Genomic DNA, 55,371 nt, shown 5'->3' with positions numbered 1-55,371 from the left:
TCCAGCGCCCTGGCAAAGACCGCATCGGGGGTCAGGGCGGCCTCGAACTCTTGCCAGAGCGCACGAAGATCGTCGCGCAAGTCATCGGGAAGGATGCCGAAAATACGATCCGCGGCGGCGGCCTCGGCGGCCTGGACGGCAGCGGAACCATGGGCCATGCCATTGGCCGAATGGATCGGCACGTCGCCCACGTCGATTTCCACCAGATCATGCAGCAGCAGCATGCGGATTACCCGGTCGATATTGACCCCGGGCCCCGCCTGATCGGCCAGGACCAGCGCATAAAGCGCCAGATGCCAGGAATGTTCGCCGGAATTTTCCCGCCGCGACCCGTCGGTCAGGCGGGTTGCGCGCAGCACCTGCTTGAGCTTGTCCGCCTCGATCAGGAAGCGGAACTGCGCGTCCAGACGCGCGCTCACCCGGCGTGGCTTTTCTTGTCGCGGCGCAGCGCGGCCAGCCGGTCTTCGATGAAGCGGCGCGCGCGCGTCTCGGAAATGCGCAGCCGGCATGAGGTCATGAACGCCTCTTCCAGCGAGGGCGAGGAGGTGCCGATGACCTTGCCCACCTCGATGTAGAAACGGTCGTCGCCCAGTTCGTCCATCGCGGTCATCACATCGGCGGCCAGCCGGTCGGCCAGATCGTCGACCAGCGCCATGTCAGCGCGACCCTTCCGTCAGGCGGCGTTTGACATAGGCCTGCACGGTGTCGATCATCGGCTTCATATGCGCGTCATCATCCTTGAAGAAATGGTCGGCGCCCTCGACCTCCTGATGGGTGATGGTGATGCCCTTCTGTTCGCGCAGCTTGGCCACCAGCGTCGCCGTGTCCTTGGGCGGGGCCACGCGGTCGGCGGTGCCGTTGATGATCAGCCCCGAAGACGGGCAGGGCGCAAGAAAGCTGAAATCATACATGTTCGCCGGTGGCGCGACAGAAATGAAGCCGGTGATTTCCGGCCGCCGCATCAGCAGTTGCATCCCGATCCAGGCACCGAAGGAAAAGCCCGCGACCCAGCAATGCTTGGAATTGGGGTTCATCGTCTGCAGGTAATCCAGCGCCGAGGCGGCATCCGACAGCTCGCCGATGCCCTGGTCATATTCGCCCTGGCTGCGGCCCACGCCGCGGAAGTTGAAGCGCAGCACCGTGAAGCCCAGCCGGTGAAAGGCATAGTGCAGGTTATAGACCACGCGGTTGTTCATCGTGCCGCCGAACTGCGGGTCGGGGTGCAGCACGATGGCGATCGGCGCATCGGGGGCGGGCTGGGGGTGGTAGCGGCCTTCAAGGCGACCTTCGGGTCCGGGAAAAATGACTTCGGGCATGGATCTTGCCTGGTTCCTGTCGATCTGTCGCAGGTGGACGGGCGGGTCTAAACTTGACGCAATCGCTCGGACACCATAGGACGGGGCCATCTCCGGCGGGATGCCGGACATTCGGGTGCAAGTGAGTTAAGGGGCGAAGGGCGCGGCGTCAATGGCCGTGTCCGCTTTTGCTTTTCAGGGCCGGCGGAGGGTTGGATGAAGCTTTCGACCAAGGGACGCTACGCGATGGTGGCGCTGGTGGATCTGGCGATCGCGGGCGCGGGGCAGATGACCTCGCTGTCCGAAATCTCGCGCAGGCAGGATATTTCCCTGCCCTATCTGGAACAGCTGTTCGTGCGGCTGCGGCGCGCCGGGCTGGTGGCCAGCGTGCGCGGCCCGGGCGGTGGCTATCGTCTGGCGCGCGCGCCCGAAGAGATCCGGATTTCCGAGATTTTCGAGGCGGTGGATGAAACCGTCAGCGCGCTGCATGTGGGGGCGGGGGCTTCGGGCGGGGTGTCGGGCAGCCGGGCGCAGTCGCTGTCGAACCGGCTGTGGGAAAGCCTGAGCGCGCAGGTCTTTGTCTTTCTGCACCAGACCACGCTGGCCGATGTGGCGCGCAATGGGCTGAAGCCCTGTCCGGCGGTGCCGTCGCTGTTTTCGGTGGTGGACGAATGAGCGCGGCGGGCCGCATCCCCGGGCGGCGCGCGGGTGGCTGCGCCGGGACGCTCCGCGGGGAGTATTTGGGCCAAGAAGAAGCCGCAGGCGCGCGGATGGGCGGCTGATGGCGGGGCGGCTTTATCTGGACTGGAATGCCACCACGCCGCTGCGGCCGCAGGCGCGCGCGGCGATGATTGCGGCGATGGATGTGGTGGGCAATCCGTCCTCGGTTCATGCCGAGGGGCGGGCGGCCAGGGCCCTGCTGGAGCGGGCGCGGGCACAGGTCGCCGCCGCGCTGGGGGCCGAGGGGCAGGATGTGATCTTCACCTCGGGCGCGACCGAGGCGGCGGCGCTGGCCTGCGCGGGGCGGGGGCTGCATTGTGGCGCGGTGGAACATGATGCGGTTCTGGCCTGGTGCGAAGCGGATTTGCCGGTGGACCGGCAGGGGCGGGTAGCGGTGACCGATCCGGGCCGCACGGCGCTGCAGCTGGCCAATTCCGAGACCGGCGTGATCCAGAGCCTGCCCGAGGGGCTGGCGGTGTCGGATCTGACGCAGGCCTTTGGCAAGGTGCCGCTGGCGTTCAACTGGCTGGGGGTGACGGCGGGGCTGATTTCTGCGCACAAGCTGGGCGGGCCCAAGGGCGTGGGCGCGCTGGTGGTGCGGCGGGGCACGGATGTGGCCGCACAGCTGCGCGGCGGCGGGCAGGAAATGGGCCGGCGCGCGGGCACCGAAAACCTGATCGGCATCGCGGGTTTCGGCGCGGCGGCCGAGGCGGCGGCGCGCGATCTGGCGCAGGGTGTCTGGGCCGGGGTGGCTGAAATTAGAAAAATTCTAAAATTGGCTCTGGAAGACGCCGCCGAAGATGTTATCTTCCCCGGGTGGGAGATAACGGGAGACGGGGCCGGGCTTTTGCCCAACACGTTGTCGGTGCTGACCCCGGGCTGGAAGGGCGAGACGCAGGTGATGCGGCTGGACCTTGCCGGTTTTGCGGTGTCGGCGGGGTCGGCTTGTTCTTCGGGCAAGGTCCGGGCAAGCCGTGTACTGGTGGCGATGGGGTATGACGAAGCGCAGGCGGGTTCGGCGATCCGCGTGTCGATCGGACCGGGGGTGGGGCGCGAGGATGTCTTGCGCTTTGCCGATGCCTTCGGCGCCGCGCTGAGGCGGCACCGGGCGCGGATGGTCTGAACGCGGGTTCCGCAGGAAGGATGAACGGAAGTGACGCAGGTGGATCAGGAACTGGAAGTCCGTGAGGGCGTGGACCGCGAGACGGTCGAGACCGTCCAGAACATGGGCAGCTACAAATACGGTTGGGAAACCGAGATCGAGATGGAATACGCCCCCAAGGGCGTGAACGAGGATATCGTTCGGCTGATCTCGGAAAAGAACGGCGAGCCCGACTGGATGACCGAATGGCGGCTTCAGGCATTCCGGCGCTGGCAGACGATGGAAGAGCCGCGGTGGGCGATGCTCAACTATCCCGCGATCGACTATCAGGATCAGTATTATTACGCCAAGCCCAAAAGCATGGCCGAAAAGCCCAAAAGCCTGGATGAGGTCGACCCCAAGCTGCTGGCCACCTATGAAAAGCTGGGCATCCCGCTGAAGGAGCAGATGATCCTGGCAGGGGTCGAGGGTGCCGAAGGCATCGCGGCGGATGCGCGCAAGGTCGCGGTCGACGCGGTTTTCGATTCGGTGTCCGTGGGCACGACCTTCAAGGAGGAACTGGCCAGGGCGGGTGTGATCTTCTGTTCGATTTCCGAGGCGATCAAGGAACATCCCGAACTGGTGAAGAAATATCTGGGCAGTGTCGTGCCGCAGACCGACAACTTCTTTGCCACGCTGAATTCGGCGGTGTTTTCCGATGGGTCCTTTGTCTATATCCCGCCGGGCGTGCGCTGCCCGATGGAGCTTTCGACCTATTTCCGCATCAATGCCGAAAACACCGGACAGTTCGAACGCACGCTGATCATCGCCGACAAGGGCAGCTATGTCAGCTATCTGGAAGGCTGCACCGCGCCCAAGCGCGAAACCCACCAGCTGCATGCAGCGGTGGTGGAAATCGTCATCCTTGACGATGCCGAGGTGAAATATTCCACCGTCCAGAACTGGTATCCGGGCGATGAGGAAGGCCGTGGCGGCATCTACAACTTTGTCACCAAGCGCGCCGATTGCCGGGGTGACCGGGCCAAGGTGATGTGGACGCAGGTGGAAACCGGATCGGCGATCACCTGGAAATATCCGTCCTGCATCCTGCGCGGCGAAGCCAGCCAGGGTGAATTCTATTCGATCGCCATCGCCAACAACTGCCAGCAGGCCGATACCGGGACCAAGATGATCCATCTTGGCAAGAACACCCGGTCACGCATTGTTTCGAAAGGAATTTCCGCGGGACGCGCGCAGAATACCTATCGCGGTCTGGTGACGATGCATCCCAAGGCCAAGAACAGCCGCAACTATACCCAGTGCGACAGCCTGCTGATCGGCGATCAGTGCGGCGCGCATACGGTGCCCTATATCGAGGTCAAGAACAACTCGAGCCGGGTCGAGCATGAAGCGACGACATCCAAGGTGGATGACGATCAGCTGTTCTACTGCCGCGCCCGCGGCATGGATGAGGAAGAGGCGGTGGCGCTGGTGGTCAACGGCTTCTGCCGCGAGGTGCTGCAGGCGCTGCCGATGGAATTCGCCATGGAGGCGCAAAGCCTTGTCGCGATCAGCCTGGAAGGCTCGGTCGGGTAACGGATACGGGATAAAGAAATGTTGGAAATCAAAAACCTGCACGTCAAACTTGAAGATGAGGACAAGCAGATCCTGAAAGGGGTCAACCTGACGGTCGAACCGGGCAAGGTCCATGCGATCATGGGGCCGAACGGGTCCGGCAAATCGACGCTGTCCTATGTTCTGTCGGGCCGCGACGGCTATGAGGTGACCGAGGGCGACGCCACGCTGGAAGGCGCCGACCTGCTGGAGATGGAGCCCGAGGAACGCGCCGCGGCGGGCCTGTTTCTGGCCTTTCAGTACCCGGTCGAAATTCCGGGTGTCGGCAACATGACCTTCCTGCGCACTGCGGTGAACGCGCAGCGCAAGGCGCGCGGGCAGGACGAACTGTCGGCCGGGGAATTCCTGAAGGCGGTGCGCGAAAAGGCCAGGACGCTGAAGATCGACGCCGAGATGCTGAAACGGCCGGTGAACGTGGGGTTCTCGGGCGGGGAAAAGAAGCGCAACGAGATCCTGCAGATGGCGATGCTGGAACCGAAGATGTGCATCCTGGATGAAACCGATTCCGGGCTGGACGTTGACGCGATGAAGCTGGTGGCCGATGGCGTGAACGCGCTGCGCGATGCGGGGCGGTCTTTCCTGGTAATCACGCATTATCAGCGGCTTCTGGACCACATCAAACCCGATGTGGTGCATATCATGGCCGATGGCCGCATCATTCGCACCGGCGGGCCGGAACTGGCGCTTGAGGTTGAACAGAACGGCTATGCCGACATTCTGGCGGAGGCGCAGTGATGGCGGTGCCCCAGGCAAAGGCCGGCGCGCGGCTGGATGCGCTGGAAACGGGGCCGGGCTTCGGCGCGGCGCGGACGGATGCGCTGGCGCGCCTGCGGGCGATCGGCCTGCCGGACCGGCGCGACGAATACTGGCGCTACACCGATCCGGCGACGCTGAACGCCGGGGCGGCGCCCGTTGCGCAGGTGTTCGATGCCAGCGATGAGGCGCCGCTGTTCGATGCGCTGGACCGGGTGAAGCTGGTCTTTGTCGATGGCGTCTTTGACGCGGCGGCATCCGATGATCCGGTGCTGGCCGGGGTGGAAATCCTGCGTCTGGCCGATGCGCCGGATCTGTCCTGGGCCAACGGGCTGTACGGCACGCTGGAAACCGCGGGCCAGACCCCGGTGGCGCGCCCGTTCGCGGCGCTGAACACGGCGGCCGCGACGGATGGCATCCTGATCCGCGCAACGGCCCGGGCGGCCAAGCCGGTGCACCTGATTTATATCCATGAATCAGAGATTTCCGACCCGATCCTGCACCATCTGGTGAAGATCGAGCCGGGCGCCGAGCTGACGCTTCTGGAATCGGGCCCGGCGGGCGCACGCTTCAACAAGGTGATTGAGGTCGATGTGGCCGAGGGCGGGCGCTTTCACCACATTCGCGTGCAGGGGCGCGATCATCAGCGCCGGGCGGTGACGCATCTGTTCACGCGCGTCGCGGCGGGTGCGCTGTTCAAAAGCTTCACGCTGACCGCCAATGGCGTTCTGACGCGCAATGAATGCGTGATCGACATCGCGGGCGACGATGCCGTGGCCCATGTCGCGGGCGCCGCCCTTGGCGATGGCGCGACCGGCGCGTTCCACCATGACGACACGGTCTTCATCACCCACGGCGCCGAACGCGGCGAAAGCCGGCAGGTGTTCAAGAAGGTGCTGAAACACGGCGCGGTGGGCACCTTCCAGGGCAAGATCCTGGTCAAGCCCGGCGCGCAGAAGACCGACGGCTATCAGATCAGCCAGTCGTTGCTGCTGGATGACGACAGCCAGTTCCTGGCCAAGCCCGAACTGGAAATCTATGCCGATGACGTGAAGTGCAGCCACGGATCGACCACCGGCGCGCTGGATGAAACGGCGCTGTTTTATCTGCGTTCGCGCGGGGTGCCGCAGGAAGAGGCGGTGGCGCTTCTGGTGCTGTCCTTCCTGGCCGATACCATCGCCGAGATCGAGGATGAGGATATCCAGGCCGAGATCGTCGCGCGGCTGGAGGCCTGGCTGTCCCGGCATCGCGGCTAGGTGCCCATGTCGGCCACCGATGACATCCTGCGCAGCTATCGCGCACCGCGCGCGGTGATGCGCGGCCTTCTGGCGCGGGGCCGGTCCGAGCCCTGGGCGCTGTCGATCCTGCTGGCGGCGCTGGCGGTGATCTTTGTCGCGCAATGGCCGCGCCTGTCGCGCATCGCGCATCTGGACCCGGATCAGCCCCTGACGGGGCTGATGCTGGGCACGGGGCTGGCGGCGCTGGCGGCGTTGCCGGCGTTCTATCTGCTGGCGGGGGCCAGCCATGTCATCGCGCGCGCGTTTTTTGGCGGGCGTGGCAGCTTTTACGGCGCGCGGCTGGCGCTGTTCTGGGCACTGCTGGCGGCCTCGCCGCTGATGCTGTTGCAGGGGCTGGTGGCGGGGTTCATCGGCGCGGGCGCGCAGCTGACCTTTGTCAGCGCTGCGGTGGGCGTGGTCTTTGCCGCGATCTGGCTTGCGGCGCTGCGCGTGGCGGAATTCGAACATCCCGGCGGAGGTGCCTGATGGAGCTGCGGTTTTCGGTTCTGCTGGATCTGATCCGCCAGTCGGTTCTGGACCCGAACGGGGCGGTGGCGCGACTGCTGGGGCTGGGCGTGCCGATGCAAGGGCGCATCCTGGGGCTGGCCATCGTCATGGTGCTGTCGGCGGCGCTGGCGACGCTGTCGCAGATGGCGCTGGCGCTGGCTACGGGTGGGCAGATCCGGGTTTCGGCGGCATCGCCGGTGGTTCTGGCGCTGATGCAGGGGGCGCTGCTGGTCTATGGCGCCTGGGCGATTGCCTTCTTTGGCCGGCGCATGGGCGGGCGCGGCACATTCGCCGATGCGCTTTTGCTGGTGGTCTGGATGGAATTCGTCCTGATCGTCGGGCAGATGGTGCAATTCGTGCTGATGTTTCTGTTCCCGATGGTCGGCATGGTGCTGACGATGGTGTTGCTGGGGCTGATGGGCTGGCTTTTGGTCCGCTTCACCGCGGCGCTGCATGGCTTTACCAATCTGGCGCTGGTCGCGCTGGCGGTGGTCGGGATCTTCATTGGCAGCGCGCTTGTATTCGGCATCGTCTTGATGTCGTTCGGAATTTTCCCCGTCCCCGCATAGCGCGGGACTACAGGAGCCTGTCATGTATGACGTTGCCAAGATCCGCGCCGATTTCCCGATCCTTAGCCGCACGGTGAATGGCAAGCCGCTGGTCTATCTGGACAATGGCGCATCGGCGCAAAAGCCCGCCTGCGTGATCGAGGCGGTGACGCGCGGCTACGCCGAAGAATATGCCAATGTTCACAGGGGCTTGCACTATCTTTCGAACCTCGCCACCGAAAAGTATGAGGCCGTGCGCGGCATCATCGCGCGCTTTCTGAACGCGCCCTCGGCCGAGGAGATCGTCTTTACCTCGGGCACGACCGAGGCGATCAACCTGGTGTCCTATGGCTGGGCCGCGCCGCGGCTGCAGGCGGGCGATGAAATCGTTCTGTCGGTGCTGGAACATCACGCCAATATCGTGCCTTGGCATTTCCTGCGCGAACGGCAGGGCGTTGTGCTGAAATGGGTGGAACCCGAAGCTGACGGGTCGCTGGACCCGGCGAAGGTGCTGGCCGCGATCGGCCCGCGCACGCGGCTGGTGGCGGTCACGCATATGTCGAACGTTCTGGGCACGCTGGTCGATGTCGCGGCGATCTGCAAGGGCGCGCGGGCGGCGGGGGTTCCGGTTCTGGTCGATGGCTCGCAGGCGGCGGTTCACATGCCGGTGGATGTGGCCGCGATCGGCTGCGATTTCTATGCGATCACCGGACATAAGCTATACGGGCCAAGTGGTTCCGGCGCGATCTTCATCCGGCAGGAGAGGATGGAGGAGATGCGCCCCTTCCTGGGCGGCGGCGACATGATCGACACGGTCACGCGCGACAGCGTCACCTATGCCCGCCCGCCGATGCGGTTTGAGGCCGGCACACCGGGCATCGTGCAGCAGATCGGGCTGGGCGTGGCGCTGGACTATCTGATGGGCGTCGGCATGGACAAGATTGCCGCGCATGAGGCGGACCTGCGTGATTACGCGCTGGACCGGTTCAAGGGGCTGAACTGGCTGAAGGTTCAGGGCGCGGCCCCGCAGCGCGGCGCGATCTTTTCGCTGACGCTGGCGGGGGCGGCCCATGCGCATGACATCTCGACCGTGCTGGACAAGCGCGGCATCGCGGTGCGCGCGGGCACACATTGCGCGATGCCTCTGATGCAGCATCTGGGCCTGTCGGCGACGGCGCGGGCCTCTTTCGCGATGTATAATACCCGGGCCGAGGTCGATGCGCTGATTTCAGCGCTGGAATTGTGCCACGATCTGTTTGGCTGATCCCGACGCGGCCAGGCAACGGCGTCATGGGCCCCAAGATCCGTCCGGACCCCATTGCAGCCCCGCGCAAAGCTGGCTATAGAGGCAACGTGCTGCACCCGTAGCTCAGCTGGATAGAGTGTCGCCCTCCGAAGGCGAAGGTCACAGGTTCGAATCCTGTCGGGTGCGCCAATTTCCCATTCCGATCCAATGGATAGCGTTGTTGCGGGGCGGGTTCTGCCGTCTTGATGTCTGGTCGCCAATTGAAAAAGCGCCGCGAAAGCGGCGCTTTGGGGGCATCTGCCAGGGGGGTCAACCGCCCCAGGTGCGGATCGGGCCGCAATCCATATGAACGAAATTCGAGCGCGAATATTTGCCGACGCCGCCCGCCTTGCAGGCCGCGGCCGCCTGATACATCTGCCCGACCGAACGCGACTTCAGCCGCAGGTCGGCGGCCTGGCCCTTCATGTGCAGCGAGTTCTTGGCCACCCCGCCCGAGCGCGAGCGCAGCATCGAATTGGTCTTGGGCGAACGGTAGCCCGACAGCATCATGTAGGGTTCGCTTACATCCATCAGCCGATGCGCCGCGGCGGCGATGTCGATGGTGCGGGGATCGATGCGCGTAACCTCATTCGTGCGCCAGTCGCGCATGAAGTGGTTGATCTCGGCCAGGGCTTCCTTGATGTAGTCGCCCTCGATCCAATAGACGGTGTCCAGGCTTTCGCCGGTGCGGCCCGAATACATCCGGATGCGCCGGATGTCGCCTGCGCCTTTCAGAAAGCCGAATGCGTTGGATGCCGTGGGGGCTGCCGTGATCATGGTCGCCGCAAAGGCGCCAAGCAACCCGCGCCGGGAGATCGTCGTCATGCTCATTCCGTTCGCCTGTCCTGCCAGTTCCTGCCGCCCGGTTCGGCGGCTCTGCCGGGTTACCCCCGGCGGATGCGAAGTTTATGACACAGAGCGATTCTCAGACCAACCTTTGATTTGCGCCATTCCAGCGAAGACCAGCCCGATCGGCGGTATTTTGCTGAAATCCAGGCATCTGTTGCGCCGCAGCATCGAAACCTGGCGGTCGCGTGGCAATCGGGGGCCAGCGGTGGGGCCGGTCTGGACAGGGTGCCCGAATTCAAGGAAACTGAAATTTCAGGGAAATCGGCAGTTTGGGGTGATCATGGGCCAGGTTCGGCGGCTTCGGGCGTGGGTTGCGGCGGCGGCGGTGCTGGCGGCGGCGGGCGGGGCGGTCAGTTCCGCCGCGCAGGAACTGCCGGTCTTTGCCCAAGGTCTGGCCGAAAGGGCCCTGGCCGATCCGGCGCTGCAGGCGTTCTACACCGCGCGCGGCCATGCGCCGATCTGGACCGGGGCCGAGGATTCGGCCCGCCGCGCGGCGTTCTTTGCCGCGCTGGATCAGGCGGTGCATCATGGCCTGCCCGTGGCACGCTATGACGCGGCCGGGTTGCGCGCGCGCTTTGCCACGATCCGGTCGGAACGCGAACGCGGGATGCTGGAGGCGGCGATGTCGGGCGCCTTTCTGGCCTATGCGCGCGACATGCAGTCGGGCGTGCTGGACCCCGCGACGGTCGACAGCGGCATCGTGCGTGACATCGCGCGTCCCGATCCGCTGGACCTGCTGAACCGGTTCGCGGTCGCGGACCCCGATGCGTTTTTCCGCGCGCTGGTGCCATCGGCGCCGCAATATGCCCAGTTGATGAAGGCGCGGCTGGACCTGGCTGCGGTCATCGCGCGCGGCGGCTGGGGCGCGCCGGTGCCCGCCAGGCCCCTGCGGCCGGGCGACAGCGGGCCCGCGGTGGTCGCGCTGCGTGACCGGCTGGTGGCGATGGGCTATCTGCCGCGGTCCGCCGTGGCCAGTTTCGACGCCTCGATCCAGAAGGCCGTGCAGCAGTTTCAGATCGACCATGGGCTGACCCCCGATGGCGTCGCCGGTGAGGGCACCCTGGCCGAGATCAACCGCCCGCCGCAGGATCGGCTGAAGGCGGTGACCGTGGCGCTGGAACGCCTGCGCTGGATGAACGGGGTGGATCTTGGCGCCCGCCACATCTGGGTCAACATCACCGATTTTTCGGTCCGGGTGGTGGATGACGGCAAGGTCAGCTTTGAATCGGTGACCGTGGTGGGTGAAACCAGGACCGACCGGCGCACCCCGGAATTTTCCGACCAGATGGAATATATGGTGGTCAATCCCACCTGGAACGTGCCGCGTTCCATCACGGTCAAGGAATATCTGCCGATGATGAAGCGCAACCCCAATGCGGCGGGGCATATCAACATCATCGACAGCCGTGGCCGGGTCGTGCCGCGGTCTGCGATCAACTTTGCCGCCTATACCGAACGCAGCTTTCCGTTCCAGATGAAACAACCGCCTTCGGACGGCAATGCGCTGGGGCTGGTGAAGTTCATGTTCCCTAACAAGTACAACATCTATCTGCATGATACACCGTCGAAATCCTTGTTTGATCGTGAGGTGCGGGCGTTTTCGCATGGCTGCGTGCGGGTGGGGCAGCCCTTCGATCTGGCCTATGTGCTGCTGGGGGCGCAAAGTCCCGATCCGCAGGGGGAATTCCGCCGCCACCTGAACACCGGGCGCGAAACCACGGTGATGCTGGACCGCCCCGTTCCGGTGCATCTGGTCTATTACACCGCCTGGCCCACGCCGCGCGGGCGGATCGAATACCGGCGTGACATCTATGGGCGGGACGGTGCGCTTTTCGACGCGCTGGCCCGGGCCGGGGTGGAATTGCCGGGCGTGGACAGCTAAATCGGAAGGGCGGGCGCAGCAGGCGCCCCCAGCCCGGAAGGCCCGACATGGCGCATACAGTTGCACAGATTGCCAAGGCCCTTGGGGCCAGGGCGGAAGGCGACCTCTCGATCCGGATCGAGGGCGCTTCGGAACCGGCGGCGGCGGGCCCGGCGCAGCTGGCGCTGGCGATGGACCCGAAATATGCCGAAGGTCTGGCACAAGGGGCGGCGCGCGCCGCGATGCTGTGGGACGGCGCGGATTGGCAGGCGCTGGGGTTGCAGGCCGCGATCTTCGTCGCGCGCCCGCGTCTGGCGATGGCGGGGCTGAGCCGGGTCTTTGATCCCGGCCCCGAAATCGCGCCGGGGACGCATCGATCCGCGATCATCGACGCTTCGGCCCGGATCGGCGCGGGGGCGGCGATCGGCCCGTTCGTGGTGATCGGGCGCGGGGTGGTGATCGGGCCGGGCGCGCGCATCGCCGCCCATGTCAGCATTGCCGAAGGCGCGGTGATCGGCGCGGATGCCCTGATCCTGCAGGGCGCGCGGATCGGCGCGCGGGTGACGATCGGGGACAGGTTCATCTGCCACCCCGGCGCGGTGGTGGGGGCGGACGGCTTTTCCTTTGTCACGCCGGAAAAATCCGGGGTCGAGGAAATCCGCCAGACGCTTGGCGCGCGTGACCAGATTCGCGCCCAAAGCTGGACGCGCATCCATTCGCTGGGCACGGTCCGGATCGGCGACGATGTCGAACTTGGCGCCAATGCCACGATCGACCGGGGCACCGTGCGCGCCACGGTGATCGGATCGGGGACCAAGCTGGATAACCTGGTGCATGTGGGCCACAACGTGCAGGTCGGGCGCGATTGTCTTTTGTGCGGGCAGGTGGGCATCGCCGGGTCGTCGCGCATCGGCGACCGGGTGGTGCTGGCGGGGCAATGCGGGGTGTCGGACAACATCTTCGTGGGGGATGACGTGATCGCGGGCGGCGCGACCAAGATCTTTTCCAACGCGCCCGCGGGGCGGGTGTTGCTGGGATCGCCGGCGCTGAAGATGGAAACCCATGTCGAGGCCTGGAAGAACATCCGCCGGCTGGGCCGGTTGTTCGCGCAGGTGGCCGAGCTTCGGGAAACCGTTACAAAGATGAGCCAGAAGAACGGGACCGAGCAATAACACATGAGCCTGACCGTGTCCGAACAGATCATCGCCATCCTGGCCCGCGAAGCCGTGCTGGAACCCCATGAAGTGCGCCCTGAAATGACGATCGAGGATCTGGGCCTCGACAGTCTGGGGCTGGTCGAGACGATCTTTGCGATCGAGGAGACCTTTGACATTTCCGTGCCCTTCAACGCCAACGAACCCGCGCAGGGGGAATTCGACATTTCCTCGGTGGGCGCGATCGTGGCGGCGGTGGAACGGCTGATCGCCGCGCGGGGGGCCGCGCTTGCCTGAGGGGCTGCGCCGGGTGGTCATCACCGGGGCCGGCACGGTCAACGCGCTGGGGCGCGACGTGCCCGAAACGCTGGCCGCCATGGCCGAGGGACGTTGTGGCATCAGCGATCTGGATATCGAGGATGCCGAACGGCTAAGCGTGCGGATCGGCGGGCAGGTCAAGGGCTGGGTTCCAGAAAATCTGTTCGATGCCAAGGCCTTGGCCTTTTACGACCGGGTCACGCAATTCGCGCTGGTCGCCGCGCGCGAGGCGGTGGCGCAATCGGGGCTGAATTTCGCGGGCGATCTGGGCTTGCGCGCGGGCGTGGTCATGGGATCGGCGGGGGGTGGGGTCGGCACCTGGAACGAATCGTTTCGCGCGGTCTATGCGATGGGCAAGAACCGCGTGCATCCCTTTGTCGTGCCGCGGCTGATGAACAATGCCGCCGCCAGCCATATCGCGATGGAATTCGGGGTGATGGGGCCGGCGTTCTCGGTCTCGACCGCCTGCGCCAGTTCGAACCATGCGATGGGGCTGGCGTTTCAGATGGTGCGGTCTGGGGCGGCGCCGGTGATGCTGACCGGCGGCGCCGAGGCGATGCTGTGTTTCGGCGGGATCAAGGCCTGGGAAGGACTGCGCGTGATGTCGCGCGACGGCTGCCGCCCGTTCTGCGCCAGCCGCAATGGCATGGTCCAGGGCGAGGGCGCGGGGGTCTTTGTTCTGGAGGATCACGATCATGCCCGCGCCCGTGGGGCCGATATCCTGGCCGAGGTTTCGGGCTTTGCGATGACCTCGGATGCGGGCGATATTGTCATGCCCTCGATGCAGGGGGCGGCGCGGGCGATTTCGGGGGCGCTGCGGGATGCGGGCTTTGACCCGGCAACGGTGGCCTATGTCAACGCCCATGGCACCGGCACCGCGGCCAATGACCGGACCGAAACGGCGGCGATCCGCGCGGCCTTTGGTCCCGCGGCCGAGGGGCTGGCGCTGTCGTCAACCAAGGCGATGCATGGCCATTGCATCGGCGGCACCGGCGCGGTCGAGCTGCTGGCCTGCCTGATGGCGCTGCGTGACGGGATCGTGGCGCCGACGATCGGCTATCAGCGTCCCGACCCCGATTGCGATCTGGATGTGGTGCCCAATACCGCGCGTGAAATGCGGGTGGATCGGGCGCTGTCCAATGCCTTCGCCTTTGGCGGTCTGAACGCGGTGCTGGCATTGCAGCGGATCTGAACGGCAAACGGTCAAGGCCGTCACGCAAAACGCCGCCCTTTCGGGGCGGCGTTTCTGTCTGCGATCGGGCGCGTCTGCCGTGGATCAGTTCGCCAGCCTGGCGTTCGATTCGGCCATCGCCGTATAGGCCGCGGTAAAGCCCTTCAGCGACATGTCGAGGTTCACCTTCTGATCGGGCGCCGCCATCGGCACCAGCGTCACCACGACCTTGTTGCCCCGGCGCAGCGCGGCCAGTTCATCGGCGGTGAAGCCCGCCTGAACGAAACAGCCCACGCGCGCGCAGAACCGGAACGGGTAGACCCTGGCCTCGGCGCTGTCGACCTTCAGCGTCAGGTTCTGGCTCAGGTCGGTTTCCAGCGGCGTCATGATCGTGGCGCCGGCGGCGGCCTTCTGGCCTTCGGGCAGGTTCTGGATCGAGATGTCGGCGACGGAATTGCCATCGGAATCTTTCAGAAGCTGATAGATCTGGCAGGGGTCCTTGCCGTCCCCGGTGCGGATGCACTGCACGGTCCAGGCGTCAAAGGTCTGGGCGACATAGGGTTTGCCGATGTCACTGGCTTCGGCTTCGGCGGTGGCGGCTGCCTCGGGCGCGGGTTCGGCTGCCGGGGCCTCTGCGGCCGGGGTGTCGGCTGCGGGGGTGTCGGCTGCGGGGGGCTCGGCGGGGGCGGTCGCATCCTGCGCCAGTGCCGCCGAACCAAGGCCAAGGGCCAGCACGAGCGCGAGGGGTGTTTTCAGATCTGCCATTTTTCCCTTCCATCCTGAACGGGTTGCGCCGCCCCCTTAGCACGGGGCAGGGGTGAAGTCAGGGGCGAAAAGCGGACCGGGGCGGGGGCGGGCGGCGGATTTCGGCCAGCATCGCATAAGTCGTGCCGATCGCATCCGCCGCAGGCGGGGGGCGAAAAAGAAAAGGGTTCCGCAACGGAACCCTTTTCATCGTTCTCCCTGTCGGACTGGCCGACTTCGTAATTGCGCAAACGCTAATCGCGAAGTTGTTACAGGTCAACAGCCAAATATGATGCCTCCAAAGGCATGAACTTTCGCAAAAAAGCCGCACCCCGAAAGGTGCGGCCAGTCCGACAGGGAGGAAGTTGCCAGATGCCGCAGCAGCAGGCATCGGGAACAGATCCAGACTGGCACAGGGTGGTTAAATAAGTATTCTTTGCGCGAACATTTGGGCGCGACCATTTGGGAAAAAGGGGTTTCTCATGACCGGGGTTCTGACCGAAGCGGGCATTTTCGTGGGCGGTGGCGGCGAAGGCCATGGCACGGCGCAGGAACTGTTGCTGAAATATGCCAATCGCCACGGTCTGGTCGCGGGGGCTACCGGCACCGGCAAGACGGTCACGCTGCAGATCCTGGCCGAGGCCTTTTCCACCGCCGGGGTTCCGGTTTTCCTGTCGGATGTGAAGGGCGATCTGGCGGGGCTGGCGATGCCGGGCAGCGCCGGGGGCAAGCTGCATGCCGCCTTTGCCCAGCGCGCGGCCACCATCGGCTATGACCTGTCCTACCGCGACTTTCCGGTGACCTTCTGGGATCTGTTCGGCGAACAGGGCCATCCGGTGCGCACCACGGTGTCGGAAATGGGGCCGCTGCTTTTGTCGCGGCTGATGGGCCTGTCCGGGGCGCAGGAAGGTGTGCTGAACATCGCCTTCCATCTGGCCGACGAAGAGGGGCTGGCGCTGCTGGATCTGAAGGATCTGCGCGCGATGCTGGTGCATGTGGGGCAGAACGCGGCGCAGATCGGGCTGCGCTATGGCAATGTCTCGGCCGCATCGGTGGGGGCGATCCAGCGCCAGTTGCTGGTGCTGGAAACGCAAGGCGGCGACCGGTTCTTTGGCGAACCCGCGCTGGAGCTGGCCGACATGATGGCGCAGGCCCCCGACGGGCGCGGCCGGATCAACATTCTGGCAGCGGACCGGCTGATGTCCTCGCCCCGGCTTTATGCGACCTTCCTGCTGTGGCTGCTGTCAGAACTGTTCGAGGAACTGCCCGAGGTGGGCGACCCCGACAAGCCGCGATTCGTCTTCTTCTTTGACGAAGCGCATCTGTTGTTCGACGATGCCCCAAAGGCGCTGGTCGACAAGGTCGAACAGGTGGCCCGTCTGATCCGGTCCAAGGGGGTGGGGGTCTATTTCATCACCCAGAACCCCGCCGACGTGCCCGATGGGGTGCTGGGCCAGCTGGGCAACCGGGTACAGCATGCCCTGCGCGCCTTTACCGCCAGGGATCAGAAGGATCTGGCCCGCGCGGCGCAGAACTATCGCCCCAATCCCGCCTTCGACACCCAGACCGCGATCAAGGAGGTCGGCACCGGCGAGGCGGTGACATCCTTCCTGCAGGCCAAGGGCGCGCCGGGCATGGTGGAACGCACGCTGGTTCGCCCGCCGCAATCGCGCCTGGGTGTGCTGAACGATGCCGAACGGCGCGCGGTGATCGCGGCCTCGGCCCTGGGGGTGAAATACGACCGCGTGATCGATCGCGATTCGGCCCATGAGATCCTGACCCGGCGCGCCGATGAAGCCGCGCGCGAAGCCGCCCGCGCCCAGGCCGCAGCCACGGTCGAGGCCGAAAGCGCCGCCCGGGCGGACCGTGAATTCCGCAATGCCCGGCGCTACGACGGCGCCACGGGCAAGGCCCCGGCCAAGCCGCGCAGCCGGGCGCGCAGTTCTGATTCGGTTCTGGAAACCTTTGGCAAAAGCCTGGCCCGGCAGCTGGGCACGAAATCGGGGCAGGCGCTGGTGCGCGGGGTGCTGGGCACGCTGTTCCGGTCGCGCTGAGCCTGGTCACCCCCCCAGCGGCGCGACGGCGCGCGCGGGTTCGGGCGCCGGATGCGGCCTGCGCGGCAGCAGCCGTGCCTCGGCCATCACCGCGATCAGAACGTCGATGTGGCGCATCACACAATAATCCGCCGCCCCCGCGCGCCGGCGGGTCTCAAGCCGCGTTTCCTCGGCCAGAAGCCCGGCCAGGGCCGCGTCCGGCGCAGGCAGGGCAGGCGCGGTCAGGATGCGCTTCAGATCACGGCCGCGGTTGTAATCCGCCACCCCGAACCGCGCTGCGCGCACCAGCAGACGCGGACGTTTGAGCTGTGAAACAAGGGCAGAAAGGTCGGTCATGGCAGTCCCCCAGATGTGTGACGGGGCCACGAAAGCACAACCTGTGCGGGTGTTGCGCCATTCCAAAGATCAGCGTTCGGCGCTTTTGAGAAAATTTAGAATTTTTAAACAATTCTCTGGATCGTTCGCGTTCTTTAACGAACAGGTAAGGAAAACAACCCACGGTTGAGCGTTACGGACTCTTGCGGCATCACGGACATGCCGCCTGTATCTGGGGGAAAGAATGAAGACGACTGCACAAGGTCCCGCGGGGTTGCCCGCGTGGCTGCCGGACTATGCACGCCTGTATCTGCGCCATGTGGAAGAGGGTGTCTCGATTCGGCAACTGGCGCGGGCCGAGGGCTGCCATGCCTCGACCGTCCTGCGCCGGGTGCGCCGGATCGAGGCGCGCCGCGACGATCCGCTGGTCGATGAGGCGCTCGATGGTCTGGGCCGCAATCGTCCCGCCTGCCCCCCACGCTCGACCGGATCAGCAGAGGAAGACCCGATGAGCGCACCGCTTCGTTCCGATCCGATCCCCGAAGCCCGACTGATGGCCGAAGCCCGCCGCATCCTGCGCCGGCTTGGCGAAGTGGGCGCGTTGCTGGTGGTCGCCCCCGACATGGACAAGGCCGTGGTGCTGAAGGGCACGGTGCGCACCGCCGTGCTGGACCGCGCGGTGGCGCAGGCCTTCGCCCTGAAGGACTGGATCCAGGTCGCCCATTCCGGCCGCGTGGTCAGCTATGAAATCAGCCCGGTCGGTCGCGCCGCGCTGAAGCGGATGCCGGAGAACGCGGGCACGGGCTTTGCCGAGGCCCGGGGCGCCTTTGCCGGTGCCGAGCCCGCCCCACACGCCGCCCAGCACCGGATCTGGGCCGATCGGGATCTGCCCGACCCCGAAGACAACCGCCCCCGCCGCATGCGCGCCAATCTGGCCGAAAGTCCGCTGGGCGTTCTTGCGCGGCGGCGGGATAAAGAGGGCGAACCTTTCCTGACCCCCGATCTGGTCGCGGCCGGAGAACGGCTGCGCGAGGATTTCGAACTGGCCCAGCTTGGCCCGCGCGTTGCGCAGAACTGGGAACGCTTCCTGACGGGGGGCGGTGATCGCGGCCAGTATCGGACGGGCCACGGCGGCGGCGGGTCGGAACGCGCGCGCGAACGCGTCGCCGCCGCCCTGCGCGATCTTGGCCCGGGCCTGGGCGACATGGTGCTGCGCTGCTGCTGCTTTCTGGAAGGGCTGGAAACGGCGGAAAAGCGGCTGGGCTGGTCGGCGCGCTCGGGCAAGATCGTGCTGCGCATCGCGCTGATCCGTCTCCAGCGCCATTATGAGGAAACCTATGGCGGCGCGGCGCCCCTGATCGGCTGACGCGGGGGCGACGAAGGGGCAGGGGGCGCTGCCCCCTCTTGGCGCGGCGCGCCAATTCACCCCCGAGGTATTTGTGGCAAGATGAAAGCCCCCTTCGGCTTTGACCAAATATCCCGGGGGGTGAGGCGCGGCACGCGCCGAGGGGGCAGCGCCCCCCTTTTGCGTCGCATCCCTTGGACAAGTCCGCCCGAACGCGTTACATCTGCCCCAGCAGCTGCAGGAGTGCCCCATGAGCCCGCGCGACCTAAAGATCCCCGGCCAGCGTCATCCGGAAAAGGCGCATCGTCCCGATCAGGAACAGCCGAAGAAACCGGCCTGGATCCGGGTCAAGGCACCGACCTCGCAGGGCTACAAGGACACGCGCGAGATCCTGAAGACCAACAAGCTGGTGACGGTTTGCGAAGAGGCGGGCTGCCCCAATGTCGGCGAATGCTGGAGCGCGGGCCACGCCACCATGATGATCATGGGCGATATCTGCACGCGCGGATGTTCGTTTTGCAATATCGCCACCGGCAAGCCCGACGCGCTGGACGCGTTCGAGCCGGGCCGTGTGGCCCATGCCGTACAGACGCTGGGGCTGAAGCATGTCGTGATCACCTCGGTCGACCGCGACGATCTGGGGGATGGCGGGGCCGAGCATTTCGCCCAGACGATCCGCGCGGTCCGCCACCGCAGCCCCGATACCACGATCGAGATCCTGACCCCCGATTTCCTGAAATGCGGTCCCGAGGCGCTGGAAAAGGTGGTCGAGGCGCGGCCCGATGTCTTCAACCACAATCTGGAAACCGTGCCGGGCCTTTATCCAACCGTGCGCCCCGGCGCGCGCTATTTCCACAGCCTGCGCCTGTTGCAGCGCGTGAAAGAGCTGGATCCGGCGATGTTCACCAAGTCGGGCATCATGGTGGGCCTGGGCGAGGATCGTCAGGGCGTCTTGCAGGTGATGGATGACATGCGCGCGGCCGATGTCGATTTCCTGACCATTGGCCAGTATCTGCAGCCGACCCCCAAGCACCACCGTGTCGACCGCTTCGTCACCCCCGAGGAGTTCAGGGATTATGAGCGCGCGGCCTATGGCAAGGGCTTCCTGATGGTTTCGGCCACGCCGCTGACGCGGTCATCCTATCACGCGGGTGAGGATTTCGCGCGGCTGCGGGCGGCGCGTCTGGAAAAGCTGGGCCGGGGCTGAGGCCGCGCGCGCGGGCGACCGTCAACCGGGGCTCAATCAACCGGCGGCACGCGTTTCAGATAGGCGGCAACGGCGCGCCGGTCTTCGGGCTGCAGTTGGGCGAAGTTCGACACGACATGGGCCATATGGCCGCCGACGCTGTCGTAATCGGGGGTGAAGCCGGTTTCCAGATAGGCGGCGATATCTTCCTCGGTCCAGGTCAGTTTCGCCGGCGTGATATTGGGGATCGTGCCCGTGCCCGAAGGATCGGGACCGCCCGCCAGCCAGCGGCTGCGGTCCAGCCCGCCCAGGACATTGCGCGGGGTGTGGCATTCACCGCAATGGCCCAGCGCCTCGGCCAGATAGCGGCCGCGGGTTTCCGCAGGGTCAAGATCGCCCGTGATCACCCAGTCATCGTTCAGGAACAAAGCTTTCCAGCCGCCAAGGGCCAGGCGGATGTTGAAGGGAAAGCCGATGTCATGTGGCGCGCTGGGGGTTGGATCGGGGGGCAGGGTCATCAGGAAGGCGTGCAGGTCGGTCACATCCTGCGCGGTCATCCTTGCATAGGCGCCATAGGGCAGGGCGGGGTAAAGATGCTGGCCCGCGCGCCCCGTGCCCTTGATCAGCGCATTGGCCAGATCGGTCGCGGTCCATCCCGCGATCCCCTGGTCCGAGGGCGAGATGTTGGGCGCAAGGAAGGTTCCGAAGGGCGAGGCAAATTTCTGGCCGCCTGTCATCACCCGCTGTGCATCATCGCGCGCGCCCGGCGCCATGTGGCACGATCCGCAGCCTGCGGCCAGAAACACCGTCTCGCCGCGCGCGGCATCGCCGGAAAGCCCGGCCAGATCGGTCGCATCCATCCGTTGCGGGCGCGTCACGACCAGCGCCGCGCCAAGGGCTGCGGCACCGGCCAGGGCCAGGATCATCAGACTGCGGCGCATCGGCTTCTCCGTCTCGGGCCAGGGTTGTGGGGACAGTGTGCGGCCTTGGGCTGCCTGATGCAACCTGCACGGGCCCGGGTCAGGGGGTGGCGTCAGGGGCGGGGCGCGCGCGGCAGCTTTTCGACGCGCGCCCAACCGGGCCAGAGGCCCAGCCAGTCCAGCGCCACAACCGCCAGCGCGGCGGCCACCGCGATGGCCGCGATCTTCACCATCCGCGGCGAGGGCGGATGGCGTGCCCATTTCGCCATGCGCAGCAGCCAGGTCAGGTTCATTCGGTGAACCGGACCTTGCCGATGAAGGGCAGGTTGCGGTTGCGCTGGGCAAAGTCGATACCGTAACCCACCACGAATTCGTCGGGAATTTCGAACCCCGTCCAGGTGGCGCGCACATCGGCTTCGCGCCGCGACGGCTTGTCCAGCAGCGCGCAGCATTCGATCCGGCGGGGGTTGCGCGCGCGCAGCAGGCCCATCACATGGTTCAGCGTGTGCCCGGTATCGACAATATCCTCGACCACCAGCACATCGCGCCCCTCGATCGGGGCGCGCAGATCCTTGAGGATTCGCACCTCGCGGCTTGAGGTCATCGCATCGCCATAGCTGGAGGCTTCGAGAAAATCGACCTCGACCGGCAGGTCGATTTCACGCACCAGATCGGCGATGAAGACGAAAGATCCGCGCAACAGCCCCACCACCACCAGCTTGTCGGTGCTGGCGAAGGCCTCGGTGATTTCATGCGCCAGCGCCTCGACGCGGGCGGCGATCTTCTTGGCCGAAATCATCTGATCAATCACATGGGCGCGCTGCGTCATCGTGGCATTTTCCTGTGGGGGGCCTTGATTTCCGCCCCCTCTTTACCGCAAAGAAACCCCGCAAGTCACGGCGGAAACGGATCAGCGATGCCCAGCCATTCCGAACAGCGGGTCATGCCCTACAGCGCGCGGCAGATGTATGATCTGGTCGCCGATGTCGGGCGCTATCCCGAATTCCTGCCCTGGAATTCGGCCGCGCGGATCCGGTCGCGCGCGCTGCAGGTTGACGGGTCCGAGGTGCTGGAGGCCGATCTGGTGATTTCCTTCAAGGTCTTCCGCGAACGCTTTGGCAGCCGGGTTACGCTTTGGCCGGAACGCCAGCGGATCGATACGGAATATCTGGACGGGCCGTTCAAATACCTGCGCAGCTGGTGGCAATTCGCGGATCGTGAAGGCGGGGGCTGTCAGGTGGAATTCTTCGTCGATTTCGAATTCCGCAACGCCATCCTGCAAAAGGTGATCGGCGTGGTCTTTGATGAGGCGATGCGCCGGATCGTGCGCGCGTTCGAGGATCGCGCCCGCGCGCTTTACGGCTGAAGCGCGCGGCCCAGCAGCGCCAGCGCATGATCGCGCGCGGCGTGGCGCACCCGGTCGCGCCCCAGCGCGCCGAAGTCGATGGTTTCCGTGATGGTGGGCGTTCCCTTGTGTGCCAGGGCAAAGCAAACGCGCCCCTCGGGTTTGAATTCGGACCCGCCGGGGCCGGCGATTCCGGTGATCGCCACCGCCAGATCGGCCAGCGAACGGGCCAGCGCGCCTTCGGCCATTTCCTGTGCCACCGCTTCGGATACCGCGCCATGGGCGGCCAGCGTGCCCGCCCGCACACCCAGCATGTCCTGTTTCGCGGCGTTGGAATAGGTGACAAAGCCCCGGTCCAGCACCGCCGACGATCCCGCCACATCGGTCAGCGCCACCGCGACCATGCCGCCCGTGCAGCTTTCGGCGGTGGCGATGCGCAGGCCGCGTGCCTTGGCGGCGGTCAGGATATCGGCGGGGGTCATCGCATCAGAATCCCGTGGGCCACGCCGGCCGCGACCATCGTGGCAAGGCCGGCAAAGACCCCGGCCCACAGGTCGTCCAGCATCACGCCCGCCGCATCGCCGCGCCGGTCGGCCCGGCCCACAAGCCAGGGTTTCCAGATGTCGAACAGGCGGAAAAAGACAAAGGCCGCGACCCAGCCGGGATAGGCGACCACGGCCCAGTCTTCCAGCCCCCGCGCCCAGAAGGCGGCGGCGGGGAACAGCAGCGCCAGCCACTGGCCCGCGACTTCATCGATGACAATCTCGGATGGATCCTCGCCGGGGCGGCCGTGCAGTTCCCGGCCCACCGACCAGAAACCAAGGGCGGTCACCGCGACCGTGGCCGCGACCAGCGCCCAGAAACCGATGTAGCGGTCGATCGCGACGCCCAGTACCAGCGCCGCCGCCGATCCCCAGGTGCCTGGTGCGGGCCGCATCAGCCCCACACCGAAAAAGGTGTTGATTACCCGGATCATGCGCGCACCAATGTTGCCGTTGCGATGGCCGCGATACCTTCCTCGCGGCCCGTGAACCCCAGCCGTTCCGAGGTGGTCGCCTTGACCGACACCCGATCCGGTCCAACCCCCATGATGCGGGCAAGTTCCGTTTCCATTTCAAGGGCATGAGGGCCGATCTTCGGGCGCTCGCAGATCAGCGTCACATCGACATTGCCGATGCGATAGCCTTTGCCCCCGGCCAGTTTCGCGGCATGGGCCAGAAAGATTTCCGAGGCCGCGCCCTTCCACTGCGGGTCCGAGGGGGGGAAATGCCGGCCGATATCGCCCGCCGCCAGCGCGCCATAGATCGCATCGGTCAGCGCATGCATCCCCACATCGGCATCGGAATGGCCCATAAGCCCTTTGGAATGCGGAATTTTCACCCCACACAGGATAACGTGATCGCCCTCGCAAAAGGCATGCACATCATAGCCATTGCCCAGCCTTACATCCATCGCGGCCCCCAGAATGCGCTCGGCCCGGGCGAAATCCTCGGGCCAGGTGATTTTCAGATTGTCCTCTGCGCCGGGGACGATGTCCACCGCAAGTCCCGCCCGGCGCGCGATTTCCACATCATCGGCCGCGTCCCCGGGATGGGCGCGACAGGCGGCCAGGATCGTGTCAAAGTGAAAGCCCTGCGGGGTCTGCGCGCGATAAAGCCCGTCGCGGTCGGCGGTGCCGGTCACCCGGCCATCTTCGCCGCGCCACAATGCGTCCGTCACCGCCAGCGCGGGCGCGGCCGCGGGCGCATGATCCAGCGCCGCCAGCACCGCCGCGATCACCGCGCGCGGCACAAGCGGGCGCGCGCCATCATGGATCAGAACCTTGGAAATCCCTGCCCCGTCAAGGGCCTCCAGGGCGTTCCTGACGCTTTGCGACCGGGTCTGCCCGCCCGCCACCAGCGTCACCGCCCCGCCGAATTCCTCAAGCCCGCGGATCATCTCATCCGGGTGCAGCACCACGACGACGCGGTCCAGGCCCGCAAAGGCCGCGACCGTCCGCGCCAGAACGGTCCGCCCGCCCAAGGGACGCCATTGCTTGGCCAGCCCGCCGCCCGCGCGGCTGCCGCGCCCGGCGGCGACAATGATCACGGCCGTTGTCATGCACCCTCCACAAATCCGCGCCAATGGCTTAGGCGATAGCTGCCCGCGGTGCAATCGAGGCTTTTGTCGCATTTCGGGGCAGCCATGTGATTATTTTTTGTGCAACTGCTGTTTTTTGCCGCCAAAAACGCCCAGATTGTTTGAGACGCCCCCGCATCGCGTTTAGCTGGGGCCCGAAAGGATACATCGTGACCGCTGCCGCATCCCCCATCCGCCTTGGCGATCTTGCCCTGACCCCGCCGGTGTTTCTGGCGCCGATGGCGGGCATCACCGATCTGCCGTTCCGCCGCATGGTGGCGCGGTTCGGCGCGGGGCTGGTGGTGTCGGAAATGGTCGCCTCGGGCGAGATGCTGACGGCGAAACCATCCGTCCGGGCCAAGGCGCGGGTGGAACTGGGACTGGACCTGCCCAGTTCGGTGCAGCTTGCCGGCCGCGAGGCGCGCCCGATGGCCGAGGCCGCCAGGATCGTGGCCGACATGGGCGCGCGGATCATCGACATCAACATGGGTTGCCCGGCGAAGAAGGTGACGGGGGGCTATTCCGGCTCGGCGCTGATGCGCGATCCCGACCATGCCCTGCGCCTGATCGAGGCGGTAACGGGCGCGGTGGACCTGCCGGTCACGCTCAAGATGCGGCTGGGCTGGGACGACGACAGCCGCAACGCGCCCGACATCGCCCAAAGGGCCGAGGCCGCGGGCGTGCGGATGGTGGTGATCCATGGCCGCACACGGATGCAGTTCTACAAGGGTCAGGCCGATTGGGCGGCGATCGCGGCGGTCAGGCGGGCGGTGTCGATCCCGGTGATCGCCAATGGCGACATCGTCGATGCGGCATCGGCGCGCGCGGCGCGGGCGGTCTCGGGGGCGGATGGGGTGATGGTCGGGCGCGGGGCGCAGGGCGCGCCCTGGCGGCTGGCCCAGATCGCCCATGCGCTGCATGGCGCGCCGGCCCCGTCCATCCCCGAAGGCGACGCACTTTCCGATTTCATTTCCGATCATTACGAGGCGATACTGGGCTTTTACGGCAGTGCCGTTGGCCTGCGCCTGGCGCGCAAGCATCTGGGCTGGTATGCCGATCAGGTCGGGGCACCGCTGCGCGCCGAGATGATGGTGTCGCAAACGCCCGAGGCGACGCTGGCGCTGATCCGCGCGGCCTTTGGCGAAAGGATCGCCGCATGACCCTGCCTGCCCCCGGCATCATCTGGGCTTCGCTTCCCACGCCGGCGCTGCTGATCGACGGGGCCGACCGCGTGGCCGAGGTGAACCCGGCGGCAGAGCTGTTCCTGAACCTGTCGGCGCGCGCGCTGAAGGGGCAAAGCCTGTTCGAACGGCTGGCGATCTCGGCCCCGCTGGAAGAGGTCTTCGCCCGCGTCCGCGCCAATCGCGCGGCGCTGTTCGTCAATGATGTCGATGTGACCACCGGCGAACGCGCGCCGGTGCAGTGCAACCTGCAGGCCGCGCCGCTGGGCGAAGATCCCCAGATGGTGCTGTTCCTGATCACCCCGCGTGAAATCGCCGACCGGCTGGGCCGGGCCAGCATGGTCCGGTCCGCCGCGCGTTCGGCCATCGGCATGGCCGAGATGCTGGCGCATGAAATCAAGAACCCGCTGGCGGGAATCGCGGGGGCGGCGCAGCTTCTGGCGATGGGCCTGTCGGGCGAGGACCGCGAACTGACCGACCTGATCGTGGATGAGACGCGGCGCATCGTGAAGCTGCTGGAACAGGTCGAGCAATTCGGCGATGTCCGCCCGCCCGACCGGCGCGCGGTCAATATTCACGACGTGCTGGACCGGGCGCGCAAATCCGCCCAGGTTGGCTTTGGCGCGGGCATGCGGATCGTCGAGGATTACGACCCGTCCTTGCCGCCGACGCTGGGCGATGCCGATCAGCTGACACAGGTGTTCCTGAACCTGCTGAAAAATGCGACCGAGGCCGCGCAGGCCGGGGAACGAAGTGGCGGCCAGACCGGGGGCCAGTCCGGGGGCACCATCCGCATCCGCACCTTCTATGACCACGCCCTGCGCCTGCGCGGCGCCGATGGCCGCGGTCAGCCGGTGCCCTTGCAGGTGGAAATCATCGACGACGGCCCGGGCATCCCGCCCGATCTGGCCGGCGCGATCTTTGAGCCCTTCGTTTCGGGACGCGAAAACGGCACGGGTCTTGGCCTGGCGCTGGTGTCCAAGATCATATCCGACCATGACGGCTGGATCAGCGTGGATTCCGTGCCCGGGCGCACGGTGTTCCGCATTTCCCTGCCCGTCGTCCCCCGCAGCCAGAAGGAGTGACCCGTGGACGGCACCGTTCTTGTCGCCGATGACGACCGCACCATCCGCACCGTGCTGACCCAGGCCCTGACCCGGGCGGGCTGCAAGGTGCATGCGACCGCCAGCCTGACGACGCTGATGCGCTGGGTCGAAGAGGGCAAGGGCGATCTGGTGATTTCCGATGTGGTCATGCCCGATGGCAATGGCCTTGAGGCGCTGCCCCGCATCGGCAAGGAACGCCCCGGCCTGCCGGTGATCGTGATTTCGGCGCAGAACACGATCATGACCGCGATCCAGGCCGCCGAGGCCGAGGCTTTCGATTATCTGCCCAAGCCCTTCGATCTGCCCGATCTGATGAAACGCGCGGCCCGCGCGCTGGAAACCAGACGCCGTCGCGCGCCCGCTCCGCGCCCGGCCGATCCCGCTGCGGCGGTGGCCCCCGAGGCATCGGATCTGCCGCTGGTGGGGCGCACGGCGGCGATGCAGGCGCTGTATCGGCTGGTGGCGCGGGTGATGAATGCCGATCTTGCGGTGCTGATCCAGGGCGAAAGCGGCACCGGCAAATCGCTGATCGCGCGTGCGATCCACGATTTTTCCGACCGGCGCACGCTGCCCTTCGTGGTGGCGCAGGCGGGCGATCTGCAAGGCGCCGAGGGGCCCGCGGCGTTGCTGGGGCGGGTGCGGGGCGGCAGCCTCGTGTTCGACGAGGTGGCCGATTACGACGATGAGACCCAGGCCCGCGTCGTGCGCCTGCTGGATGCGCTGCCCGATCCCGCGCCGCGGATCATGGCGACCACCCAGCACGATCTGGCCGCCCTGATGGAAACCGGGCGCTTCCGGCGTGATCTGTTCTACCGGCTGGGCGGGATCGCGCTGGCCGTGCCGCCGTTGCGCGACCGGGTCGAGGATATCCCGCTGCTGGCCGATCATTTCCTGGCGCGCGCCGAACGCGAAGGCCTGGGCGCGCGCCGCCTGGCGCCCGAGGCGCAGGCGCTGATCCGCGGCTTTTCCTGGCCCGGCAACGTGCGCCAGCTGGAAAATACCCTGCGCCGGCTGGCCGTGACCGCGGTGGGCGACGAAATCACCCGCGCCGAGGTCGAGACCGCGCTGCACAGCCAGCCAAGCGCCGATCCCGCCCGCGGCCCCGTACCGGAAGGCGACCGGCTGGCGGCCTCGATCGCGCGCCACCTGCGGCGCTATTTCGACCTGCACGGCGCAAACCTGCCGCCGCCGGGGCTTTATGACCGCATCCTGCGCGAGATGGAGGCCCCGCTGCTGGAAATCGCGCTGGAGGCCACGGCCGGAAATCAGGCCAAATGTGCGGATCTTCTGGGGATCAACCGCAATACCTTGCGCAAGAAGATCACGGATCTGGATATTCAGGTGACACGGCGCCGCAAGCTGATGTAAAACGGCAACAGTCAGGCGTTGCCTTTTTGCCTGCCGGATTCGGTCGTCCGATGTGGCGGCTGGACCGGGGCGGGGCGGCGCTTGCGCAGACCGGGGGACATCCGTGCAAGGCACACTACATCGCACCGCATGGGATCGGCTAAGCCGATTGCGCCGTCAGCGCCGCGTGCAGAATGCCGCGACGATCGGGCTGGTGGCGCTGGGGCCGGTGCTGGCCTTCGCCACCTTTGTCGTGCTGGGGCCGATGGGGCAGGGTGCGGCGTCCAATGCGCTGCGGCTGATCCTGCTGGCGGATTTCGTCTATTTCCTGCTGCTGGCGGGGCTGATCGGGCTGCGGCTGATGCAGATGCTGGCGGCGCGGCGGGCGCGTTCGGCCGGGTCGCGGCTGCATCTGCGGCTGACGGGGGTGTTCGCGGGCATCGCGCTGGTGCCCACGGTGCTGGTGGCGATTTTCGCCGGGCTGACGGTGAACGTGGGTCTTGAGGGCTGGTTTTCCGACCGGGTCCGGCAGGTGGTGGGCACATCGCTTGCCGCGGCCGAGGCCTATCAGGACGAACACCGCCGTGATCTGGTGCAGGACACCCAGGCGCTGGCCGCCTTTCTGAACCTGCGCCGGCAGGCCGCGACCTTCCTGGATGACGGCGATCTGCGCGAATTGCTGACCGCGGGGCAGGCGGGCATTCAGCGCGGCCTGCGCGAGGCCTATGTGATCGATGGCGCGGGCGATATCCGCGCGCGCGGCGAACGCAGCTATCTGTTCAATTTCGAAAGGCCCGCGCCCAACCACCTGGCCGAGGCCGAGACGGCCACCGCGCCGGTGCTGATCGAGGATTGGCCGAATGGGGAATTCCGCGCGCTGGTGCGGCTGGATGCCTTCGTGGACCGCTATCTGTATGTCAGCCGCGCGGTCGATGGGCAGATCCTGTCGCTGCTGGATGACACCCGCGAAACCGTCGGCCTTTATCAGCAGCTGGAGGCCACGCGCGGCAAGGTTCTGTTCGAATTCGGCCTGCTTTATGTGGGCTTCGCGCTGATCCTGATCTTTGCCGCGGTCTGGATGGGGCTGTGGTTTGCCGAACGGCTGTCGCGCCCGATCGGGCGGCTGGCGCTGGCGGCCGAACGGGTCGGCGCGGGCGATCTGGACGCGCAGGTCATCGAGGGCGAGGGCGATGACGAAATCGCCACGCTGGGACAGTCGTTCAACCGCATGACGCGCCAGCTGAAGGGCCAGCGCATGGAACTGGTGGCCAGCCACCGCGAGACCGAGGAACGCCGCCGGCTGTTTGATTCGGTGCTGTCCTCGGTGACCTCGGGGGTGATCGGGCTGGATGCCGGGGGGCGGGTCGATTTTCTCAACAGGTCCGCGATGCGGCTGCTGGACCTGGAACCCGGGCGCGACCACGACCGCCCCCTGACCGAGGCGGTGCCGGAATTTGCCAACCTGTTCCAGCGCCTGCAGGACGGTCTGGGTGAGGTCGCACAGGAAGAGGTGCGCGTGTCGCGCGCGGGGCGGCTGGAAAGCCTTCTGGTGCGCATGGCCGTGCGCCGGCGTCAGGATGGCGCGCCCGAAGGCTATGTGGTGGCCTTTGACGATGTCACCGAACTGGTCAGCGCGCAGCGCATGGCGGCCTGGGGCGATGTCGCGCGCCGTATCGCCCATGAAATCAAGAACCCGCTGACCCCGATCCAGCTGTCGGCGGAACGGCTCAAACGCAAGTTCTCGCCGCTTGTGGGCGATGAGGCCGAGGCGCTGGAACAGCTGACCGGCGTGATCGTGCGCCAGACCAACGACCTGCGCCGCATCGTCGACGAATTCTCGCGCTTTGCGCGCATGCCCGAACCCGACCGGCGCGATCACGATCTGGCGCGGCTGATGCGCGATGCGGTGACGCTGCAGGACGGCGCGTTGCATGGCGCGCAGCTGTCGGCCGATCTGCCCGACGGGCCGGTGATCGTGGAACTGGATGCGACGATGATCGGCCAGGCGGTCACCAACCTTCTGAAGAACGCGGGCGAAGCCATTGAAAGCCTGGTGGAAAAAGGCGCGCCCACCGGCTTTTCCCCCGAGGTGCGCGTGACCATGCAGGCCAGTCCCGAACAGGTGCTGATCCGCATCGCCGACAATGGCGTGGGCCTGCCCGAAGACCGCACCCGGCTGTTCGAACCTTACATGACGACGCGCGCCAAGGGCACGGGGCTGGGCCTGCCGATCGTCAAGAAAATCATCGAGGAACATGGCGGCACGCTGACACTGACCGATGCGCCCGCCTTCACCGGGGGCGCCCATCGCGGCGCGCTTGCCGAAATCCGCCTGCCGCGTGCGCGCGCAGGTGTCAAAGCCATCAAGGAAAGGGCCGCGGACAGTGCGGCAGGGATCTGACATGAGTGACATTCTGATCGTCGATGACGAAAAGGACATCCGCGAACTGATCGCCGACATCCTCGGGGACGAAGGCTTCGCCACCCGCATGGCCGCCAATTCCGACGACTGCATGGAGGCGATCAACGCCGAACCGCCGGCGCTGATGATCCTGGATATCTGGCTGAAGGACAGCCGGATGGACGGGATCGACATCCTCAAGGCGGTCAAGCGCAACAACCCCGACATCCCGATCATCATCATCTCGGGGCATGGCAACATTGAAATCGCGGTCGCGGCGATCAAGCAGGGCGCCTATGATTTCATCGAAAAGCCCTTCAACATCGACCAGCTGATGGTGGTGATCACCCGCGCGATGGAAACCGCGCGGCTGCGGCGGGAAAATTCCAGCCTGCGCCGGCGCGACCAGGGTCCGGCCGAAATGCTGGGCGCCTCGGCGGCGTTCCGCAAGCTCAAGGATCAGCTTGACAAGGTGACGCGGTCCAACGGGCGGGTGATGCTGTCGGGCGAGCCGGGATCGGGCAAGGAAATGGCCGCGCGCTACATCCACCAGCATTCGACCCGCGCCACCGGCCCCTTTGTCACCGTGACCTCGGCCTCGATCGCGCCCGAGCGTATGGAAGAGGTGCTTTTTGGTCGCGAATCCGCCGATCGGGGCGTGGAAAAGGGGCTTCTGGAACAGGCCCACGGTGGTGTGATCTATTTCGACGAGGTGGCCGACATGCCGCCGGGCACGCAAAGCAAGATCCTGCGGGTGCTGACCGAACAGCAGTTCATGCGCGTGGGCGGGGCCGACAAGGTGCGGGTGGACCTGCGGGTGATCAGCTCGACCACGCGCGATCTGGCCACCGAAATCGGCGCCGGGCGCTTTCGTCAGGAACTGTATGACCGGCTGAACGTGGTGCCGATCGCGGTGCCTGCGCTGGCCGAACGGCGCGAGGATGTGCCGCTGCTGGCCGCGCATTTCATCGAAGGGTTCAACCGCAGCCAGGGCCTGCCCCTGCGCCCGCTGTCCGAGGATGCGGCGGCGATGCTGCAGACGATGGACTGGCCCGGCAACATCCGCCAGCTGCGCAACGTCATCGAGCGCATCCTGATTCTGGGCGAGGGAACCGATCCGATCGAGGCGCGCGAACTGCCAGGCCAGGACGCGCCTGCCGAAGGGGGCCGCCTGGTCCTGGGGGGGGCGCTGGCGACGCTGCCTTTGCGCGAGGCGCGCGAATTGTTCGAACGCGAATATCTGCTGACCCAGATCAACCGCTTTGGCGGCAACATCTCGCGCACGGCGAATTTCGTGGGCATGGAACGTTCCGCGCTGCACCGCAAGCTGAAGTCGCTGGGCGTGGGCACCGCGGCCAAGGGCAACGGCAATGGCAACGGCAATGGCGGCCCCGCCGAAGAGGACGAGGCCTGAACCCGGGGGCGCGGGCGCGCGCGCCTGCCTGCGCGGCCAATCGCCCGGACCCGTTGATTGACCGGACCCCGGTCAGGCCCTAAGAAGGGGCCTGACTGGCGGTGCGGGGTTCTTCCATGAAGGTCATCATCTGTGGCGCGGGGCAGGTGGGCTGGCAGATCGCGCGTCACCTGGCGGGGGAACGCAACGATGTCACCATCGTCGATGTGAACCCCGAACTGGTGCGCCGGGCGTCGGACACGCTGGATGTGCAGGGGGTGGCGGGCTTTGCCTCGCATCCCGATGTGCTGGAACGCGCGGGCGCGCGCGATTGCGACCTGATCATCGCCGCCACCTTTTCCGATGAGGTCAACATGGTCACCTGCCAGGTGGCCCATTCGGTCTTTGGCATCACCCGCAAGATTGCGCGGCTGCGGGCGCAATCCTACATGGAAACGCTTTATACCGACCTGTTCCGCCGCGATCATTTGCCGATCGACGTGGTCATCAGCCCCGAACGCGAGGTGGCCGAGGCCGCGTTGCAGCGCCTGGCCGCGCCCGCGACCTTTGACACCGAAAGCTTTTTCGGCGGGATGGTGCAGCTGCTGGGTATCGCGCTGGAAGAGGATTGCCCGGTCCTGAACACGCCCCTGCGCCAGCTGACCGATCTGTTTTCCACCCTGCGCGCGATCGTGGCCGGTGTGCGCCGCGAAGGGCGGCTGTTCGCGCCCGAACCGGGCGATCAGCTGTTCGCGGGCGATCAGATCTATGTCTTTTCCCATGTCGATGATGTCACCCGCACGCTGGAAATCTTTGGCAAGATGACCAAGAAGCAGGAACGCATCGTCATCATCGGCGGCGGCAACGTCGGGCTGGCGGTGGCACGCGCGCTGGAAACCCGGCTGGACCGGATCCGCGCGAAGGTGATCGAGAAAAACCGCGCCCAGGCCGAACGCGCCGCCGATGCGCTGGAACGTACCATCGTGCTGAATGGCGACGGGATGAGCGCGGAACTGCTGGAAGAGGCCAACATCAGCCGTGCCGATGCGGTGCTGGTCGTGACCGATGACGACAAGACCAACATCCTGGCCGCGGTGCGCGCCAAGCAGGCGGGCTGCCGCATGGCGATCAGCCTGGTCAACGACCCCACCCTGGTGCCGCTGATGGCCCCATTGGACATCGACGCCTATATCAACCCGCGCGCCACCACCGTCAGCTCGATCCTGCGCCACATCCGCCATGGCCGGGTGCGCGCGATCTATTCCATCGGCGATGCCGAGGCCGAGGTGATCGAGGCGGTGGTGATGGGCACCTCGCCGATTTCGGGGCGGATGGTGCGCGACATCGCCTTCCCCGAAGGGGTGCTGGTCGGCGCCATCCGCAAGGGTGAGCGCATCGTCAAGCCCACCGGCGAGACCAAGATCGAAGAAGGCGATTCGATCCTGCTCTTCGCGCTCAGCGCCGATGTCCCGGAGGTGGAGCAACTGCTGCAGGTCTCCATCGATTTCTTCTGATGCTGCGCCGGTTGCACGATCTGCCGCTGACCGTGATCCTGCTGGGGATCGGGGGGGCGGCGATGTATGTGCCCGCGGCCCATGCGCTGGCGCTGCGCCAGCATGACATTGCCCGCCCGTTCTTTTATTCGGGCACGCTGATTCTGGTGCTGGTGGCGCTGCTGGCGCTGGCGACCGCTGGCAACCCCAGGGGCCCCGAGGGGCGCAGCCACCTGCTGGCGATGCTGGCCACGTTTTCGGTGTTGCCGCTGGCGCTGGCCGTGCCGTTCAATGAATCGGTGCCCGATACCGGGTTGTTCAACGCCTGGTGGGAAATGGTCTCGGCGCTGACCACGACGGGGGCCACGCTTTATGACCCGGGGCGGCTGGCGCCCAGCCTGCATCTGTGGCGGGCGCTGGTGGGCTGGCTGGGCGGGTTCTTCATGCTGGTGATGGCGATCGCCGTGCTGGCGCCGCTGCGCCTGGGCGGGTTCGAGGTGTTCTTTTCCGGCGGGCCGTCGGGGCGGCCGGTGCGTGTGGCCAGCACCGCCGAGGGCGGCGCGGATGCGGGTGAACGCATCCTGCATTACGCGGTCCGCACCTTTCCCGTCTATATCGGCCTGACGGGGCTGTTATGGGTGCTGTTGCTGATCGCGGGCGATCCGGCGCTGGTGGCGCTGTGCCATGCGATGTCGACGCTGGCGACCTCGGGTATTTCCCCCATCGGGGGCAGCGCGGGGGCGCCGTCGGGGATGGTGGGCGAGGGGGTGATCTTCCTGTTCCTGCTGCCCGCGCTGTCACGCAGGCTCTGGCCCGGCGCGGGTGAGCTGCGCGCCGCCCCCCGCGCGCTGGAGGACCCCGAGCTGCGCCTGGCCGCAGTCATCGTGCTGGCGGTGCCGCTGGTGCTGTTCCTGCGTCACTGGATCGCGGCGCTGGATGTGTCCACCACGCCCAGCCCCGGCGCGATGTTCGGGTCGATCTGGGGGGGGCTGTTCACGGCGATGTCCTTTCTGACCACGACGGGCTTTGAATCGCAGGCCTGGAACCTGGCGCGCAGCTGGTCGGGCCTGGGCACGCCGGGGCTTTTGCTGTCGGGGCTGGCGATCGTGGGGGGGGGCGTGGCGACCACGGCGGGGGGGGTGCGGCTGTTGCGGGTCTATGCGCTGATCCGGCATGGCGAGCGGGAACTGGACAAGCTGGTCCATCCGTCCTCCATCGCGGGGGGGGGCGGCATGGCGCGCCGGCTGCGCCGCGAGGGCGCCTATATCGCCTGGATCTTCTTCATGCTGTTCGCGCTGTCCGTTGCGGTGGTGATGCTGGCGGTGTCGATAGCGGGGCTGGATTTTGAACCCGCCACGATCCTGTCGGTCGCGGCGCTGTCCAACACCGGCCCGCTGGCGCAGGTCGCGGCGGCCTCGCCCCTGTCCTGGGCGATGCTGGAACCGGCGGCCAAGGTGATCCTGGCGGCGGCAATGGTGCTGGGCCGGCTGGAAACGCTGGCCATCATCGCATTGTTCAACCCCGAATTCTGGCGCAATTAGGCATCCCTGCGCCCCGCATCGGGGGACGATTGAATTTGGGGGTGGAAAGTCCCGTGCTCTTAAGCATACTTGGGGCGTGGCGCCACGAAGCGACTGCCACGGGATGCACGACAAGAATAGAAGAAAAAGGCATAAGAACAATGGCTGCCGACAAACAGAATCTGCAAGATGCATTTCTGAATCACGTCCGCAAGACGAAGGTTCCGGTTACGATTTTCCTGATCAACGGGGTCAAGCTGCAGGGCGTGATCACCTGGTTCGACAATTTCTGTGTCCTGCTGCGCCGCGATGGCCAGTCGCAGCTGGTCTACAAGCATGCGATTTCCACGATCATGCCCGGCCAGCCGATTTCCTTGTATGAGGGCGAAGACTGAGCGATCCGGTTTCCTCTCGCGCCAGGCCCACGCGGGCCTGGGTGCTGCATCCCGACCTGAAGGCCGCGCAGGCCCGCAGGCTGCCGGAACATGGCCTGGCCGAGGCCGTGTCCCTGGCCGCCGCCCTGCCGGACCTTGAGGTGGTGGGCGCCGAGGTCGTGCGCCTGGCCAAGCCGCATCCGGGCCATCTGTTCGGCACCGGCAAGCTGGACGAACTGAAGTCGCGCCTGACTGCGGCCGAGGTTGATCTGGTGCTGGTCGACGGTCCGGTGACGCCGGTGCAGCAGCGCAACCTGGAAAAGGAATGGGGCGTCAAGCTTCTGGACCGGACCGGGCTGATCCTGGAAATCTTTGCCGACCGCGCGCGCACCCGCGAAGGGGTGCTGCAGGTGGACCTGGCCGCGCTGTCCTATCAGCGCACGCGGCTGGTGCGGGCCTGGACGCATCTGGAACGCCAGCGCGGCGGGCTGGGCTTTGTCGGCGGGCCCGGCGAAACCCAGATCGAGGCGGACCGCCGCGCCATCGACGAACAGATGATCCGCCTGCGCCGGCAGTTGGGCAAGGTGGTGAAAACGCGCGAATTGCACCGCGCCGCGCGCCGCAAGGTGCCGTTCCCGGTTGTGGCGCTGGTCGGCTATACCAACGCGGGCAAATCCACGCTGTTCAACCGCATGACCGGCGCCGATGTGATGGCCAGGGACATGCTGTTCGCCACGCTGGACCCGACGATGCGGGGCCTGATCCTGCCGTCCGGGCGCAAGGTGATCCTGTCCGATACGGTGGGCTTCATTTCCGATCTGCCGACCGAACTGGTCGCGGCCTTCCGCGCCACGCTGGAAGAGGTGCTGGAGGCCGATCTGATCCTGCATGTGCGCGACATTTCCCACCCGGAAACCGAGGAACAGGCCGCCGATGTCGGCGACATTCTGGAATCGCTGGGCGTGGATGAGGATGTGGCCCTGATCGAGGTCTGGAACAAGATCGACGCGCTGTCGCCCGACACGCGCGCGGCGATCCTGGCCACCGATGCCCGGCGCGGCGATGTCCAGGCCGTGTCCGCCCTGTCGGGCGAGGGGGTGCCCGCGTTGCTGGACGCGATCGAGGCGCGGCTGGCCGAGGAAAAGGTCGAAACGATCCTTGATCTGCCTTTTGCCGAAGGCCGCCGCCGCGCCTGGCTGCACGATCAGGGCGTGGTGCAGGCCGAAACCCAGACGGATGACGGCTGGCATCTGTCCCTGCGCTGGACCCGCAGCCAGGAAGGCCGCTTCCGCGAGCTTTAATCCCCCCGCGGCACCAGCCGCGTGATCCCCGCCGCCGCCGCGCGCGCAAGGTCCGGGTCCAGCGACATCGGCACATATTCGCCCCGCCGCCACAGTTCGGACAGATCGTCATAATGGCGCGACAGCGGGTGGCCGGACTGGCCGGTGGCGATCACGAAGACGGAACTGTCGGGATCGGCGAAATCGTAAACCCCGCGATAGCCCGCGGCATGGACATTGGTGAAGGGGTCGGGGTCACGGCCCGAGGTCTTGCCGCGCTGCAAGGTGAAATCCCCGCCCGAGGTCGACTGGCGGATGTTCACCACCCAGTTCAGCACCGGCACCTGGCCCAGTACGGCATGGTCGTGGCGGGCCTGATGCGCATCGCCCCAGCGCCAGCTTTCGACCGCCGCGCCATAGCGCGCGGACAGATCCAGCAGCGCCTCATCCAGCGCCAGGCGGGCGATGTCGGTGCAGGTTTCGACGGGGGCTGATTGCATCACGTCGCACCAGCGCGCGGCGCCGTCGGTGTTGCGGAACACGCGCTCGATGAACAGGGGCTCGATATGGGTGAATTCGGCGGCCAGCGGGCCCAGTTCGTCGCGGATCAGCCGGGCCTGAAGCGCGCGCATCCAGGCGGCATAGATCAGCGGCTCGGGCAGGTGTTCGTTCATCTCGCCATCCCAGGCCGCCAGCAATTCCAGCGCGCGCTGGCGTTGCCGTTCCGGGGTGCCATCCGGCGCGGGGGGGCCGGTGAACCACAGATCGGCCCCGACCAGCGGCAGCAGGCCCCGCGCCGCCGCGCTGACGGTATCCAGCTGCGCCGCGATAAAGCTTTCGCGGCTGTGCACTTCACGCTCGCCCATCAGGCGGGTGGCGCGCTGCACGCGCTGGCTGTCGCCCCAGTCGAACGCCACATGGTCGGGGAAGGGCCGGTCCACGGTCTTGTTGTTGGTGTTGATCACAATCCCGCCCGGCGGGTCGATGAAGCGGGGATTGGTGGCGAAATCCATCCGGCCCTGCCAGCGGTTCCGCGTCTCCCACCCCGGGGCGGGCATGCGGCCCTGGGTGGCGTGGGCGGGGTCGCGTTTCGGGATCGCGCCGACGGTGACCATCGCCACGCTGTCCTGATCGGCCAGCGTCAGGTTCTGCGCGGGCGCGATGAAGCGTTCGGCGGCCTCCAGCGCATCGGCCACGCGCCCCGCGCGCATCAGGGTCATGCCCGCGCTCATCGAGGTGTCGCCTTCCCACAGCGCCGTCCAGGACAGCGCGGCGACATGGCCGGGCGGCGTGACCGAAGCCAGGTTGAAATGCCCCCCCGGCAGCACCGGGCCATTGTCGGTCCAGCGCAGGGTGACGGTGACGGGGGCCGCATCCTTGACCTGGATGATCGCGCGGCGGGTTTCAAACGCTTTCCAGCCCTGGGGCGTGCGATAGCGTTCGGGATCGGCGGGGTTCAGTTCCTCGATGAACAGGTCCTGATCGTCGACATAGGCCGAGGTCACGCCCCAGCCCAGCCGCGCATTGCGTCCCGTCAGCACCAGCGGAATGCCCGGGATCGTGCCGCCGATCACCCCGCCCGAGGCCAGTTCCAGCCGCGCCAGATACCAGATCGAGGGTGCCGACAGGCCCAGATGCGGGTCATTGGCCAAAAGGGACCCGCCCGCCGCCGACCGCCCCGGTGCCGCGGCAAAGGCATTCGACGCCCCGCCCAGACCGCGCGGGGCAAAGGGCGACAATACCGGATCGGAATTGGCGGTTTTCACATCGCGCGGCAGGCCGGGGAAGATCTGCGCGTAATCGGGCAGGGCGGCCACGCCCGGCCCCGGCACCAGCGGCATCAGGTCGCGCGCCCGGTCCTGCCCCAGAACCGAGACACGGGCGCGCAGCACCTCATCCTGGATCTGGCTGGACAGCTGCACCGACAGCAGTTTCAGGATCGCCAGCGAATCCGCCGGGGTCCAATAGGCGATTTCCGCATTGAACAGGAAGAATTCCGGCGCGCCGCGGCCGCGCGCGCCGGTGTTCACCAGCTCGATCCACTGGTTGACGCCGCGGGCATAGGCGGCAAGGGCGGCTTGCGTGGCGTCATCCTGCGCGGGCACCGCGCGGCTGGCCAGGCCGTACAGGTCCAGCCGGCGCATCAGTTCATCCGTGCGCAGGGTGCGTTCGCCAAACACCTCGGACAGGCGGCCCTGCGCGGTGCGCCGCAGCACCGTCATCTGCCACAGCCGGTCCTGCGCATGGGCAAGGCCAAGGGCGAAGAACACATCCTCATCGCGCGCGCCAAAGATATGGGGCACGTTTTCGGTGGTACGGACAATTTCCACCGGCGCCGAAAGCCCCGTAACGGCATGGGTTTCGTCATAATCGGGCAGGGATCTGGCGGCGAAATACCAGATCCCGATCCCCGCCAGCATCCCCAGAAGAAGCGCGCCCGAAACGATGCGGACCAGCCAGCGGAACACCGTGAACATCGTGCCTTGCCCCCATCCAGTCGGAACCTGCCGCCCGGCGGTTGACGGCGGGGGCGCAGGCGTTACTAAGTCAGGCAAGGAAAATGTTCAACGCGCCTTTGGCGCGGCAGCGGAGGATGGACAATGGCAAAAGTGGCGTTTCTGGGGCTTGGGGTAATGGGCTTTCCGATGGCGGGGCATCTGGCCGCCAGGGGGCATGAGGTGACGGTCTACAACCGCACCGCGGCCAAGGCCGGGGCCTGGGTGGAACGCCACGGCGGGCAATGGGCGGCCACGCCCGCCGATGCCGTGCGCGATTGCGATTTCGTGATGGCCTGCGTGGGTAATGACGACGACCTGCGCGCGGTCTGCCTGGGCGATCAGGGGGCTTTCGCGGGGATGAAGCCCGGCGCGATCTTTGTCGATCACACCACGGTGTCGGCCAGGGTCACGCGCGAACTGGCGGCGGCGGCGGCCGGGCGCGGGCTGGCCTTTGTCGACGCGCCGGTCTCGGGCGGGCAGGCGGGGGCCGAGAATGGCCAGCTGTCGGTGATGTGCGGGGGCGATGCGGCGGCCTATGGCGCGGCCGAACCGGTGATGGCCGCCTATGCCAGGATCTGCCGGCGCCTGGGCGACAGCGGCGCGGGGCAGGTGACCAAGATGTGCAACCAGATCGCCATCGCGGGTCTGGTGCAGGGCCTGTCCGAGGCGCTGCATTTCGCCGAAAAGGCGGGGTTGTCGATCCCGGACGTGGTCGAGGTGATCAGCCAGGGCGCGGCCGGAAGCTGGCAGATGCAGAACCGCTACCAGACGATGGCCGAGGACCGCTTTGACTTTGGCTTTGCGGTGGACTGGATGCGCAAGGATCTGGGGATTTGTCTGGCCACCGCGAATGAAACCGGCGCCAGCCTGCCGGTGACCGCGCTGGTCGATCAGTTCTACAAGGATGTGCAGAAGATGGGCGGCGGTCGCTGGGATACCTCATCGCTGATCGCGCGGCTGCGCAAGTCAGGCTGAGGCGGCGGACCGGACAGGCCGGGGGCGCTGCCCCCGGACCCCCGAGGTATTTTCGGCAAGATGAACCAGACATTCACGCAGCGCCCTGCCGCAGGCCGGCGGCGCGGCGGTTGGCTTTGCCCGGGCCCGGTCGATGCGCTTTGGTCCCGGTGGTGTGTGAGAGGCCGCGACGGCATCCGCCGCCGGCAGGGGGCGGGGGATCGCCCGTCTGCGTGATCCCCCGGGGGGGGGATCAGAACGGGATTTCGTCATCCATGTCCGAGCGACGGCCGCCGCCGCCGCCCTGTTGTCCGCCACCGCCATAACCGCCCTGACCGCCGCCATAGCCGCCTTGCGGATCGTCATAGCCGCCGCCGCCACCACCGCCCTGGCCATAGCCACCGCCCTGACCGCCGCCATCGCGCCCGTCAAGCAGCGTCAACTCGCCCCGGTAGGGGCGCAGCACGATTTCAGTGGTGTAGCGGTCGGCGCCGGACTGATCCTGCCATTTGCGGGTTTCCAGCTGGCCCTCGATATAGACCTTGGATCCCTTGCGCAGATATTGTTCGGCGATGCGGGCCAGCGGTTCGGAAAAGATCGCGACCGAATGCCATTCGGTGCGTTCCTTGCGTTCGCCCGTGGCCTTGTCACGCCAGTTTTCCGACGTTGCGATGCGCAGGTTGCAGACCTTGCCGCCGTTGGGGAAGGAACGGACCTCGGGGTCGCGGCCCAGATTGCCGACCAGAATCACCTTGTTCACCGAACCTGCCATGCATTCCTCCGCAACGGTCATGTGCCCTGGCGGACCGGCTGTGCCGAATCTGCCCCAAGCATTCGGTATAGAGCACCTGTCCGGGGTAAAAAAGGGCCCCGGGCCGGTGCTTCCCACGGCGCGCGGATCGGGGTATAGTGCGGTCCGGTCTGTAAGGGTTTCGGACGGTTACGGGTATCGGACGGTTACGGGTATCGGACGGGGGGCGGGATGCGCAGAGTGTCGGGCGTGGTGCTTCTGGGGCTGGCCATCGGGCTGGCGCCTGCGGTCGGATCGGGTGTGGCGCGGGCCGAAGGGCTTTCGCTGACAGGGGCGTCGTCGAAATCGCGCCAGACGCTGTTTCGCAACCAGACCCGGCTTCTGGATACGCGGCTGTCGTCGCAATATTCCGCCTCGGACCGGCTGAAACCCAAAGGCGCCCGGACCGGGACCGGGACTGTGTCGATCCCGGGCTATGCGGGGCGCTATCGCGGGGAATACCTGTCGATGGCGCGGGCGGCGGCGATCAGGCATGGCATCCCCGAGGATCTGTTCCTGCGCCTGGTGCAGCAGGAATCGGGCTGGAATGCCGGGGCGCGGTCGCACAAGGGGGCGATGGGGCTGGCGCAGCTGATGCCGGGCACGGCGGCCAGGCTGGGGGTGGACGCAAACGATCCACGTCAGAACCTGGACGGTGGCGCGCGCTATCTGCGGATGATGTATGATCGCTTTGGCGATTGGCGTCTGGCGCTGGCGGCCTATAATGCCGGCCCCGAGGCGGTGGCCAGACACGGCGGCATTCCGCCTTACCGCGAGACGACGAATTACGTCCGCGTGATCCTGGGTGGCTGACAGGGTTGATGCGGCGCGCGAAGATCGCGCGCCATCTATATGAAATCCTTACGGAATGATGCGGGTGTATTTGGTGCCTGCAAGGCTTGCGCCGGCGATCAGCCCGGCCTGACCAAAGACCAGCGCGATCACCGGGGCCAGGGCCGTGGTGGTGGCCGCGCCGATCGCGCCGCCACGGTCGGGCAAGGCGTAGCGCGCATCCGCGCCCAGTTCCCAGCCATCCGCACGGCGGAAATCGGCCATCGCCTCGGGTGTCATGAAGAACAGCGCATGGGCATATTGCTGCGCGCCGATCTGGAACCCGACCGAGGCCGAGGCCGCGGAATAGTAATCCACCGTCACGTTGTTGATGCGCAGCGCGCCGCGCCCATAGGCACCGCCAATGCCAAAGCCGGCTTCGGTCATCAGCGGCATGTACAGGATGCCGCTGGCCTTGCCCATCAAATCCTGCGTGCCGGGATAACGCTGCAGCAGATAGTCGCGGGTGGCATCGACCCGCGCATCCAGCCGTGCCGCGCCCTGATTGCCGATGCCATTGCCACAGGCCGCAAGCCCAAGACCCGCGCCGCCCATTGCCAGAAGGCTTCGTCTGGAAATCTGTGTCATGTTGCTGCTCCGCTCAATCATCGGGCCTTGTCGCGGCCCGTTCACCCCTATCTATAGGGCAGAAATGGGGCGCTGTCACTTGGTCTTGATCCGGGATGGCCAAAGCCCGCCGCCCTAGCCCGCGCGCAGGGTGCGTGCGGCATCGGGGGCGAAATAGGTCAGCACCCCGTCGCAGCCCGCGCGCTTGAAGGCCAGCAGGCTTTCCATCATCACCTGCGGCCCGTCGATCCAGCCATTGCGCGCGGCCCCCGCGATCATCGCGTATTCGCCCGAGACCTGATAGGCAAAGGTCGGCACGCCGAAGGCGTCCTTGACCCGGCGGCAGATGTCCAGATAGGGCATGCCGGGTTTGACCATCACCATATCCGCCCCTTCGGACAGGTCGCGTGCCACCAGGCGGATCGCCTCATCGGCATTGGCGGGGTTCATCTGATAGGTCTTCTTGTCGCCTTTCAGCGCGCCGGACGCCCCTACAGCATCGCGGAACGGGCCATAGAAGGCGCTGGCATATTTCGCCGCATAGCTGAGGATCGTCACATCGGTGTGGCCCGCGGATTCAAGCGCGTTGCGCATCGCCCCGATACGCCCGTCCATCATGTCCGAGGGGCCAAGGATGTCGGCCCCGGCATCGGCCTGGGCCAGCGCCATTTTCACAAGGCATTCAACGGTTTCATCGTTCAGGATCACGCCATCCTTCACCAGGCCGTCATGGCCGTTGGCGTTATAGGGGTCCAGCGCGATATCGGTCATGATCGCGACCTCGGGCAGGCGGGCCTTGATCGCGCGGATCACGCGGTTGGACAGGTTGTCCGGGCTCCAGGCCTCTTCGCAGCTTTCGGTTTTCAGCGCGGGATCGGTATAGGGAAACAGGCAGATCGCCGGGATGCCCAGTTCGGCCGCCTCTTCGGCGGCGCGCAGCGCCCCGTCCAGCGTGCGCCGCACCACGCCCGGCATCGAGGATACCTCGACATCCGCGCCGGGCACGTCGGTGATGAAGATCGGCCAGATCAGGTCCTTGACGTCCAGCCGGTGTTCCTGGGCCAGATCGCGCAGCGCGGGCGTGCGGCGCATCCGGCGCAGGCGGGTCTGGGGGAAGGGGGGCAGGATCGGGTGCATGGCTTCGCTCCGCTGGGATCTGGCGTTCGGGTTGGCTTGGCCTTGGGTCGCATGGATCGGCGCGCGGCTCAAGGGGGGCGGGGGCGGCATTGCGGCGCGGATTGTCGCGCGAAGACAGTTTCGCGGGCCGGACAATCGGTTTAGTCTGGCACCAGAGCAGCAAGGAAGCCCGCCCGTGAGCGTGACCGAAACGATCTTCAACCTGATCGACATGCGATCTTTCCGAAGCCTGTGGTACTGGATCGCGCTGGCCGCGTGCTGGTCGATGGCCTCGCATTGGGTGCTGGGGGTGCCGTTCGACATGGTGCTGCGCCTGCGCCGCCTGCGCGCGGATGCGGGTGCCCGGGATGAGGCCGGGGCACAGCTTGTGGCGATGACGCGGCTGCATGTGGCGCGGCTGTTGCGCTTCGGGCGGCAGGGCGGGATGGCGCTGTCGCTGGTGGCGGGCTTTGCGCTCAGTTCGCTGGCGCTTCTGGGGTTTCACTATCGGGTCGAATTCGCCCAGGCCATCTTTCTGATCCTGGCGCCGATGACCCTGGTCGCGGTACTGAGCCTGCGCACCGCCCACCGCCTTGAGGCGCCCCTGACCGCGGATACCCTGCCGCCCGCGGCGCTGGCCCGCGCGCTGATCCGCCACCGGCTGATGGTGCAGGTGGTGGGGATGCTGGCGATCACGGTCACCGCCTTCTGGGGAATGCTGCAAAACCTGCGCATTGCCAGCTTTCAATAGCGCGCAGGACCGCGCAACGGGTTGACTTCGGCTTGCAGGCGGATACCTCGGGGCGATGATGGATCACGTTCTTCTTTCCGGCGCCCCCGAGGGCTTTGATGCGACACTGGTGGCGCGCGAACTGGCCCGCGGCCGTCCGGTCATTCATGTGGCACGCGACGACCGCAGGCTTGAGGCGATGCGCGCGGCCCTGGCCTTCTTTGCCCCCGGGGCCGTGGTGCTGAACTTTCCGGCCTGGGACTGCCTGCCCTATGACCGGGTTTCGCCCAATCCCGACATCTCGGCCACGCGGATGGCGACGCTGGCCGCGTTGCAGGCGGGCCTGCCGGGGCCGTTCATCCTGTTGACCACGCTGTCGGCGGCGATGCAGCGGGTGCCGGCGCGGTCGGTGCTGGCGGCGTCCAGTTTCACCGCCAGGGTCGGCGGGCGGATCGATGAGGCGGGGCTGAAGAATTTTCTGGTCCGCATGGGGTTCAGCCCGGCCTCGACCGTGTCGGAACCGGGCGATTACGCGATCCGGGGCGGGATCATCGACATCTTTCCGCCGGGCGAAGGCGGGCCGGTGCGGCTGGACCTGTTCGGCGATGTGCTGGATGGCGCGCGCCGGTTCGATCCGGTCAGCCAGCGCACGACGGAAAAGCTGACGGCGGTAGACCTGGCCCCCGTGTCCGAGGTGATCCTGGATGAGGCCGCGATCACCCGGTTCCGGCAGAACTATCGCGTGGAATTCGGCGCGGGCGGGGCCGGGGATCCGCTGTATGAAGCCGTCAGCGCGGGCCGCAAGCATGCGGGCATGGAACATTGGCTGGGCTTTTTCCACGACCGGCTGGAGACGATCTTCGACTATCTGCCCGAGGCCTCGGTGATGCTGGATGACCAGATCGAGCCGCAGCGGCAGGCGCGCTGGGACAGCATCGCCGACCAGTATGACACACGGCGCGAGGCGATGACGCGCCGCGACCGGGTGGATACGGTCTACAAACCCGCGCCGCCCGATCTTTTGTATCTGGATCAGGCTGGCTGGACCGGGGCGCTGGCCCCGCGCCGCGTGGTGCGCCTGCAGGTGCTGCGCGCCCCGCCTGGCCCGGGTGTGCTGGATGCGGGCGGACGGATCGGGCGATCCTTCGCGCCGGAACGTCAGTTGGAAAACATAAGCCTTTTCGGCGCCTTGAAGGACCATATTCAAGCGCGACTTCAACAGGGCGATGTGGTCATCGCTTCCTGGTCGGAAGGCGCGCGTGAACGTCTGAAGGGTCTTCTGGAGGATGAGGGGCTTTCCGGCGCCACCCCGATCAGCGATGCCCGCGCCATCAAGGGTCTTGGCCTTGCGATCTGGCCGCTGGATCAGGGCTTTGAGGCCGGGGGCCTGACCGTCATTTCCGAACAGGACGTGCTGGGCGACCGGCTGATCCGCCAGCCCCGCAAGAAACGCAAGGCCGACAATTTCCTGACCGAGGCGCAAAGCCTGTCGCCCGGCGATCTGGTGGTTCATGTCGATCACGGTGTGGGCCGCTACAAGGGGCTGGAAACCATTACCGCGCTTGGCGCGCCGCATGATTGCGTGGCGCTGGAATATGCGGGGGGCGACCGGCTGTATCTGCCGGTGGAAAACATCGAACTGCTCAGCCGCTATGGCCACGAGGAAGGGTTGCTGGACAAGCTGGGCGGCGGCGCCTGGCAGGCCAGGAAGGCGCGGCTGAAGGAACGCATCCGCCAGATCGCCGACCGCCTGATGCGGATCGCCGCCGAACGCCACCTGCGCGCCGCCCCGATCCTGGAAGCCCCGCATCACGAATGGGAATCCTTCGCCGCCCGCTTCCCCTATACCGAGACCGACGACCAGATGACCGCGATCGGGGATGTGGTGGCCGATCTGGCCGCCGGCAATCCGATGGACCGCCTGATCGTGGGCGATGTGGGCTTTGGCAAGACCGAGGTGGCGATGCGCGCGGCCTTTGTCGCCGCCCAATCGGGCGTGCAGGTCGCGGTGATCGCGCCCACCACGCTGCTGGCCCGCCAGCATTACAAGACCTTTGCCGACCGCTTCCGCGGCACCGCGATCACCGTGCGCCCGCTGTCGCGCTTTGTCAGCGCCAAGGAGGCGGCGAAGACGCGCGAGGGGTTGGCCGATGGCACGGTCGACATCGTCATCGGCACCCATGCGGTGCTGGCCAAGGCGGTAAGGTTTCGCAACCTCGGCCTGCTGATCATCGACGAGGAACAGCATTTCGGCGTATCCCACAAGGAACGGCTGAAGGAAATGCGCAGCGAAATCCATGTGCTGACGCTGACCGCCACGCCGATCCCGCGCACATTGCAGCTAAGCCTGACCGGCGTGCGCGACCTGTCGATCATCGGCACCCCGCCGGTCGACCGCCTGGCGATCCGCACCTATGTGTCGGAATTCGACGCGGTCACCATCCGCGAGGCGCTGCTGCGCGAACATTACCGCGGCGGGCAAAGCTTTTACGTCGTGCCGCGTATCACCGATCTGGCGGAAATCGAGGACTTCCTGCGCAGTCATGTGCCCGAGGTCAGCTTTGTCACGGCGCATGGCCAGATGGCGGCGGGCGATCTGGACGACCGGATGAACGCCTTCTACGATGGCAAATACGATGTGCTGCTGGCCACGACCATCGTGGAATCGGGTCTGGATATTCCCACCGCCAACACGATGATCATCCACCGCGCCGACATGTTCGGGCTAAGCCAGCTTTACCAGATCCGCGGGCGCGTAGGCCGGGCCAAGACGCGGGCCTATTGCTATCTGACGACCAAGCCGCGCCTGCCGCTGACGCCGCAGGCGACCAGGCGGTTGCGGCTGCTGGGCAGCCTGGACAGCCTGGGCGCGGGGTTCAGCCTTGCCAGCCAGGATCTGGACCTGCGCGGCGCGGGCAACCTGCTGGGCGAGGAACAATCCGGCCATATCAAGGAAGTGGGGTATGAACTTTACCAGGCGATGCTGGAGGAAACCATCGCCAGGCTGAAATCGGGCGAGCTGACCGAAGCCGCGGGTGAGGGCGAATGGTCGCCCCAGATCAACCTTGGCGTGCCGGTGATGATCCCCGAGGCGTTCATCCCCGATCTGGATGTGCGGCTGGGGCTGTATCGCCGGCTGTCGGGGCTGACGACCAAGGTCGAGCTTGAGGGCTTTGCCGCCGAGCTGATCGATCGCTTCGGGACCCTGCCGAAAGAGGTGAACACGCTTTTGCTGGTGGTGCGGATCAAGGCCATGTGCAAGCGCGCCCATATCGCGCGGATGGATGCGGGGCCGAAAGGCGCGACCGTGCAGTTCCATATGGACAAGTTTCCCAACCCCGCGGGGCTGGTGGAATATCTCACCGCGCAGCGCGGCACGGCAAAGATCCAGGGCAACAAGATCGTGGTCCGTCGCGACTGGGGAACCGACGCCGACCGGATCAGGGGCGCCTTCGCCATCGCCCGCGACCTGGCGGAAAAGGTGGTGGCGGGCAAAAAGGCCGGGGCGAGCTGATCGCCTTCATCCGAGCCGGGGCCGCCCGTGGCGGAGGCGGATGCCTCCGGCGGGAGTATTTGGGCCAAGAAGAAGGGCGCGCCGTCAGTTGGTGTCGATCGTGCGCCGCATCAGGGCCCAGGCCAGCCCCGAACAGATCAGCGCCCCCAGCACCAGTGGCGTGGCCGTGCCGGAAAAGGCCAGCCCGATCGGCGCGGCCAGCGCCACCGCCAGCACCGTCGAGACCGCCGAGACGACCGAGGCCGCCATGCCCGCGATATGGCCCATCTGCTGCATCGCCAGCGCGTTCAGATTACCGAAGGTCACGCCCGCCATGAAAAAGAGCGACACGCTCCAGACAAAGACCGCGGCGAAGGCGGGGGCGCCCGCGGGCAGGCCAAGGATCAGCCCCGCCAGCATCAGCCCGGCCGCGATCACCTGCATCCGGTAGGCCGCGATCACGATGCGCCGCATCCCCAGCCGGACCACGAAACGTGCGTTCAGCACCGTGCCCGCGCCTGACAACAGCGCCATCAGCGCGAACCATTGCGCAAAGGCCGGCCCCTGGCCATAGGCGGCAAACAGCTGCGGGGCCGCAGACAGCAGCGCGAACATCTGCCCGTAGCCCAGTGTCATCACCAGCGTGTAAAGCCGCACCTCGGGATGGGCGAGCACCTCGCGCAGCGCGGCCCAAAGGGGGCCTGGCCGCAGCGGACGGCGCATCGGGCGGGGCAGGGTTTCCGGCTGGCGCAGGTTCAGCCAGATCATGCCCAGCGCGGCAAAGATCACGAAGGCCCAGAAGATCCCCCGCCAGCCGGTGACCCCCATGATCAGCTGTCCCAGCGAGGGCGCGATTGCCGGCACCAGGATGAAGATCATCATCACGATCGAGGTGACGCGCGCCATCTCGCGGCCCTTGTAAAGGTCGCGCACCAGTGCCAGCGACACGATCCGCGGGCCCGCCGCGCCCAGGCCCTGCACGAAGCGCGCCGCCAGCAGGCTGTCCAGTGTCTGGGCATGAACCGCCCAGATCGCCGCGCCGATATAGATGGCGAAGGCAGCCGTGATCGTCGCCTTGCGCCCCACCGCATCCGAGATCGGCCCGGCCAGAAAGGTGCCAAAGCCCATGCCCAGCATGAAGGCTGTCAGGATCAGCTGCGCGCGGTTGATCGCATCGGGCGAAAGCTCGGCCCCGATCCGGGGCAGGGCGGGCAGCATCGCATCGATGGAAAAGGCGATGGTGGCAAACAGCATCGCCAGCATCGCGGTGAATTCGGGCAGCGACAGGCGGCGCGGATCGTTCATGCGCCTTGCCCTGCCAGATCGTCGATGACCCGCAGCCACAGGTCGGTGGGCTGGGCGCCTTCGATCACATGGGTATCGGCGATGATGAAGGTCGGCACCGCGCGGATGCCGCGTTCGCGGGCATGGGCTTCGCGCGCGGCGATAGTGTCGCGGTCGGCGTCACTGGCCAGAAGGCGGGCGATCACGGCCCGGTCCATCCCGACCCCGGCCCCCAGATCGGCCAGGGTGGCGGCATCGCCGATATCGCGTCCCTCGCGCCAATAGGCCCGCATCAGGGCGGCGATCATCGCGCTTTGACGGCCTTCAAGCCCTGCCCAGTGGATCAGGCGGTGCGCATCGCGGGTGTTGGGCATCCGCGTGACCGCGGCAAGGTCGATCTCGATCCCCACCTCCTTCGCCGCATCGAGCACCGGGATATGGGCGCGCACCGCGCCTTCGCGGCCGAATTTCGCCTCAAGGTAATCGGCGCGGTTCATCCCCCCTTGCGGCATCGTGGGGTTAAGCTGGAACGGATGCCAGGCGATGGCGAAGGGATGATCGGGCCGCGCCTCAAGCGCGCGGTCAAGCCGGGCCTTTCCGATCAGGCACCAGGGGCAGACCGGGTCGGCGAAGATATCAAGCGTGATCATGCATTCCCTTTCGTGGACAGCGCCACCATCGCGCCGATGCCGATGAAGGCCGATCCGGTGATGCGGTTGAAGGCCCGTCCGTGGCGCGACAGCCAGGTAGCGCAGCGCCCCGCGGTGGCGGCCAGGATCAGCTCGACCGCGAATTCCACCAGCCCCAGCGTCGCCGCCAGGATCACGAACTGCCCCAAAAGCGGCGCCGCAGGGGTCAGGAACTGCGGCAGGAAGGTGGTGAAGAACAGGATGGTCTTGGGGTTCGACAGCATCACCAGCGCGCCCTTGGTGAAGGCGCTGCGGCGGGTGATCATGTGGCGCGCGGCGCCCGGAAGGGGGCTTGCGGAAAACCCCGGCTGGCGCCAGAGCTGGACACCAAGATAGCACAGATAGGCCGCCCCCGCCCATTTGATCGCGGTGAACACGGTTTCCGAGGCCAGCATCAGCGCGCCAAGCCCCAGAAGCGTGGCCCCCACCATCGCCACCATGGCAAGGCAGGATCCAAGCGCGGTAAAGACCGCCCGGCCAGGCCCGTAGCGCGCCCCGTGATCAAGGCACAACAGCGCGTTCGGCCCCGGCGTCAGCGACAGCGCGACCGAGGCCAGAAGAAAGACCAGCCACAGATCAAGGCTCATCCCAGCCCTCCCTCAAGGCGCGGCGGTTCAGCTTGCCGTTGGGGTTTTTCGGAATTGCCGCGACATGGCGGAAGATGCGCGGCTGCTTGTAGCGCGCAAGGCAGCCCTGCGCATGCGCGGCCAGAACCCCGGGCGTGGCGGTGCCGGTATAGCAGGCGGCGATGACGCTGGCATCGGCCTTCACGCGGATCTCGATCGCGGCGACCTCTCCGGCGTCGGGGTGGCGGGCAAGGGCGGCCTCGACCTCCAGCGGGGACACGCGGTAGCCGCCGGCATTCATCATGTCATCGTCGCGGCCCAGATAGCGGATCGCGCCATCCGGCCCCATGGCCACAGTGTCGCCTGTAAGGAACCAATCGCCCCCAAAGCGCGATTTTGTTTCCGCATCCTGCCCGTAATACCCCAGGAACAGCCCCGGATCGCTGCGATGCACCGCCAGAACGCCGGGCTTGCCGCGCGCCACCGGCACGCCATCGCCATCCAGCACCGCCACATGCCGTCCGGGCTGCGGATAACCCGCGCAGCCCGCAGGCGCGGGCCGGGTCGGGCTGCCAGAGATGAAGGTGGAACATTCCGACATGCCCAGCGCCTCATGGATCGGGGTGCCGGTCGCCGCGGTCCAGGCCGCGCGGATGCTGTCGGGCAGGGCCTCGCCCGCGGACAGGCCATGGCGCAACCGGGGCAGGGGCAGGTGGGGGTGGTCCTTCAGGATCTGACGAAAGACACCCGGCGCCGCGGCGAACAGCGTCGCATCGAACCGGCGCAACAACAGCGCCAGCTGATTGCCCGCAACCCCGGCCCCCGGGATCAGCGCGGTCGCACCGACCGACCAGGGGTCCATCAGCCCGGTGCCCAGCGTATAGGTCCAGTTGAAGGCGCCCGCATGCAGCAGCCGGTCGGCCTCGGTCAGGCCATACCAGCCCTGATGCATCATCCGCCGCGCCCGGATCGCACGATGGGCATGCATCACCGCGCGCGGCCGCCCCGATGTGCCCGAGGTAAAGACCATATAGGCCAGCCGGTCCGGGTCGCCCATCGCATAGTCCGCCGGTGCCAGCGCCTCAAAACCGCGCAGGGCCGCCTCGTCGATGACGCGCGCGGGATGGTCGGGCAGGGCGTTTTCCGCGCCTGCGATCACCGCCGCAGGCGCGATCCCGGCGGCAAGGGCGGTGATCTCGGGCCCGGTCAGTTGTGACGATGTCGGCACCGGGACCAGCCCCACCGCGATCGCGCCCAGAAAGGCCACCGGAAATTCCGGCACATTGCCCAACCGCAGCAAGACCCGGTCGCCCGGCACCAGCCCCGCCGCCAGAAGCCCGCTGCCCGCGCCGCGCACCGCGGCCTCCAGCCGGGCATAGGACCAGCGTTCCGCCCCCGTGGGCCGCAGGATCTGCATCGCGGATTTCCGGGCCAGATCGGGCGCGCGCGCCAGCACATCCGCGGCCATATTGAACGGCGCGGAACAGGCGGGGGCGGGTGTGGGATCGGCATGAACGGAAAGCATGCTTACTGCTACGCCCGCGCCCGCGCGGTTGCAACCCTCGCCCGGGCCCCCGCGATCCTGCCCCTTTCGGCTTTGCGAAAATATCCCGGGGGGTGAGGGCGCAAGCCCGAGGGGGGCAGCGCCCCCCTGACCCCCGGCATCCGCGCCAGACCGCGACCTCAGCCCCGGTCGCGATCGTCACCAAAGCGCGAATCGTCATCATATTCATCTTCGCCCTCGCCCACGAATTTCGCGGACAGCCGGATCGAATGGTCATCATGGCGCGGGTCCATCACCACGTCCGAAGGCAATTCGCCCGCCAGCCATTCACGGATCTCCTCGCGCGCATCGGCGGGTTCCTGGCCGCTCAGTTCGGCGATATAGGCGACGAAGGCGCGCTGGTCGCCGTCGATCCCGTCCAGATCGTTTTCATCGGCTTCGGGCCAGCGATCGATGATCGCCTCATAGAAGGCAGGCCAGTTTTCCTGGACGTGATGCCATTTCATCGGGGTCCTCCGCTTGCGGGCCGGGATGGCGCGGGCCGTCAGATACCGCCCGGTGCGCCCGGTTGATATTCAGTTTGCGCCCCTGTGGCGCGGGTGCAAGCAAAATCGGATCAGAACCAGCTCTGGACCGAGCGCGCCCCCGACGAGACATCCTCACCCACGCCCGCCACCGTGTTGCAGCCCGCAAGAACGGCGATCATCGCGACAAGAAACAGTTTCTTCATTGCTCGGCCTCATACCACCAGACATCGGGCTGAAAGCCCGGCCAATCCCCGTATAGCGGAAGCGTTTGCGGGAAGTGAAGTTCACGAATATGTGCGATGCGCGACACGCGCGAATACCAGCCCGGGATCACATAGCGTCCTGCGGTCAGGATCCGGTCCAGCGCGCGGGTGGCGGCGGTGAATTCCGCCGGATCACCGGTTTCCAGCATGACCCGGATCATCGCCCCGGCGGCCGGCACGTTCATGCCCATCCAGTTGCGGCTGCCCGGCTCGGTCACGCCGCGCGCGCCCCAATACAGCATCTGTTCATTGCCCGGCGACAGCGACAGCGCGCGGGTATACCAGGCCATGTCGAAATCATAGCTGCCGGTGCGGGCCTGATATTGCGCATCGTCGACCGTGGTCACGGTCGGGAACACGCCCAGCCGTTTCAGCGCCTCGACATAGATGTCGACGACCGATTGCACCTCGGCCGCGCCCTGCATCAGCAGGATGTCAAAGCGAAAGGGCCGGCCCGCCGCATCGGCCAGCACGCCATCGCCGCCGACCGACCAGCCCGCCTCTTCCAGCAGGCGCATCGCCTTGCGCGCATTGGCGCGGTTCAGCCCGGAGCCATCGGACCGGGGCAGATCATAGCCCTCGATCACGCCGGGGATCAGCTCGGCCGCATAGGGTTCCAGCAGCTGCGCCACGCGCCCCTCGGCGGGGCCGGGGCGCATCCCCAGCGCGGAATTCGAGAAATAGGAGGTGATGCGCGGGTCGGACCCGTCGTTCAGCGTGGCGTTGATGAATTCGAAGTCGAAGGCCAGGGTCAGCGCCTCGCGCACGCGCCAATCGGCAAAGACCGCGCGACGGGTGTTGAACACCAGCCCCGCGATCCCCGAGGGGCGCCGATGCGGGATTTCCGATTTCAGCACGCGCCCTTGGGTAACCGCCGGAAAGCCATAGTCGCGCGCCCATTTCGCGGCATTGGTTTCGCGCCAGGTGTCGATCTCGCCGCCCTTGAAGGCCTCGAACACGACACCGCCATCGCCGAAATAGTCCCAGCGCAGTTCATCGAAATTGTGCTGGCCGCGGTTGAAGGGCAGATCGCGGCCCCACCAGTCGGGATTGCGCCGTAGCGTGATGTATTTGCCCATCTCGACCCGGTCGATGATATAGGGCCCGGACCCCACCGGAACCTCTTGCGTCGCATTGGCGAAATCCTTGCCCTGCCATTGCGCCTTTTTCAGCACCGGGCGCATACCCATCAGCAACGCCAGTTCCCGGTCGGGTTCGGCAAAGGTGAAGCGGACCGACCGCGGCCCGGTCTGGTCGACCGACGCGATCTTGCCCCAGGCGTTCTGGTAACGGGGGTGACCTTGGGTGCCCAGGGTCTGATAGCTCCAGATCACGTCCTCGACGGTGACGGGGCTGCCATCGGAAAACCGCGCGCCCGCGCGCAGGGTGAATTCCACCCATGACCGCGCGGGGTCGGTGGCCACGCTTTCGGCCAGCAGGCCGTAAAGGGTGAAGGGTTCGTCCTGGCTGCGGCCCATCAGCGATTCGGTGACATAGGCGGAAATACCCGTCGCGGCGCGCCCGGTCAGCACCCAGGGGTTGAGCGAATCGAAGCTGCCCGATTCGCCCATGCGGATGCGCCCGCCCTTGGGCGCGTCGGGGTTGGCGTAGGGCAGATGCGGGAAATCGGGGCCAAGCGCGGGCGCGCCATACATCGCAATGCCGTGCGTCGGGGCGGTGGCCGGCCCGGAGATCGCGGGCAGGCCAAGAAACACAGGGCCAAACGCCAGCGCCGCCAGCCTGAGGCCGCGGAAAAACACCCTGTGCAGCATCGCAACAATCCCCGGTTTGTCTGTATTTTCAGGCGTCAAGCTAACGGGGCCGGGGGGGATGCGCAAACTTTTCCCTTGGAGGGCCGCGAACAAGGGCGTATAAGGATAGCACTGCTCGATAGGTTTCTTGCCTGTATGAAACCTGCCTCATGACTTAACGCCCGCCTTGTGCGGGCGTTTTTTTTGGCGCCCCGGTTTTGCGGCCCCCGGTTTTGATGCCCCCGGTTTTGATGCCCCGGTTCCCGCGACCCAGGCGGGGCATGGACGCGGGCGCGTGAACGGTTATTGTCGGGCCGTTCCGTCACGAGGAGAAAGACATGACGCTGAAGGGCAAGACCGCCATCATCACCGGGTCCAATTCCGGGATCGGCCTGGGCATCGCGCGCGAACTGGCGCGCGCGGGCGCGGATGTGGTGCTGAACTCCTTCACCGACCGGCCCGGGGATCACGCCCTGGCGCAGGCGCTTGGCGCAGAATTCGGCGTGAACGCGCGCTACATCCAGGCCGACATGTCGAACGGCGCGGCATGCCGCGCGCTGATCGCGGCGGCGGGGGGCTGCGACATTCTGGTGAACAATGCCGGTATCCAGCATGTCGCGCCGCTGGACCAGTTCCCGGTGGACAAATGGGATGCGGTGATCGCGATCAACCTGACCTCGGCCTTCCACACCACGGCGGCGGCGCTGCCGGGGATGCGGGCGCGCGGCTGGGGGCGGATCATCAATGTGGCCTCGGCCCACGGGCTGACGGCCTCGCCCTACAAGTCGGCCTATGTCGCGGCCAAGCATGGCATCGTGGGGCTGACCAAGACCGTGGCGCTGGAAACCGCGCGCGAGCCGGTCACCGCCAATGCGATCTGCCCGGGCTATGTGCTGACGCCGCTGGTCGAGGCGCAGATCCCCGATCAGATGAAAACCCACGGCATGGGCCGCGACGAGGTGATCGAAAAGGTGATGCTGGATCGCCAGCCGTCCAAGCAGTTCGCGACCGTGGAACAGCTGGGCGGGACGGCGGTGTTCCTGTGTTCGCCCGCCGCCGATCAGATCACCGGCACGACGATTTCGGTCGACGGGGGCTGGACCGCGCTGTGAGCCGGGCGCGCGGCTGAAGCAGGGCAGGTCAGGGTTTTTGGCACAGGGGGCAAGGGGGGGGGGGGGGCCCCCCCCCCCCCCCCCGGGGGCGGGCCCCCCCCCCCCCCCCCCCCCCGGGGC

At 66.8% G+C, this 55,371-nt stretch carries 53 protein-coding genes and 1 tRNA gene (1 of these 54 only partly in view); 31 read left to right on the top strand and 23 right to left on the bottom strand.

Going from position 1 to position 55,371, the window contains the following annotated elements; genetic code table 11:
* The 3 genes in view from ACK8OU_RS14000 to ACK8OU_RS13990 are tightly spaced (at most 1 nt apart) and all read right to left on the bottom strand, a layout consistent with a single transcriptional unit that may run on beyond the window.
* Positions 1-419, bottom strand: the 5' portion of a protein-coding gene (locus tag ACK8OU_RS14000; RefSeq protein WP_410304037.1) for an HD domain-containing protein. It extends 169 nt beyond the left edge of the window; 419 of the gene's 588 nt are visible here — the first part of the coding sequence; its start codon is at positions 417-419; the stop codon falls past the left edge of the window.
* Positions 416-655 (bottom strand): hypothetical protein, encoded by a 240-nt coding sequence (locus ACK8OU_RS13995; protein WP_410304036.1) that lies wholly within the window; start codon positions 653-655, stop codon positions 416-418. The genes ACK8OU_RS14000 and ACK8OU_RS13995 overlap by 4 nt, the downstream gene beginning before the upstream one ends.
* Before the next feature lies 1 nt (position 656).
* On the bottom strand, positions 657-1,316 hold the full coding sequence (locus ACK8OU_RS13990) for an alpha/beta hydrolase (RefSeq protein WP_410304035.1): 660 nt from the start codon (positions 1,314-1,316) through the stop codon (positions 657-659).
* 195 nt (positions 1,317-1,511) lie between these two features.
* Here ACK8OU_RS13990 and iscR point away from each other — a divergent pair, with 195 nt between their 5' ends.
* From iscR to ACK8OU_RS13945, 9 genes are all read left to right on the top strand, one after another.
* Positions 1,512-1,970 (top strand): Fe-S cluster assembly transcriptional regulator IscR, encoded by a 459-nt coding sequence (gene iscR, locus ACK8OU_RS13985; RefSeq protein ID WP_410304034.1) that lies wholly within the window; start codon positions 1,512-1,514, stop codon positions 1,968-1,970.
* 106 nt (positions 1,971-2,076) lie between these two features.
* Positions 2,077-3,138 carry a cysteine desulfurase family protein gene (locus tag ACK8OU_RS13980; RefSeq protein ID WP_410304033.1) on the top strand — a complete coding sequence of 354 codons (1,062 nt, stop codon included), beginning with the start codon at positions 2,077-2,079 and terminating at the stop codon, positions 3,136-3,138.
* 39 nt (positions 3,139-3,177) lie between these two features.
* Positions 3,178-4,692 (top strand): Fe-S cluster assembly protein SufB, encoded by a 1,515-nt coding sequence (sufB, locus tag ACK8OU_RS13975; protein WP_410304060.1) that lies wholly within the window; start codon positions 3,178-3,180, stop codon positions 4,690-4,692.
* A gap of 18 nt (positions 4,693-4,710) precedes the next feature.
* On the top strand, positions 4,711-5,466 hold the full coding sequence (sufC, locus tag ACK8OU_RS13970; RefSeq protein ID WP_410304032.1) for a Fe-S cluster assembly ATPase SufC: 756 nt from the start codon (positions 4,711-4,713) through the stop codon (positions 5,464-5,466).
* The gene (locus ACK8OU_RS13965; RefSeq protein ID WP_410304031.1) at positions 5,466-6,740 is read left to right on the top strand and encodes a SufB/SufD family protein; all 1,275 of its coding nucleotides are present in this window, start codon (positions 5,466-5,468) and stop codon (positions 6,738-6,740) included. Before sufC ends, ACK8OU_RS13965 begins: the two co-directional genes overlap by 1 nt.
* Before the next feature lie 6 nt (positions 6,741-6,746).
* On the top strand, positions 6,747-7,247 hold the full coding sequence (locus ACK8OU_RS13960) for a YIP1 family protein (protein ID WP_410304030.1): 501 nt from the start codon (positions 6,747-6,749) through the stop codon (positions 7,245-7,247).
* Positions 7,247-7,837: a Yip1 family protein gene (locus ACK8OU_RS13955; RefSeq protein ID WP_410304029.1), complete on the top strand. Its 591-nt coding sequence runs from the start codon at positions 7,247-7,249 to the stop codon at positions 7,835-7,837. Before ACK8OU_RS13960 ends, ACK8OU_RS13955 begins: the two co-directional genes overlap by 1 nt.
* A gap of 22 nt (positions 7,838-7,859) precedes the next feature.
* Positions 7,860-9,080 (top strand): cysteine desulfurase, encoded by a 1,221-nt coding sequence (locus ACK8OU_RS13950; RefSeq protein WP_410304028.1) that lies wholly within the window; start codon positions 7,860-7,862, stop codon positions 9,078-9,080.
* A gap of 94 nt (positions 9,081-9,174) precedes the next feature.
* Positions 9,175-9,251 (top strand) — tRNA-Arg (locus tag ACK8OU_RS13945).
* 120 nt (positions 9,252-9,371) lie between these two features.
* Here the strand turns inward: ACK8OU_RS13945 and ACK8OU_RS13940 are convergent.
* Entirely contained in the window at positions 9,372-9,932 is a 561-nt protein-coding gene (locus ACK8OU_RS13940; RefSeq protein WP_410304027.1) for a YcbK family protein, read from the bottom strand.
* Between the two features lie 298 nt (positions 9,933-10,230).
* On the opposite strand from ACK8OU_RS13940, the gene ACK8OU_RS13935 reads away from it, so the two are divergent.
* Genes ACK8OU_RS13935 through ACK8OU_RS13920 form a run of 4 tightly spaced genes read left to right on the top strand, consistent with a single transcriptional unit; the run spans position 10,231 to position 14,475 of the window.
* Positions 10,231-11,832: a L,D-transpeptidase family protein gene (locus ACK8OU_RS13935; RefSeq protein WP_410304026.1), complete on the top strand. Its 1,602-nt coding sequence runs from the start codon at positions 10,231-10,233 to the stop codon at positions 11,830-11,832.
* Between the two features lie 47 nt (positions 11,833-11,879).
* Positions 11,880-12,983, top strand: coding sequence for a UDP-3-O-(3-hydroxymyristoyl)glucosamine N-acyltransferase (locus ACK8OU_RS13930; RefSeq protein ID WP_410304025.1), 1,104 nt, complete (start codon positions 11,880-11,882; stop codon positions 12,981-12,983).
* A gap of 3 nt (positions 12,984-12,986) precedes the next feature.
* Entirely contained in the window at positions 12,987-13,262 is a 276-nt protein-coding gene (locus ACK8OU_RS13925; protein WP_410304024.1) for an acyl carrier protein, read from the top strand.
* A gap of 4 nt (positions 13,263-13,266) precedes the next feature.
* On the top strand, positions 13,267-14,475 hold the full coding sequence (locus ACK8OU_RS13920) for a beta-ketoacyl-[acyl-carrier-protein] synthase family protein (RefSeq protein ID WP_410304059.1): 1,209 nt from the start codon (positions 13,267-13,269) through the stop codon (positions 14,473-14,475).
* A gap of 84 nt (positions 14,476-14,559) precedes the next feature.
* Here ACK8OU_RS13920 and ACK8OU_RS13915 read toward each other — a convergent pair whose 3' ends face one another.
* Positions 14,560-15,219 carry an invasion associated locus B family protein gene (locus tag ACK8OU_RS13915; RefSeq protein ID WP_410304023.1) on the bottom strand — a complete coding sequence of 220 codons (660 nt, stop codon included), beginning with the start codon at positions 15,217-15,219 and terminating at the stop codon, positions 14,560-14,562.
* Between the two features lie 461 nt (positions 15,220-15,680).
* Between ACK8OU_RS13915 and ACK8OU_RS13910 the strand changes: the two genes are divergently transcribed.
* The gene (locus ACK8OU_RS13910) at positions 15,681-17,252 is read left to right on the top strand and encodes a helicase HerA-like domain-containing protein (RefSeq protein ID WP_410304022.1); all 1,572 of its coding nucleotides are present in this window, start codon (positions 15,681-15,683) and stop codon (positions 17,250-17,252) included.
* A 6-nt stretch (positions 17,253-17,258) separates the two neighbouring features.
* Here the strand turns inward: ACK8OU_RS13910 and ACK8OU_RS13905 are convergent, their stop codons facing one another.
* Positions 17,259-17,588: a DUF6477 family protein gene (locus ACK8OU_RS13905; protein WP_410304021.1), complete on the bottom strand. Its 330-nt coding sequence runs from the start codon at positions 17,586-17,588 to the stop codon at positions 17,259-17,261.
* A 223-nt stretch (positions 17,589-17,811) separates the two neighbouring features.
* Between ACK8OU_RS13905 and ACK8OU_RS13900 the strand changes: the two genes are divergently transcribed.
* Complete coding sequence (locus ACK8OU_RS13900) at positions 17,812-18,933, top strand: DUF6456 domain-containing protein (protein ID WP_410304020.1); 1,122 nt, start codon at positions 17,812-17,814, stop codon at positions 18,931-18,933.
* Between the two features lie 229 nt (positions 18,934-19,162).
* The gene (gene lipA, locus ACK8OU_RS13895) at positions 19,163-20,119 is read left to right on the top strand and encodes a lipoyl synthase (protein WP_410304019.1); all 957 of its coding nucleotides are present in this window, start codon (positions 19,163-19,165) and stop codon (positions 20,117-20,119) included.
* 32 nt (positions 20,120-20,151) lie between these two features.
* On the opposite strand, the gene ACK8OU_RS13890 is transcribed toward lipA, so the two are convergent.
* The 3 genes from ACK8OU_RS13890 to hpt all read right to left on the bottom strand — a co-directional run bounded on the left by ACK8OU_RS13890 (position 20,152) and on the right by hpt (position 21,847).
* The gene (locus tag ACK8OU_RS13890; RefSeq protein WP_410304018.1) at positions 20,152-21,039 is read right to left on the bottom strand and encodes a c-type cytochrome; all 888 of its coding nucleotides are present in this window, start codon (positions 21,037-21,039) and stop codon (positions 20,152-20,154) included.
* Between the two features lie 92 nt (positions 21,040-21,131).
* Positions 21,132-21,311: a hypothetical protein gene (locus ACK8OU_RS13885; protein WP_410304017.1), complete on the bottom strand. Its 180-nt coding sequence runs from the start codon at positions 21,309-21,311 to the stop codon at positions 21,132-21,134.
* The gene (hpt, locus tag ACK8OU_RS13880) at positions 21,308-21,847 is read right to left on the bottom strand and encodes a hypoxanthine phosphoribosyltransferase (RefSeq protein ID WP_410304016.1); all 540 of its coding nucleotides are present in this window, start codon (positions 21,845-21,847) and stop codon (positions 21,308-21,310) included. The genes ACK8OU_RS13885 and hpt overlap by 4 nt, the downstream gene beginning before the upstream one ends.
* A gap of 87 nt (positions 21,848-21,934) precedes the next feature.
* Between hpt and ACK8OU_RS13875 the strand changes: the two genes are divergently transcribed.
* Positions 21,935-22,384 (top strand): type II toxin-antitoxin system RatA family toxin, encoded by a 450-nt coding sequence (locus tag ACK8OU_RS13875; RefSeq protein WP_410304015.1) that lies wholly within the window; start codon positions 21,935-21,937, stop codon positions 22,382-22,384.
* Here the strand turns inward: ACK8OU_RS13875 and ACK8OU_RS13870 are convergent.
* The 3 genes from ACK8OU_RS13870 to ACK8OU_RS13860 are packed head-to-tail and all read right to left on the bottom strand — an operon-like array spanning position 22,375 to position 24,463.
* Complete coding sequence (locus ACK8OU_RS13870; RefSeq protein WP_410304014.1) at positions 22,375-22,845, bottom strand: CinA family protein; 471 nt, start codon at positions 22,843-22,845, stop codon at positions 22,375-22,377. The two genes, ACK8OU_RS13875 and ACK8OU_RS13870, sit on opposite strands and share 10 nt — an antisense overlap.
* Entirely contained in the window at positions 22,842-23,339 is a 498-nt protein-coding gene (locus ACK8OU_RS13865; protein ID WP_410304013.1) for a phosphatidylglycerophosphatase A family protein, read from the bottom strand. Before ACK8OU_RS13865 ends, ACK8OU_RS13870 begins: the two co-directional genes overlap by 4 nt.
* On the bottom strand, positions 23,336-24,463 hold the full coding sequence (locus ACK8OU_RS13860; RefSeq protein WP_410304012.1) for a bifunctional 2-C-methyl-D-erythritol 4-phosphate cytidylyltransferase/2-C-methyl-D-erythritol 2,4-cyclodiphosphate synthase: 1,128 nt from the start codon (positions 24,461-24,463) through the stop codon (positions 23,336-23,338). Before ACK8OU_RS13860 ends, ACK8OU_RS13865 begins: the two co-directional genes overlap by 4 nt.
* A 257-nt stretch (positions 24,464-24,720) precedes the next feature.
* Here ACK8OU_RS13860 and dusB point away from each other — a divergent pair, with 257 nt between their 5' ends.
* From dusB to hflX, 9 genes are all read left to right on the top strand, one after another.
* Positions 24,721-25,641 (top strand): tRNA dihydrouridine synthase DusB, encoded by a 921-nt coding sequence (dusB, locus tag ACK8OU_RS13855; RefSeq protein ID WP_410304058.1) that lies wholly within the window; start codon positions 24,721-24,723, stop codon positions 25,639-25,641.
* Complete coding sequence (locus ACK8OU_RS13850; RefSeq protein ID WP_410304011.1) at positions 25,638-26,747, top strand: two-component system sensor histidine kinase NtrB; 1,110 nt, start codon at positions 25,638-25,640, stop codon at positions 26,745-26,747. The genes dusB and ACK8OU_RS13850 overlap by 4 nt, the downstream gene beginning before the upstream one ends.
* A 3-nt stretch (positions 26,748-26,750) precedes the next feature.
* Positions 26,751-28,136 carry a response regulator gene (locus ACK8OU_RS13845; RefSeq protein ID WP_410304010.1) on the top strand — a complete coding sequence of 462 codons (1,386 nt, stop codon included), beginning with the start codon at positions 26,751-26,753 and terminating at the stop codon, positions 28,134-28,136.
* A 103-nt stretch (positions 28,137-28,239) separates the two neighbouring features.
* Complete coding sequence (locus tag ACK8OU_RS13840) at positions 28,240-30,516, top strand: sensor histidine kinase NtrY-like (protein ID WP_410304009.1); 2,277 nt, start codon at positions 28,240-28,242, stop codon at positions 30,514-30,516.
* A gap of 1 nt (position 30,517) precedes the next feature.
* Positions 30,518-31,930: a nitrogen assimilation response regulator NtrX gene (ntrX, locus tag ACK8OU_RS13835; RefSeq protein ID WP_410304008.1), complete on the top strand. Its 1,413-nt coding sequence runs from the start codon at positions 30,518-30,520 to the stop codon at positions 31,928-31,930.
* Positions 31,931-32,031: 101 nt separating this feature from the next.
* On the top strand, positions 32,032-33,423 hold the full coding sequence (gene trkA / locus ACK8OU_RS13830) for a Trk system potassium transporter TrkA (protein WP_410304007.1): 1,392 nt from the start codon (positions 32,032-32,034) through the stop codon (positions 33,421-33,423).
* A complete protein-coding gene (locus tag ACK8OU_RS13825; protein WP_410304006.1) occupies positions 33,423-34,943 on the top strand; it encodes a TrkH family potassium uptake protein in 1,521 nt (506 codons plus the stop codon). The genes trkA and ACK8OU_RS13825 overlap by 1 nt, the downstream gene beginning before the upstream one ends.
* A 140-nt stretch (positions 34,944-35,083) precedes the next feature.
* Complete coding sequence (gene hfq, locus ACK8OU_RS13820; protein ID WP_107323454.1) at positions 35,084-35,317, top strand: RNA chaperone Hfq; 234 nt, start codon at positions 35,084-35,086, stop codon at positions 35,315-35,317.
* Complete coding sequence (gene hflX, locus ACK8OU_RS13815; RefSeq protein ID WP_410304057.1) at positions 35,314-36,597, top strand: GTPase HflX; 1,284 nt, start codon at positions 35,314-35,316, stop codon at positions 36,595-36,597. The genes hfq and hflX overlap by 4 nt, the downstream gene beginning before the upstream one ends.
* Here hflX and ACK8OU_RS13810 read toward each other — a convergent pair.
* A complete protein-coding gene (locus tag ACK8OU_RS13810; protein WP_410304005.1) occupies positions 36,594-39,053 on the bottom strand; it encodes a penicillin acylase family protein in 2,460 nt (819 codons plus the stop codon). The two genes, hflX and ACK8OU_RS13810, sit on opposite strands and share 4 nt — an antisense overlap.
* Positions 39,054-39,176: 123 nt before the next feature.
* Here ACK8OU_RS13810 and ACK8OU_RS13805 point away from each other — a divergent pair, with 123 nt between their 5' ends.
* Positions 39,177-40,049, top strand: coding sequence for an NAD(P)-dependent oxidoreductase (locus ACK8OU_RS13805; RefSeq protein WP_410304004.1), 873 nt, complete (start codon positions 39,177-39,179; stop codon positions 40,047-40,049).
* A 232-nt stretch (positions 40,050-40,281) separates the two neighbouring features.
* Here the strand turns inward: ACK8OU_RS13805 and ssb are convergent, their stop codons facing one another.
* On the bottom strand, positions 40,282-40,800 hold the full coding sequence (ssb, locus tag ACK8OU_RS13800; RefSeq protein WP_410304003.1) for a single-stranded DNA-binding protein: 519 nt from the start codon (positions 40,798-40,800) through the stop codon (positions 40,282-40,284).
* 210 nt (positions 40,801-41,010) lie between these two features.
* Here ssb and ACK8OU_RS13795 point away from each other — a divergent pair, with 210 nt between their 5' ends.
* Positions 41,011-41,631: a lytic transglycosylase domain-containing protein gene (locus tag ACK8OU_RS13795; protein ID WP_410304002.1), complete on the top strand. Its 621-nt coding sequence runs from the start codon at positions 41,011-41,013 to the stop codon at positions 41,629-41,631.
* 48 nt (positions 41,632-41,679) lie between these two features.
* Here ACK8OU_RS13795 and ACK8OU_RS13790 read toward each other — a convergent pair whose 3' ends face one another.
* A complete protein-coding gene (locus ACK8OU_RS13790) occupies positions 41,680-42,237 on the bottom strand; it encodes a lipid-binding SYLF domain-containing protein (protein WP_410304001.1) in 558 nt (185 codons plus the stop codon).
* Between the two features lie 114 nt (positions 42,238-42,351).
* The gene (hemB, locus tag ACK8OU_RS13785) at positions 42,352-43,353 is read right to left on the bottom strand and encodes a porphobilinogen synthase (RefSeq protein WP_410304000.1); all 1,002 of its coding nucleotides are present in this window, start codon (positions 43,351-43,353) and stop codon (positions 42,352-42,354) included.
* 175 nt (positions 43,354-43,528) lie between these two features.
* On the opposite strand from hemB, the gene ACK8OU_RS13780 reads away from it, so the two are divergent.
* Positions 43,529-44,083 carry a component of SufBCD complex gene (locus tag ACK8OU_RS13780; protein ID WP_410303999.1) on the top strand — a complete coding sequence of 185 codons (555 nt, stop codon included), beginning with the start codon at positions 43,529-43,531 and terminating at the stop codon, positions 44,081-44,083.
* Between the two features lie 58 nt (positions 44,084-44,141).
* Complete coding sequence (gene mfd / locus ACK8OU_RS13775) at positions 44,142-47,576, top strand: transcription-repair coupling factor (RefSeq protein ID WP_410303998.1); 3,435 nt, start codon at positions 44,142-44,144, stop codon at positions 47,574-47,576.
* Positions 47,577-47,660: 84 nt separating this feature from the next.
* On the opposite strand, the gene ACK8OU_RS13770 is transcribed toward mfd, so the two are convergent.
* The 7 genes from ACK8OU_RS13770 to ACK8OU_RS13740 form a co-directional block, all read right to left on the bottom strand.
* Positions 47,661-48,860: an MFS transporter gene (locus ACK8OU_RS13770; protein ID WP_410303997.1), complete on the bottom strand. Its 1,200-nt coding sequence runs from the start codon at positions 48,858-48,860 to the stop codon at positions 47,661-47,663.
* Complete coding sequence (locus ACK8OU_RS13765) at positions 48,857-49,489, bottom strand: DsbA family oxidoreductase (RefSeq protein WP_410303996.1); 633 nt, start codon at positions 49,487-49,489, stop codon at positions 48,857-48,859. Before ACK8OU_RS13765 ends, ACK8OU_RS13770 begins: the two co-directional genes overlap by 4 nt.
* Positions 49,486-50,115 (bottom strand): LysE family translocator, encoded by a 630-nt coding sequence (locus ACK8OU_RS13760; RefSeq protein ID WP_410303995.1) that lies wholly within the window; start codon positions 50,113-50,115, stop codon positions 49,486-49,488. Before ACK8OU_RS13760 ends, ACK8OU_RS13765 begins: the two co-directional genes overlap by 4 nt.
* The gene (locus tag ACK8OU_RS13755) at positions 50,105-51,619 is read right to left on the bottom strand and encodes a class I adenylate-forming enzyme family protein (protein WP_410303994.1); all 1,515 of its coding nucleotides are present in this window, start codon (positions 51,617-51,619) and stop codon (positions 50,105-50,107) included. Before ACK8OU_RS13755 ends, ACK8OU_RS13760 begins: the two co-directional genes overlap by 11 nt.
* A gap of 158 nt (positions 51,620-51,777) precedes the next feature.
* A complete protein-coding gene (locus tag ACK8OU_RS13750; RefSeq protein ID WP_410303993.1) occupies positions 51,778-52,104 on the bottom strand; it encodes a hypothetical protein in 327 nt (108 codons plus the stop codon).
* Positions 52,105-52,214: 110 nt separating this feature from the next.
* Positions 52,215-52,328, bottom strand: coding sequence for an entericidin EcnA/B family protein (locus tag ACK8OU_RS13745; RefSeq protein WP_410303992.1), 114 nt, complete (start codon positions 52,326-52,328; stop codon positions 52,215-52,217).
* A complete protein-coding gene (locus tag ACK8OU_RS13740; protein ID WP_410303991.1) occupies positions 52,325-54,160 on the bottom strand; it encodes an extracellular solute-binding protein in 1,836 nt (611 codons plus the stop codon). The genes ACK8OU_RS13745 and ACK8OU_RS13740 overlap by 4 nt, the downstream gene beginning before the upstream one ends.
* A 317-nt stretch (positions 54,161-54,477) precedes the next feature.
* Between ACK8OU_RS13740 and ACK8OU_RS13735 the strand changes: the two genes are divergently transcribed.
* Positions 54,478-55,251, top strand: a complete 774-nt coding sequence (locus ACK8OU_RS13735) for a 3-hydroxybutyrate dehydrogenase (RefSeq protein ID WP_410303990.1) — start codon at positions 54,478-54,480, stop codon at positions 55,249-55,251.
* Positions 55,252-55,371 lie beyond the last annotated feature (120 nt).

The sequence above is a fragment of the Pontitalea aquivivens genome (assembly GCF_046507575.1).
GTDB classification, from domain to species: domain Bacteria; phylum Pseudomonadota; class Alphaproteobacteria; order Rhodobacterales; family Rhodobacteraceae; genus Pontitalea; species Pontitalea aquivivens.
Note: the sequence above shows the minus strand (reverse complement) of the source record. Positions and strands in the feature narration are given on the sequence as shown.

Bases quoted from the DNA above. Each gene is read 5' to 3' on its own strand.
- ACK8OU_RS13995 (WP_410304036.1), bottom strand. From the start codon at position 655: ATGGCGCTGGTCGACGATCTGGCCGACCGGCTGGCCGCCGATGTGATG.
- ACK8OU_RS13990 (WP_410304035.1), bottom strand. From the start codon at position 1,316: ATGCCCGAAGTCATTTTTCCCGGACCCGAAGGTCGCCTTGAAGGCCGC.
- iscR (WP_410304034.1), top strand. From the start codon at position 1,512: ATGAAGCTTTCGACCAAGGGACGCTACGCGATGGTGGCGCTGGTGGAT.
- ACK8OU_RS13980 (WP_410304033.1), top strand. From the start codon at position 2,077: ATGGCGGGGCGGCTTTATCTGGACTGGAATGCCACCACGCCGCTGCGG.
- sufC (WP_410304032.1), top strand. From the start codon at position 4,711: ATGTTGGAAATCAAAAACCTGCACGTCAAACTTGAAGATGAGGACAAG.
- ACK8OU_RS13965 (WP_410304031.1), top strand. From the start codon at position 5,466: ATGGCGGTGCCCCAGGCAAAGGCCGGCGCGCGGCTGGATGCGCTGGAA.
- ACK8OU_RS13960 (WP_410304030.1), top strand. From the start codon at position 6,747: ATGTCGGCCACCGATGACATCCTGCGCAGCTATCGCGCACCGCGCGCG.
- ACK8OU_RS13955 (WP_410304029.1), top strand. From the start codon at position 7,247: ATGGAGCTGCGGTTTTCGGTTCTGCTGGATCTGATCCGCCAGTCGGTT.
- ACK8OU_RS13950 (WP_410304028.1), top strand. From the start codon at position 7,860: ATGTATGACGTTGCCAAGATCCGCGCCGATTTCCCGATCCTTAGCCGC.
- ACK8OU_RS13940 (WP_410304027.1), bottom strand. From the start codon at position 9,932: ATGAGCATGACGACGATCTCCCGGCGCGGGTTGCTTGGCGCCTTTGCG.
- ACK8OU_RS13935 (WP_410304026.1), top strand. From the start codon at position 10,231: ATGGGCCAGGTTCGGCGGCTTCGGGCGTGGGTTGCGGCGGCGGCGGTG.
- ACK8OU_RS13930 (WP_410304025.1), top strand. From the start codon at position 11,880: ATGGCGCATACAGTTGCACAGATTGCCAAGGCCCTTGGGGCCAGGGCG.
- ACK8OU_RS13925 (WP_410304024.1), top strand. From the start codon at position 12,987: ATGAGCCTGACCGTGTCCGAACAGATCATCGCCATCCTGGCCCGCGAA.
- ACK8OU_RS13915 (WP_410304023.1), bottom strand. From the start codon at position 15,219: ATGGCAGATCTGAAAACACCCCTCGCGCTCGTGCTGGCCCTTGGCCTT.
- ACK8OU_RS13910 (WP_410304022.1), top strand. From the start codon at position 15,681: ATGACCGGGGTTCTGACCGAAGCGGGCATTTTCGTGGGCGGTGGCGGC.
- ACK8OU_RS13905 (WP_410304021.1), bottom strand. From the start codon at position 17,588: ATGACCGACCTTTCTGCCCTTGTTTCACAGCTCAAACGTCCGCGTCTG.
- ACK8OU_RS13900 (WP_410304020.1), top strand. From the start codon at position 17,812: ATGAAGACGACTGCACAAGGTCCCGCGGGGTTGCCCGCGTGGCTGCCG.
- lipA (WP_410304019.1), top strand. From the start codon at position 19,163: ATGAGCCCGCGCGACCTAAAGATCCCCGGCCAGCGTCATCCGGAAAAG.
- ACK8OU_RS13890 (WP_410304018.1), bottom strand. From the start codon at position 21,039: ATGCGCCGCAGTCTGATGATCCTGGCCCTGGCCGGTGCCGCAGCCCTT.
- ACK8OU_RS13885 (WP_410304017.1), bottom strand. From the start codon at position 21,311: ATGAACCTGACCTGGCTGCTGCGCATGGCGAAATGGGCACGCCATCCG.
- hpt (WP_410304016.1), bottom strand. From the start codon at position 21,847: ATGACGCAGCGCGCCCATGTGATTGATCAGATGATTTCGGCCAAGAAG.
- ACK8OU_RS13875 (WP_410304015.1), top strand. From the start codon at position 21,935: ATGCCCAGCCATTCCGAACAGCGGGTCATGCCCTACAGCGCGCGGCAG.
- ACK8OU_RS13870 (WP_410304014.1), bottom strand. From the start codon at position 22,845: ATGACCCCCGCCGATATCCTGACCGCCGCCAAGGCACGCGGCCTGCGC.
- ACK8OU_RS13865 (WP_410304013.1), bottom strand. From the start codon at position 23,339: ATGATCCGGGTAATCAACACCTTTTTCGGTGTGGGGCTGATGCGGCCC.
- ACK8OU_RS13860 (WP_410304012.1), bottom strand. From the start codon at position 24,463: ATGACAACGGCCGTGATCATTGTCGCCGCCGGGCGCGGCAGCCGCGCG.
- dusB (WP_410304058.1), top strand. From the start codon at position 24,721: ATGGCGGGCATCACCGATCTGCCGTTCCGCCGCATGGTGGCGCGGTTC.
- ACK8OU_RS13850 (WP_410304011.1), top strand. From the start codon at position 25,638: ATGACCCTGCCTGCCCCCGGCATCATCTGGGCTTCGCTTCCCACGCCG.
- ntrX (WP_410304008.1), top strand. From the start codon at position 30,518: ATGAGTGACATTCTGATCGTCGATGACGAAAAGGACATCCGCGAACTG.
- ACK8OU_RS13825 (WP_410304006.1), top strand. From the start codon at position 33,423: ATGCTGCGCCGGTTGCACGATCTGCCGCTGACCGTGATCCTGCTGGGG.
- hfq (WP_107323454.1), top strand. From the start codon at position 35,084: ATGGCTGCCGACAAACAGAATCTGCAAGATGCATTTCTGAATCACGTC.
- ACK8OU_RS13810 (WP_410304005.1), bottom strand. From the start codon at position 39,053: ATGTTCACGGTGTTCCGCTGGCTGGTCCGCATCGTTTCGGGCGCGCTT.
- ACK8OU_RS13805 (WP_410304004.1), top strand. From the start codon at position 39,177: ATGGCAAAAGTGGCGTTTCTGGGGCTTGGGGTAATGGGCTTTCCGATG.
- ssb (WP_410304003.1), bottom strand. From the start codon at position 40,800: ATGGCAGGTTCGGTGAACAAGGTGATTCTGGTCGGCAATCTGGGCCGC.
- ACK8OU_RS13795 (WP_410304002.1), top strand. From the start codon at position 41,011: ATGCGCAGAGTGTCGGGCGTGGTGCTTCTGGGGCTGGCCATCGGGCTG.
- ACK8OU_RS13790 (WP_410304001.1), bottom strand. From the start codon at position 42,237: ATGACACAGATTTCCAGACGAAGCCTTCTGGCAATGGGCGGCGCGGGT.
- hemB (WP_410304000.1), bottom strand. From the start codon at position 43,353: ATGCACCCGATCCTGCCCCCCTTCCCCCAGACCCGCCTGCGCCGGATG.
- mfd (WP_410303998.1), top strand. From the start codon at position 44,142: ATGGATCACGTTCTTCTTTCCGGCGCCCCCGAGGGCTTTGATGCGACA.
- ACK8OU_RS13770 (WP_410303997.1), bottom strand. From the start codon at position 48,860: ATGAACGATCCGCGCCGCCTGTCGCTGCCCGAATTCACCGCGATGCTG.
- ACK8OU_RS13765 (WP_410303996.1), bottom strand. From the start codon at position 49,489: ATGATCACGCTTGATATCTTCGCCGACCCGGTCTGCCCCTGGTGCCTG.
- ACK8OU_RS13760 (WP_410303995.1), bottom strand. From the start codon at position 50,115: ATGAGCCTTGATCTGTGGCTGGTCTTTCTTCTGGCCTCGGTCGCGCTG.
- ACK8OU_RS13755 (WP_410303994.1), bottom strand. From the start codon at position 51,619: ATGCTTTCCGTTCATGCCGATCCCACACCCGCCCCCGCCTGTTCCGCG.
- ACK8OU_RS13750 (WP_410303993.1), bottom strand. From the start codon at position 52,104: ATGAAATGGCATCACGTCCAGGAAAACTGGCCTGCCTTCTATGAGGCG.
- ACK8OU_RS13745 (WP_410303992.1), bottom strand. From the start codon at position 52,328: ATGAAGAAACTGTTTCTTGTCGCGATGATCGCCGTTCTTGCGGGCTGC.
- ACK8OU_RS13740 (WP_410303991.1), bottom strand. From the start codon at position 54,160: ATGCTGCACAGGGTGTTTTTCCGCGGCCTCAGGCTGGCGGCGCTGGCG.
- ACK8OU_RS13735 (WP_410303990.1), top strand. From the start codon at position 54,478: ATGACGCTGAAGGGCAAGACCGCCATCATCACCGGGTCCAATTCCGGG.